44 protein-coding genes and 2 pseudogenes (2 of these 46 running past the window's edge) are annotated in these 57,671 nt (G+C 58.2%); 35 read left to right on the top strand and 11 right to left on the bottom strand.

Annotation, left to right across the window (positions count from 1 at the left end):
* The 7 genes and pseudogenes from PMI01S_RS02930 to PMI01S_RS02905 all read right to left on the bottom strand — a co-directional run.
* Nucleotides 1-388, bottom strand: partial view of a hypothetical protein gene (locus tag PMI01S_RS02930; protein ID WP_084317953.1) — the 5' portion only. 440 nt of this gene lie to the left of the window's left edge; only the first 388 of its 828 coding nucleotides appear in the window; it begins with the start codon at nucleotides 386-388; its stop codon lies beyond the left edge, outside the window.
* A gap of 45 nt (nucleotides 389-433) precedes the next feature.
* On the bottom strand, nucleotides 434-2,017 hold the full coding sequence (locus tag PMI01S_RS02925; RefSeq protein WP_159439523.1) for a phytoene desaturase family protein: 1,584 nt from the start codon (nucleotides 2,015-2,017) through the stop codon (nucleotides 434-436).
* 170 nt (nucleotides 2,018-2,187) lie between these two features.
* Nucleotides 2,188-2,967, bottom strand: coding sequence for a methyl-accepting chemotaxis protein (locus tag PMI01S_RS32605; protein ID WP_443096521.1), 780 nt, complete (start codon nucleotides 2,965-2,967; stop codon nucleotides 2,188-2,190).
* A 78-nt stretch (nucleotides 2,968-3,045) separates the two neighbouring features.
* Nucleotides 3,046-3,885: pseudogene (locus tag PMI01S_RS32600) on the bottom strand (MCP four helix bundle domain-containing protein); the annotation flags it as partial.
* Between the two features lie 174 nt (nucleotides 3,886-4,059).
* Nucleotides 4,060-4,224: a rubredoxin gene (locus PMI01S_RS02915; RefSeq protein WP_084317950.1), complete on the bottom strand. Its 165-nt coding sequence runs from the start codon at nucleotides 4,222-4,224 to the stop codon at nucleotides 4,060-4,062.
* 13 nt (nucleotides 4,225-4,237) lie between these two features.
* Nucleotides 4,238-5,134 carry a fatty acid desaturase gene (locus tag PMI01S_RS02910; RefSeq protein WP_084317949.1) on the bottom strand — a complete coding sequence of 299 codons (897 nt, stop codon included), beginning with the start codon at nucleotides 5,132-5,134 and terminating at the stop codon, nucleotides 4,238-4,240.
* 66 nt (nucleotides 5,135-5,200) lie between these two features.
* Nucleotides 5,201-5,851: a TetR/AcrR family transcriptional regulator gene (locus PMI01S_RS02905; RefSeq protein ID WP_084317948.1), complete on the bottom strand. Its 651-nt coding sequence runs from the start codon at nucleotides 5,849-5,851 to the stop codon at nucleotides 5,201-5,203.
* Nucleotides 5,852-6,180: 329 nt separating this feature from the next.
* On the opposite strand from PMI01S_RS02905, the gene PMI01S_RS02900 reads away from it, so the two are divergent.
* The 19 genes from PMI01S_RS02900 to PMI01S_RS02810 all read left to right on the top strand — a co-directional run bounded on the left by PMI01S_RS02900 (nucleotide 6,181) and on the right by PMI01S_RS02810 (nucleotide 27,707).
* On the top strand, nucleotides 6,181-6,831 hold the full coding sequence (locus tag PMI01S_RS02900) for a TetR/AcrR family transcriptional regulator (protein WP_084317947.1): 651 nt from the start codon (nucleotides 6,181-6,183) through the stop codon (nucleotides 6,829-6,831).
* A 185-nt stretch (nucleotides 6,832-7,016) separates the two neighbouring features.
* Entirely contained in the window at nucleotides 7,017-8,276 is a 1,260-nt protein-coding gene (locus PMI01S_RS02895) for an aromatic ring-hydroxylating oxygenase subunit alpha (protein WP_084317946.1), read from the top strand.
* Nucleotides 8,277-8,771: an aromatic-ring-hydroxylating dioxygenase subunit beta gene (locus tag PMI01S_RS02890; RefSeq protein ID WP_084317945.1), complete on the top strand. Its 495-nt coding sequence runs from the start codon at nucleotides 8,277-8,279 to the stop codon at nucleotides 8,769-8,771.
* Nucleotides 8,772-8,781: 10 nt separating this feature from the next.
* Nucleotides 8,782-9,594, top strand: a complete 813-nt coding sequence (locus PMI01S_RS02885) for an enoyl-CoA hydratase/isomerase family protein (protein ID WP_084317944.1) — start codon at nucleotides 8,782-8,784, stop codon at nucleotides 9,592-9,594.
* A gap of 2 nt (nucleotides 9,595-9,596) precedes the next feature.
* Nucleotides 9,597-10,325, top strand: coding sequence for an SDR family NAD(P)-dependent oxidoreductase (locus PMI01S_RS02880; RefSeq protein ID WP_084318054.1), 729 nt, complete (start codon nucleotides 9,597-9,599; stop codon nucleotides 10,323-10,325).
* Nucleotides 10,325-11,230, top strand: coding sequence for an alpha/beta hydrolase fold domain-containing protein (locus PMI01S_RS02875; RefSeq protein WP_084317943.1), 906 nt, complete (start codon nucleotides 10,325-10,327; stop codon nucleotides 11,228-11,230). Before PMI01S_RS02880 ends, PMI01S_RS02875 begins: the two co-directional genes overlap by 1 nt.
* Nucleotides 11,231-11,240: 10 nt before the next feature.
* The gene (locus PMI01S_RS02870) at nucleotides 11,241-12,719 is read left to right on the top strand and encodes a hydroxymethylglutaryl-CoA synthase family protein (protein WP_208603344.1); all 1,479 of its coding nucleotides are present in this window, start codon (nucleotides 11,241-11,243) and stop codon (nucleotides 12,717-12,719) included.
* A 6-nt stretch (nucleotides 12,720-12,725) separates the two neighbouring features.
* Nucleotides 12,726-13,928, top strand: a complete 1,203-nt coding sequence (locus tag PMI01S_RS02865; RefSeq protein ID WP_084317942.1) for an acetyl-CoA acetyltransferase — start codon at nucleotides 12,726-12,728, stop codon at nucleotides 13,926-13,928.
* On the top strand, nucleotides 13,928-14,710 hold the full coding sequence (locus tag PMI01S_RS02860) for an enoyl-CoA hydratase/isomerase family protein (RefSeq protein ID WP_084317941.1): 783 nt from the start codon (nucleotides 13,928-13,930) through the stop codon (nucleotides 14,708-14,710). The genes PMI01S_RS02865 and PMI01S_RS02860 overlap by 1 nt, the downstream gene beginning before the upstream one ends.
* Nucleotides 14,707-15,477 (top strand): enoyl-CoA hydratase-related protein, encoded by a 771-nt coding sequence (locus PMI01S_RS02855; protein WP_084317940.1) that lies wholly within the window; start codon nucleotides 14,707-14,709, stop codon nucleotides 15,475-15,477. The genes PMI01S_RS02860 and PMI01S_RS02855 overlap by 4 nt, the downstream gene beginning before the upstream one ends.
* 2 nt (nucleotides 15,478-15,479) lie before the next feature.
* Nucleotides 15,480-17,003, top strand: coding sequence for a 3-hydroxyacyl-CoA dehydrogenase (locus PMI01S_RS02850; RefSeq protein ID WP_084317939.1), 1,524 nt, complete (start codon nucleotides 15,480-15,482; stop codon nucleotides 17,001-17,003).
* Nucleotides 16,990-17,847 carry an HTD2 family dehydratase gene (locus PMI01S_RS02845; protein WP_084317938.1) on the top strand — a complete coding sequence of 286 codons (858 nt, stop codon included), beginning with the start codon at nucleotides 16,990-16,992 and terminating at the stop codon, nucleotides 17,845-17,847. The genes PMI01S_RS02850 and PMI01S_RS02845 overlap by 14 nt, the downstream gene beginning before the upstream one ends.
* A complete protein-coding gene (locus PMI01S_RS02840; RefSeq protein WP_084317937.1) occupies nucleotides 17,844-18,743 on the top strand; it encodes an HpcH/HpaI aldolase/citrate lyase family protein in 900 nt (299 codons plus the stop codon). Before PMI01S_RS02845 ends, PMI01S_RS02840 begins: the two co-directional genes overlap by 4 nt.
* A 17-nt stretch (nucleotides 18,744-18,760) precedes the next feature.
* Nucleotides 18,761-20,431 (top strand): acyl-CoA dehydrogenase family protein, encoded by a 1,671-nt coding sequence (locus PMI01S_RS02835; RefSeq protein WP_084317936.1) that lies wholly within the window; start codon nucleotides 18,761-18,763, stop codon nucleotides 20,429-20,431.
* Nucleotides 20,431-21,648, top strand: a complete 1,218-nt coding sequence (locus PMI01S_RS02830) for a CoA transferase (protein ID WP_084317935.1) — start codon at nucleotides 20,431-20,433, stop codon at nucleotides 21,646-21,648. The genes PMI01S_RS02835 and PMI01S_RS02830 overlap by 1 nt, the downstream gene beginning before the upstream one ends.
* Nucleotides 21,649-21,831: 183 nt before the next feature.
* Complete coding sequence (locus PMI01S_RS02825) at nucleotides 21,832-23,064, top strand: NAD(P)/FAD-dependent oxidoreductase (protein WP_084317934.1); 1,233 nt, start codon at nucleotides 21,832-21,834, stop codon at nucleotides 23,062-23,064.
* Between the two features lie 39 nt (nucleotides 23,065-23,103).
* Nucleotides 23,104-23,424 (top strand): 2Fe-2S iron-sulfur cluster-binding protein, encoded by a 321-nt coding sequence (locus PMI01S_RS02820; RefSeq protein ID WP_084317933.1) that lies wholly within the window; start codon nucleotides 23,104-23,106, stop codon nucleotides 23,422-23,424.
* Between the two features lie 147 nt (nucleotides 23,425-23,571).
* Nucleotides 23,572-24,639 (top strand): efflux RND transporter periplasmic adaptor subunit, encoded by a 1,068-nt coding sequence (locus PMI01S_RS02815; protein ID WP_208603345.1) that lies wholly within the window; start codon nucleotides 23,572-23,574, stop codon nucleotides 24,637-24,639.
* Nucleotides 24,636-27,707, top strand: coding sequence for an efflux RND transporter permease subunit (locus tag PMI01S_RS02810; protein WP_084317931.1), 3,072 nt, complete (start codon nucleotides 24,636-24,638; stop codon nucleotides 27,705-27,707). Before PMI01S_RS02815 ends, PMI01S_RS02810 begins: the two co-directional genes overlap by 4 nt.
* Before the next feature lie 96 nt (nucleotides 27,708-27,803).
* On the opposite strand, the gene PMI01S_RS02805 is transcribed toward PMI01S_RS02810, so the two are convergent.
* Nucleotides 27,804-28,955: an acyl-CoA dehydrogenase family protein gene (locus PMI01S_RS02805; protein WP_090473896.1), complete on the bottom strand. Its 1,152-nt coding sequence runs from the start codon at nucleotides 28,953-28,955 to the stop codon at nucleotides 27,804-27,806.
* Between the two features lie 141 nt (nucleotides 28,956-29,096).
* Here PMI01S_RS02805 and PMI01S_RS02800 point away from each other — a divergent pair, with 141 nt between their 5' ends.
* Nucleotides 29,097-30,545, top strand: coding sequence for an aldehyde dehydrogenase family protein (locus PMI01S_RS02800; RefSeq protein ID WP_084317930.1), 1,449 nt, complete (start codon nucleotides 29,097-29,099; stop codon nucleotides 30,543-30,545).
* Nucleotides 30,546-30,619: 74 nt separating this feature from the next.
* Nucleotides 30,620-32,167: an acyl-CoA synthetase gene (locus PMI01S_RS02795; protein WP_084317929.1), complete on the top strand. Its 1,548-nt coding sequence runs from the start codon at nucleotides 30,620-30,622 to the stop codon at nucleotides 32,165-32,167.
* A 106-nt stretch (nucleotides 32,168-32,273) separates the two neighbouring features.
* Here PMI01S_RS02795 and PMI01S_RS02790 read toward each other — a convergent pair whose 3' ends face one another.
* Nucleotides 32,274-34,949: a winged helix-turn-helix domain-containing protein gene (locus PMI01S_RS02790; RefSeq protein WP_084317928.1), complete on the bottom strand. Its 2,676-nt coding sequence runs from the start codon at nucleotides 34,947-34,949 to the stop codon at nucleotides 32,274-32,276.
* 303 nt (nucleotides 34,950-35,252) lie between these two features.
* Between PMI01S_RS02790 and PMI01S_RS02785 the strand changes: the two genes are divergently transcribed.
* Nucleotides 35,253-36,461 (top strand): acetyl-CoA C-acetyltransferase, encoded by a 1,209-nt coding sequence (locus tag PMI01S_RS02785; RefSeq protein WP_084317927.1) that lies wholly within the window; start codon nucleotides 35,253-35,255, stop codon nucleotides 36,459-36,461.
* A 62-nt stretch (nucleotides 36,462-36,523) separates the two neighbouring features.
* Nucleotides 36,524-38,671 carry a 3-hydroxyacyl-CoA dehydrogenase NAD-binding domain-containing protein gene (locus tag PMI01S_RS02780; protein ID WP_084317926.1) on the top strand — a complete coding sequence of 716 codons (2,148 nt, stop codon included), beginning with the start codon at nucleotides 36,524-36,526 and terminating at the stop codon, nucleotides 38,669-38,671.
* A gap of 87 nt (nucleotides 38,672-38,758) precedes the next feature.
* Here the strand turns inward: PMI01S_RS02780 and PMI01S_RS02775 are convergent, their stop codons facing one another.
* Nucleotides 38,759-39,532: a hypothetical protein gene (locus PMI01S_RS02775; protein ID WP_084317925.1), complete on the bottom strand. Its 774-nt coding sequence runs from the start codon at nucleotides 39,530-39,532 to the stop codon at nucleotides 38,759-38,761.
* Between the two features lie 404 nt (nucleotides 39,533-39,936).
* Between PMI01S_RS02775 and PMI01S_RS02770 the strand changes: the two genes are divergently transcribed.
* From PMI01S_RS02770 to PMI01S_RS02735, 8 genes are all read left to right on the top strand, one after another.
* A complete protein-coding gene (locus PMI01S_RS02770; RefSeq protein ID WP_159439524.1) occupies nucleotides 39,937-41,298 on the top strand; it encodes a DUF1329 domain-containing protein in 1,362 nt (453 codons plus the stop codon).
* Nucleotides 41,299-41,393: 95 nt separating this feature from the next.
* Complete coding sequence (locus PMI01S_RS02765) at nucleotides 41,394-42,110, top strand: hypothetical protein (RefSeq protein WP_084317923.1); 717 nt, start codon at nucleotides 41,394-41,396, stop codon at nucleotides 42,108-42,110.
* Nucleotides 42,107-42,718, top strand: coding sequence for a cytochrome c oxidase subunit 3 family protein (locus tag PMI01S_RS02760; protein WP_084317922.1), 612 nt, complete (start codon nucleotides 42,107-42,109; stop codon nucleotides 42,716-42,718). The genes PMI01S_RS02765 and PMI01S_RS02760 overlap by 4 nt, the downstream gene beginning before the upstream one ends.
* A gap of 1 nt (nucleotide 42,719) precedes the next feature.
* Nucleotides 42,720-42,986: a cytochrome C oxidase subunit IV family protein gene (locus PMI01S_RS02755; protein ID WP_084317921.1), complete on the top strand. Its 267-nt coding sequence runs from the start codon at nucleotides 42,720-42,722 to the stop codon at nucleotides 42,984-42,986.
* Nucleotides 42,987-43,014: 28 nt separating this feature from the next.
* Nucleotides 43,015-43,977, top strand: coding sequence for a spirocyclase AveC family protein (locus PMI01S_RS02750; RefSeq protein ID WP_084317920.1), 963 nt, complete (start codon nucleotides 43,015-43,017; stop codon nucleotides 43,975-43,977).
* 319 nt (nucleotides 43,978-44,296) lie between these two features.
* On the top strand, nucleotides 44,297-46,012 hold the full coding sequence (locus PMI01S_RS02745; RefSeq protein ID WP_084317919.1) for a DUF1302 domain-containing protein: 1,716 nt from the start codon (nucleotides 44,297-44,299) through the stop codon (nucleotides 46,010-46,012).
* Between the two features lie 123 nt (nucleotides 46,013-46,135).
* On the top strand, nucleotides 46,136-47,167 hold the full coding sequence (locus PMI01S_RS02740; RefSeq protein ID WP_084317918.1) for a WD40/YVTN/BNR-like repeat-containing protein: 1,032 nt from the start codon (nucleotides 46,136-46,138) through the stop codon (nucleotides 47,165-47,167).
* Nucleotides 47,168-47,213: 46 nt separating this feature from the next.
* On the top strand, nucleotides 47,214-49,715 hold the full coding sequence (locus PMI01S_RS02735; protein WP_084317917.1) for an efflux RND transporter permease subunit: 2,502 nt from the start codon (nucleotides 47,214-47,216) through the stop codon (nucleotides 49,713-49,715).
* Nucleotides 49,716-49,953: 238 nt separating this feature from the next.
* Here PMI01S_RS02735 and PMI01S_RS02730 read toward each other — a convergent pair.
* Nucleotides 49,954-51,408, bottom strand: a pseudogene (locus PMI01S_RS02730) (tyrosine-type recombinase/integrase).
* An 875-nt stretch (nucleotides 51,409-52,283) separates the two neighbouring features.
* Between PMI01S_RS02730 and zorA1 the strand changes: the two are divergent.
* The 4 genes in view from zorA1 to zorD are tightly spaced (at most 13 nt apart) and all read left to right on the top strand, a layout consistent with a single transcriptional unit that may run on beyond the window.
* Nucleotides 52,284-54,476, top strand: coding sequence for a type I Zorya anti-phage system protein ZorA1 (zorA1, locus tag PMI01S_RS02725; protein WP_084317916.1), 2,193 nt, complete (start codon nucleotides 52,284-52,286; stop codon nucleotides 54,474-54,476).
* 13 nt (nucleotides 54,477-54,489) lie between these two features.
* Nucleotides 54,490-55,233, top strand: coding sequence for a type I Zorya anti-phage system protein ZorB1 (gene zorB1, locus PMI01S_RS02720; RefSeq protein WP_084317915.1), 744 nt, complete (start codon nucleotides 54,490-54,492; stop codon nucleotides 55,231-55,233).
* Nucleotides 55,230-56,867: a type I Zorya anti-phage system protein ZorC gene (gene zorC / locus PMI01S_RS02715; RefSeq protein WP_084317914.1), complete on the top strand. Its 1,638-nt coding sequence runs from the start codon at nucleotides 55,230-55,232 to the stop codon at nucleotides 56,865-56,867. Before zorB1 ends, zorC begins: the two co-directional genes overlap by 4 nt.
* On the top strand, nucleotides 56,867-57,671 hold the beginning of the coding sequence (gene zorD, locus PMI01S_RS02710) for a type I Zorya anti-phage system protein ZorD (protein WP_084317913.1). Its footprint extends 2,447 nt past the window's final position; only the first 805 of its 3,252 coding nucleotides appear in the window; its start codon is at nucleotides 56,867-56,869; its stop codon lies off the right edge, out of view. The genes zorC and zorD overlap by 1 nt, the downstream gene beginning before the upstream one ends.

Here is a 57,671-nt window from a genome sequence, read left to right as displayed (position 1 = left end):
TTACATCCAGGCCATCCTTCATCTTCAGGTACGCCCAATAGCCGGTCATGGCGATAAAGAACACGTAGCACGGTGGAATCAGCCATGGCACGTTCAGGTCGAAGCCGACAAACGCCGGGCCGGGCAGGTTGGTCGGCCACCACAGGTGGCCAAGGTGGTCGAGCATGGGTTCCAGCAGCGAGCAGATGAAGCCGCCGATGCACATCAGCGCCGGCACATCGTCCTTTTTCTTGAAGTAGCGATACAGCGCCCACGGCAGTACCGCCAGGCCAAAGCCACCGGCCCAAATGGTGAAGATATTGCCGATTAGCTCATTGGCCATGTAGTCGGCGGGCACAGGCAAGGCCTGGCCGACGACCGTTTCCATCCATTTATCGAAGAATGACATTGTGGTTTACCCGTCTTGTTGTTGGTGAGTGGGTTAAGTGCACGCTTAGCGGCAGTCCTTGAGCAGGGTGATGGCTGCGTTGCGGCCGGGCAGGCCGCAGATGCCCGCGCTCGGATGGGTGCCCGAGCCGCTCAGGTACAGGCCCTGAACCGGGATTTTGTAGCCCGCCAGACCTTTGGCTGGGCGGTTGTGGGCGAAGCGGGTGATAAAGGGGTCGCAGTGGTAAACGCTGCCATCGATAGCGTGGAAGCGTTTTTCGATATCCGGCGGGCACAGCGGCCGACGGGCGATTTCCAGTTCTTCAATGCCGTCGTAAATACGGCTGGCATCGGTGACTAGGGTATTTGTGATCTGCTCGCGGGCTTTGTCCCAGCCAATGTGCGGATCGAATGGGATCAGGCCCGACCAGAACCAAAAGGTGTCATGGCCTGGGGGGGCCATTGCTGGGTCGAATTCGGTGGTGATCTGCGATAACCCGGCAATCACATCCGGCACCACGCCGCGAATACAGTCGGTGTAAGCCTTGCGGCCGTCTTCATAGGTCGACCACTGCAACGTGCCCAGGCGCATATTGCCGTCCCAGCCCTGCGCTTTTCGCCAGGCGGCGCTTCGGGTCGGGGTGATCTTGCCTTTGAGGGCGATGTTCAGCTTGTAGTCGGCGATGCCTCGGTTGGAGGTCGGGATGAACTTGGCCTTCACCTGGGTCGGGTGATCGAGCAGGCCTTCGGGCAACATATGGTTAAGTACCGCTTTCGGGCTGAAAGCCGTAACCACGCCTTTTTTCGAGCGGATCTCCTCGCCATCCTCCAGTACTACACCGACCACTCGTTCGTTTTCCACCAGCATTTGCTTGACCTTGGCGCTGCAGCGAACGCTGCCGCCATAGGCTTCCAGGCAACGAATCAGTGCGGCAGGGAAACCGCCGGTGCCGCCCTCGAACATGGTGACACCGTACTTTTGCAGCACGCCCAGATAAACCATCGCGAATGAACTATGGTCGGAACGGAAGTCCATGAACGGCAGGCCGGTAAGCAGACCTGCACGGACGATATCGGTCTCGAACAGTTCTTCAAGCGTACCGGCGTGGGTGCCAGTCATCAGCTTGGCGATCGGGCCGAGGTGCTTGAAGTTGCCGACTGCTTTTGTCAGCACTTTGAATACGGAGTTGAAGCTCGGTTTGGTCGGGTTTTCCATCGCCAGCGGCAAGCCGATACGCAAAGCGGCGTCGATGGTTTCCGACATCTTTAACCAGGCTTGGGCGTCTTTCTTGGAGAAGTGTGAGATCTCCTTGGCGGTGCGATTGGCGTCGCGCCACATGCCGAACGAGGCTTCACCGTTGGAGCATAGTTGGTAGTGGCACGGGTCGATCAGACGCTGACGCAGGCCGAACTTCTTTTCCAGCTCAAGCTCGTCGTTGATCGGCGACATGCGGAACATCGAGGCGTGGATCGAGGCCTCGTTGATGATGTGTTCCGGCGCTTCAGGCGCCATGGGGTTGGTGCAGGTCATCCCGCCCGGCGTTTGGTGCGCTTCGAGCACCAACACCTTAAGACCGGCTTTGGCCAGGTAGCAGGCGGAAACCAGGCCGTTATGGCCTGCACCTGCAACGATTACATCGACGTTTTGCATGAACTGTCCTCGTTCTTGGAATTGTTCTGGCGGCATTTACAGGCCACCTTTGTCGGGACTGACGAAGCTGTATGTAACGTTCGTTATAGTGCCGAGTCTAGAGTCATTAAATTCCGCCTGTCAATCGAGCGGAGTGTGTTTATTTGCTGTTTTTTTTAACGGGCCAGGCGTTACACCTGAAACTGATCGACAGCCAGACGCAGGCTGCCGGCTGCGCCGTTGAGGGCGCGGGAAACCTCGGCAGCATGGTGGCCGGTGTCGCAGTTTTCTTCGCTCATTTGCGCCACCGCTTCTATGCGCCGGCTGATGGCCTGGGCGCTGCGGTCCTGTTCGACCAAGGCGGCAGACACCTCGCCAATGGCCTCGGACACCTGGCTGGCACTGGTGAGAATGTCGTTCATGCTGGCGGCTGCGTTTTCCGATAACACACGACTTTCCCGGGTGCGTGATGCCACTCCGGCCATGTCTTCCATGGCCTGTTTCACCGAGGCCTGCATGGCGTCGACCATCTCGCGAATTTCATCGGCGGAGCTGCGCGTTCGCTCCGCTAACTGACGAACTTCATCGGCCACTACGGCGAAGCCACGGCCCTGTTCACCCGCGCGGGCGGCTTCGATAGCGGCATTCAAGGCCAGCATATTGGTTTGCTCGGCCACCTCGCGAATCACTTTGACGATGGTGGAAATGCGGTTTGATTCGGCGCCCAATGCGCTGATGGTGCTGCTGGCCTTGTTCACCTCGCGCACCACCTCATCGTTCTCCTGGGAGGTGCGGCTGATGGCGGTTGCCCCGGAGCCGGCTGCCGTCGCCGCGTCTTGTGCGCGGGCGCGCGCGTCCTGGGTGCTGGAGCTGATCTGGGCAATGGCCGCGCTCATATGTTCGATGGCGCCGGCAATCGCCGCGGCCGCTTCGTTCTGCAACGTCGCACTGCTGGCCACCCGCTGCGCCATGGCACTGGTTTGTGAGGCGGCCAGGTCGATCTTGCCGGCGCCGCCCACCACTTTCACCAGCGCGCCTTGCACCCGCTCTAGCAACAGATTAAAAGCGCTGGCGGCCTGAGCCACTTCATCGCGACCACCTTCCTGAGCGCGCAGAGCAAAGTTGTTGCTGGTGCCAATCTGTTCGATAGTGCTGCGCAAACTTTGCAGCGGTAGCACCACGCTGCGTACGATCAGCATGGCAAACAGGCACAAGGTCACGATGGCCGCGGTAAACAGACTGAGGATCAGTTGTTTGGCGGTACCGATAAACGTCTCGCCATCGCGTTGGGCATCTTCGGCATCGGCCACCGCGAGCTTGACCAACTTTTCCAGCGGCTCGCCCATCGCATGAATCGAACCGGCCCAGGATGGCGTGTTGCTCACCAGGTCGAGCGAGCGGATATGTACCTCATCCCAGGTGTTGGCGTTCACCAGGCTTGCGCAGATTTGCGTTTGGGTTTCATCGGCGCTGAGAAAGTCCTCCCAGCGCGCACTGAACTCATCCCACAACGCCTGTTCCTCCGCATTTTTAGGTTGCGTGCCGTAGGTTTTGATCGCCTTCTCGGTTTGTTTCAACGCCTCGCGATGACGCCCCAGGATGTCGCCAAACAGATCATGGGCCTCGGCCAGCCCGTCGCTTTTATCGTCATAACCATCGAAGGCTTCCGGGCGCCAGCTGGCACCTTCCTGCATCGCCGCCAGCGACACCAAACGGGCATGGCGCAGAGAGGCAAGGGCGTCGACCGCCACCAACGAACTGCTCACGCCCTCCATGGCACCGCCGGCATTGCGAATACCAAACCAACCAGCGCCACCCACCAGAGTCAGGCTGGAAACAAAACAGGCAGTGAGCACATACAGTTTTAACCGCACGCTGAGGTTGCGCATCGATCATCCTTTGGCAATAGGAGGGTTCTGTTATCAGGTGCGCAGAGGCTAGGGCGGGAGGCAGACAGTGAAGTCGTCTGTATCGACGATTTTGTCCCGCAGGGGAGGGTTGATTCCGTGTAAATAAAAGCCCGCGTACAAGGCCGTACACGGGCATGAAAAGGTGTTGCTCAGTCAGTTGTCGATTTCGAAGTAATCGGCTTTGCCCGCTCCGCAATCGGGGCACATCCAGTCATCAGGTAAATCTTCCAGGCGAGTGCCGGGCGGTACGCCGGTGTCCGGATCGCCCAGGCTTTCATCGTAAACATGCGAGCAGAAATTGCATTGCCAACGTTTCATTGTCTGCTCCCGGTCAGTGGCTCATATGCACGGTGGGCTGAATGGCGAAGTTGTGCTGAATCTGCAGATTGCGCTGCATTAACTCCGGCTTGAGCAACTGCCATGCCTTCACATGCTGGTAGGCCGGCATGGTGGGGAACAGGTGGTGAATCAGGTGGTAATTATGGAACTGGCACACCGGTGTCATCAGCCATTCCTGACCCAGGCGCATGGAGGTGGCCAGGGTCAGGTCCTGCTCAGATTCCACGTCATCCTTTACATGGGGCAGCCAGAAAAATACGAAACCCACCAGGATGAAAGTCAGCCGCGAAGGGATAAACCAGAGCAACAACACCTCCGTGCCGTAACCCATGTAGGTCAGTACGGCGACTATGGCCACGGTGATGGCCGTATTGCGCAGGGCTCCGCGCAGATGACGCATGGCGATGGGGTCTTTGCTTTTCACAATGAACAGCAGGTAGCCGATTTCCAGCAGCATCCAGCGTAGCGGCAGGCTCAATGCAGCACCGTGCATCCAGTTGTCCGGGTCTTTGGGACCATTGGTGAAACGATGATGTTGAATATGCGCCCAGCGGAAAATTCCCAAGGTGATTTGCGGCGCAAAGGTGGCGATGCCTATATGGCCGAACAGGTCATTGAGCTTCTGGTTTTTCGCCGCAGAACGGTGAATCGAGTCATGGGCCACGGTGAACTGCCAATACATCAAAAAGGTATTTAACAGGCAGGCCCACCCCAGACTGAGGTGACCGAGCACTGCCAACACGTTGGTGACAATCACGCCGCCGGTGGAGGCAATCAGCAGGCCCAGCACCATGGGCGAAACGGTGGGAACCTTGGTCAGCTCGGCGATGGCCGCGCGTTTCTCGGTGGGGACGATGAAGCGAGCCAAGGCATTGTTATTGTTAGTCACGGATCTTCTCCTTTACATCAGGCGGGCAGCCTTGGCGGCCCGAGTGTTTGCAGTGCGGTCGCGGGTTCAGTCGGTGGCCGCAGGGCTTTTACGGGGTGAGTGTTCATGGGGCTGCGGCAGGCAACCGGCACGTAAAAAGGTGTCGATCAGGGGGCCGGCCATTTCTCGCAGCGACAGGCCGTGAATCAGTTGGTTGGCGGCATGCAGCGAGAGCATTCCGTGCAGCAGGCTCCACAGCCCGTGGGAAAACATCAGCGCATCGCCCTGCAGGCGTTGCTGATCAATCGCCGCTTGCACCAGGTCCACGCAGGAGGCGAATACCTCCCAGCGTTGCGCCAGTAACGACGGGTATTCTGTGAGGTCAGGTTGGCTGTCAGAGAAAATCAGTCGGTACTTGGCCGGCTGGCTGCTACCAAACTCCAGCAAGCCCATTAATGCGGCGCGAAGGCGTTCAATCGGATCGCCTTCGCCGCTGTCTTGTGCAGGGATTGCTGCCGCCTTGAACTCCAGAATGCAGGCCCGGCGCATCTCGGCGAGCAGCGCTTCCTTGTTCTCGAAATAGCGGTAGCCCACGGTGTGGCTAAGGCCTACGCGCTTGGCGATCTGGCGCAGTGACAGGCTCTCCGGGCCTTGCTCCAGATAGAGGCTCAACGCCCCTTGAATCAGGGTTTGCTTGATGTTCTCGGTTTCGTCGGCGGAGTAGACGGGGCGTGCCATGGGATCACCAGTCAGTCGAATATGGCTTCACCCTAGCAGCGAAATATTGTTTTGTTAACGATGTAAATTTAACAGTGGTAAATGTTCGTTTCCCGGCGATTCGCTGAAAACAACGCTATCTCAATGAATCGGCTGGAAATTTCGCTTTGCGTCGTTTCGCTTGGGGTAACTCATTGGAATTGCGCGTAAGTGCCGTCCTTGAGCGGTTTCAGCCCTTTGTCGGAGATTTTTCTTCAGCAACCGCAAAACCGTCGGAACCGACGAGTTGATCCATACGGCTCGCGAAGACTCTGAGCACCGCCAGAAATCAGCACAGGGCGTGAAAAAGCATGAGCAAGGTGGAAGAAGTCAAAAGACAGGCCGTGCGCCTGATGGCGGTCAAGGGCTTCGAAGCCATGTCGTTGCGTCAACTGGCGGCGGCGCTTGGGGTGCGCCCCGGCTCGGTGTATTCCCACTACGAAAGCAAAGGGCAACTGCTCCTCGATGTGCACTGCGAATTCCTGGAAGACCTGCTTTCGACTTGGTTGGAACAACGCCAAAAGCACTTTGACAGTGTGCGGATGCTGCAACGCTTTGTGAGCGTCTACGTGAGCTTTCATTACGCAAAGCGGGCTGAAAGCCGCATCGTCCAGCTGGATTTTCGTAGCCTTGATGAGGCGGGCAGGGTGCAGGTTGGCGAGCTGAGAGCTCAGTACGATGCGGAGTTGAAAATGATCCTGCAAACGGGTGAGCAGCAAGGTGTTTTCCAGTTTGCCGACTTACATGACACGCACTTGGCATTGTTCTGCGTAATGCAGGGCGTTTGCGCCAGCGAGACGCCCGAAGCACGTGCCCTGGAGGTATGTCTGTCGAGCATTTCACGGCTTGTGGGCATCCCTCCGCAATCTCGATCCCGCCTGCATGGCGAACTGCGCGTCACGGGCCGAATAGCCGCTGCGATTAAAGCCGCCATCCCCCAGGAGCAAAAACAACAAGGCTGAAGCATTCCGCAAGGAGTGCGCTTTGTTGTGGGAAGAGGTGGCGCGGTATTGCGATTCCATCTCGACCTGCAAGTGTCTGCTAACCAGTACCTGCGAACGAAATTTCGTCCAAAACGACGATTGGTCTCGACCCCCGCATCCCTAGAGTAAGAAGCGTTGAGTCTTTTTTACTCTCGAGGTTTGCGATGACGACGGCAATCTCCGCCCATGATTGGAGCAACCTGATCCAGACCGATCGGGTGCATGGCTCGCTGTACACAGACGAGCAGGTATTTCAGCAAGAGCTGGAAAAAATCTGGTATCGCACTTGGGTCTATGTCGGCCATGTCAGCGAAGTGCCCAATGCCAATGACTTCGCCCTGAAGTCGATTGGTCCGCAATCGGTGATCATGACCCGCGATCGCGATGGGCAGATCAACCTGCTGCTCAATCGCTGCCCGCACCGGGGCAATCAGGTGTGTCTGGAGCATCGCGGTAACCGTGGCTCCTTTACCTGCCCGTACCACGGCTGGACCTTCGCCAACAACGGTAACCTGCGCGGCTTTCCTTTTGCTGCCGGTTACGAAGGCGCGGATCGAAGCCAGCTGGGCATGAGCAAAGTCGCCCGTGTCGGTATTTACCAAGGTTTTGTATTCGGCAGCATGGCTGAAGAAGGCTCGAGTTTGGAGGAGCATCTCGGCGCAGCCCGCGCTGCGCTGGATGCGTTGGTGATGACCTCACCCGAAGGCGAGGTGGAAATCACTGCCGGCTTCTTGCAGCACAAAGCCAAGTCCAACTGGAAATTCCTGGTGGAGAACGAAACTGACGGGTACCACCCGCAGTTCGTGCACGCCTCGATTTTCGACGTGGCCTCCAGTGGCATTGGCGATCTGTACAGCGCCGACTCTACCGCCGTCGCCCGCGACATGGGCGATGGGCATACCGAAATCGACCTGCGCCCCGAGTTTCGCCGGATAGGCAAACCCATGGGGTGGTTCGGGACCACGGAGGAGCGTGTGCCCGAATATGTGGCCAAGATGCGGGCCGCCTACGGTGAGGAAAAAGCCAACCAGATCATGATCGACGGCACGCCGCACATCATGATTTTCCCCAACCTGTTTATCGCCGAAATCCAGATCTTCGTGATTCAGGCTGTCGCGGTAGACGAAACCGTTCAGCACGTCACCGCTCTGCAATTCAAAGGCGCGCCGGACCTCAACCGCCGCCTGCGCCAACAAACCATGGGCTCTGTAGGGCCGGCCGGCTTCCTGCTGGCTGATGACTCGGAGATGTACGAGCGCACTCAGCGCGGCGTTAACACCCGTAGTCCGGAATGGAATTACCTCGGTCGTGGCCTGGCTCGCGAACGCCGCGATGCCGACGGTTTCCTGATTGGCGACGCCACCGACGAGGTCACCACCCGTGGTATCTGGGCCCACTACCGCTCGCTGATGGAGGCGCAATAAATGAGTGAAACAATCACTTCGGAATTGGCGCTGGTCAACGAAATCAGCCAGTTCCTGTTCCTTGAAGCGCGCCTGCAGGACACCCACGAGTACGACGAGTGGGAAGCACTGTGGACCAGCGACGGTGTGTACTGGGTGCCGGCCAATGGCGATGACATCGACCCGGAAACGCAGATGTCGATCATCTACGACAACCGCTCGCGCATTTCCCTGCGCATCAAACAATTCCACACCGGCAAGCGCCACACCCAGTCGCCGCGTTCGCGCCTGGGTCGCGTGTTGTCCAATGTGGAAATCATTGAAACCAGTGGCAACGAAATTCGCGTGGCTGCCAACGCCATGGTCTTCGAGTCCAACCTGCGCGCTGAAACCGTCTGGTGTACCCGCAATGAATACCTGCTGCGCCGTGAAGCAGTCGGCCTGCGCATGGCCCGCAAAAAGGTGGTGTTGGTCAACAACGACAAAGCCCTCTACACCCTGTCTTTCCTGATTTGAGTGCCCATTGATGAGCCAGCCTGAACTGTTGATCACCTCCGGCACCGTGCTGCTGAGCTTGCATGGCGGCGTTGCCCACTTGCACCTGAATCGTCCGGACGCCGCCAATGGTCTGGATATTCCCACTCTGCAAGACCTAATTGCCGCGCTGATGCGTTGCCATGGCGAACGGCGTGTGCGTGTGGTGTTGCTCACCGGGGCGGGCGCGAACTTCTGTGCCGGTGGCGATGTGCATACCTTTGCCGGAAAGGGTGATGAACTGCCGGAATATATCCGCCAGGCCACCGTGTATTTACAAGCCGCCATCAGCGCCATGATCCATCTGGATGCACCGGTTATTGCCGCTGTGCAGGGCTTTGCCGCGGGTGGTGGCGGCATGGGCCTGGTGTGTGCGGCGGATGTGGTCATTGCGGGTGAGTCAGCCAGGTTTCTTGCCGGTGCCACTCGCGTGGCCATGGCGCCGGACGCTGGTTTGTCGGTGACCTTGCCGCGCCTGGTGGGGCCGCGCAAGGCCACGGAAATGTTGCTGATGAACCCGGTGGTGAAAGCCCCGGAAGCGCTCTCATTGGGCTTGATCAGCCAGGTCGTTGCTGACGCTGAGTTGCAGGCTGCTGCCATGGCCTACGCCCAACAAATGGCCGAGGGTGCACCACGTGCTTTGGCTGCGACAAAACGTTTGCTGTGGACGGGCGTTGGTCTTGGCGTCGATGCCGCTATGCCGGAAGAAAGCCGTACCGTTGCCGCACTGTGCCGCACCCTTGATGTGCGTGAAGGCTTGGCGGCGGTCATCGAAAAACGCACCGCCCAGTTCGAGGGGCAATGACCATGCGTACATTGACTGGTCAGCGTGCCTTCGTCACCGGCGGTTCCAAAGGTATTGGAGAAGCCATCGTGCGGCGCCTGGCGGCCGAGGGCGCCAAGGTCGTGATTGCAGCGCAGGATATGATCAGCGCCGAGCGGCTGGCCGATGAAGTGGGCGGTCTGGCCGTTCGCCTGGATGTTACCGACCTTCTTGAAGTACAGCGCGTGGTGAGCACGCTGGGTCCTTTCGAAATATTGGTAAACAACGCCGGCTACGACCAGCACGATTTCTTCACCAAAACCACGGTGGAGCAGTGGCGCTACTTGTTGGCGGTCAACCTTGAAGGCGTATTTGCCGCTACCCACGCCGCGCTGCCGGCGATGCAGGCGGCTGGTTACGGGCGAATTATCAATGTCGGTTCCGAGGCCGGTCGTCAGGGCTCCAAAGGCGGCGCGGTGTATGCCGCTGCCAAAGGCGGCGTGATCGCCTTCAGTAAATCCATTGCCCGGGAAAATGCCCGCTACGGCATCACCGTCAACGTGGTCGCGCCAGGTCCGGTGGATACGCCGTTGCTGCGCAAAGCCCTCGACGCTGGTGGTGAAAAACTGTTGGCGGCTATGAAGGCGTCCACCCTGGTGGGGCGCTTGGGCGAGCCGGATGAAGTGGCGGCGGCTGTGGTGTTTCTCGCCAGTCGTGAAGCCAGTTTTATTACCGGCGAAACCCTTGGTGTCTCTGGCGGGATGGGTTGCTGATGAGCGGCCAAAACGAAGCGGTGGAGCGGGTAATCACCCGCATCCAGACTGTGTACGGCCGCTGGCATCGGCACACGCCGATTGAAACCCTGCGCCGCGATTGGGATGACTTGTTCTGGGCCGATGAGCTGACGTGTGAAACCCAGGACGCCAGTGCCAACGGCGTACCGGTGCGTTGGATCAAAGCGCCCGGCGCCGCTGAGCAGCAGGTATTGATTTACCTGCATGGCGGCGGATTCAAGATGGGCTCACTCATCTCCCACCATGATCTGATGGTGCGCCTCTCTGAGGCCGCGGGTTGCCGGGTGCTGGGCGTCGATTATCGCCTCTTGCCCGAGCACGGTTTTCCCGAACCCCTGCTTGATGTGCTCGCGGTCTACGATTGGCTGGTGGCCCAGGGTTTCGAGCCCAATCAACTGGCCATCGCCGGGGACTCCGCAGGTGGCGGGTTGGCTGCCGCGACCTTGCTGGCCCTGCGCGACAAAGGTCGCCCGCTGCCGGCCGCCGCTGTGTTGCTGTCGGCTTGGACCGACCTTAGCGCCAGTGGCGAAAGCTACCAGACCCGCGCCGAGGCTGACCCCATTCACCAACGCCCGATGATTGTCGCCCTGGCCGCGCAATATCTGGGGAAGGACGGCGATCCGCTCAACCCCCTGGCTTCGCCGCTGCATGGCGAGCTGACTGGTTTGCCGCCGTTGCTGCTGCAAGTCGGCGACCGCGAAACCGGTCTGGACGACAGCATTCTGTTTGCCGCCAAAGCCCGTGCAGCCGGGGTTGCGGTTGAGCTGCAGGTATGGCCGCTAATGATCCACGTCTTCCAACAATTTGCCGCCGAGCTGGTGGACGCGCGCGCGGCCATCGCCTGCATCGGCACATTTTTACGCCAGCACTGGAACCCAACATGAGGACTGCATTGTGAGCATCGGTATCACCGGATTTGGCGCCTATATCCCGCGCCTGCGTTTGAACCGGCAAGCCGTGGTGACGGCCAATGCCTGGTACGCCCCCGAGCTTAAAGGCAAAGCCCGTGGCCATCGCGCCATGGCCAACTGGGATGAAGACAGCATCACCATGGCGGTGGCGGCTGCCCGCGATGCCTTGGGTGGTCAGGATCTGCAAGGCAGAGTGCGCGAGGTGATTCTCGCCTCGTGCACACTACCGTTTGCCGAGCGCCTCAACGCGGCAGTGGTTGCCGAAGCGCTAAACCTGGATGAGTACACCGGCGCCAGCGACGTCACTGGCTCGCAGTGCGCCGCCCTGGCCGGCTTTTCCCAAGCCTTGGCCAGTGCCGCCAGCGCCCCGGGCACGGTGTTGCTGACAGCGGCCGACAATCGCCGTACCCGCGCCGCCAGCGCGCAGGAGCTGGACTACGGCGATGGCGCTGCCGCGCTGTTGTTCGGTCGTGAACAGGTGATCGCTGAAGTGCTCGGCCAAGCGGCGTTGAGCGTCGATTTTATCGACCACTTCCGCCTCACTGGCCGGGAGATCGATTACTACGGTGAAGAACGCTGGGTGCGTGATGAAGGCGTTAGCCGCTGCATGCCCCAAGTGATCAAACGTGCCCTGAGCGACAGTGGCGTAGACGCTGAAGCAGTGGCGCATTTTATCTTCCCCACCTCGCTGGCGAAGATGGATGCGCAACTGGCCCAGGCCTGCGGCATTCCTGCCGAAGCGGTAGTCGATGGCCTGGCGCTGGAAGTGGGTAACACCGGCGTCGGCCATGGCCTGTTGTTGCTGGCCAAAGTACTGGAAAGCGCCGAGCCGGGGCAGGTAATCGTGCTCGCCCAATTCGGCAGCGGTGCCCGCGCCGTAGTGCTACGGGTGACCGATGAAATCAAACACTTCGCTGTTCGCCGTGGTGTGTCTGGCTGGCTGACCCGCGGCCGTGAAGAGCTCAGCTACACGCGCTTTCTCACCTACAAAGGCCAACTGCAACTGGAACGTGGCGTGCGCGGTGAGCAAGACAAAAAAACCGCGTTGAGCACTGCCTATCGCCATCGTCGCGCCATTCTCGGCCTCGTGGCTGGACGTTGCCGTGTGAGTGGTGACGTGCATTTCCCACCCTCACGGCTGACCTATACCCCCGATGCTGCCGCCCTGGATACTCAGGACGCCCATCCCTTGGCTGACCGCCTTGGCAGGGTGCTGAGCTGGTCCGCCGAGTCGCTGTCGTCCTATATGGCGCCGCCCCATCACTACGGGCAAATCGACTTCGAGGGGGGCGGTCGCATCCTGATGGAGTTCACCGACGTCGCCAAAGGCGAAGTGCAGACCGCGCTCGAGGTGGAGATGGTCTTTCGCATCAAAGACATCGACGACCTGCGCGGTTTCAAACGCTATTTCTGGAAAGCCACCCCCGTTCACACCCCTGCGCCACAAGCGCCGTTGGAGTAAGTCGTCATGCCCATTGGTATCAAAGACAAAGTTGCAATTCTTGGCATGGGCTGCTGCCGCTTCGGCGAGCGCTGGGACGCCAGCCCGGAAGATTTGATGGTCGAGGCCTACAGTGAAGCCATGGCTGATGCCGGTATTTCTCCGGAGCAAATCGACGCGGCCTGGTTCTCCACCCATATGGAGGATGTGGGCACCGGCCGTGGTGGTACACCGATGAGCATTGCCCTGCGGTTGCCGAACATTGGCGTAACCCGGGTAGAAAACTTCTGTGCCGGCGGTTCGGAAGCCATTCGCGCGGCGGTATATGCGGTGGCATCCGGTGCCTGCGATATCGCCTTGGCCCTGGGCGTGGAAAAGCTGAAAGACACCGGCTACGGCGGCCTGCCGGTGGCAACCGTCGGGACCTATATTCCACAGTGGTATCCCGGCGCCGTGGCCCCGGCCAACTTTGCTCAACTGGCCTCGGCTTACCAGGCGCGCTTTAACGTTGATCCGCAGTTACTCAAACGTGCCATCGCTCACGTATCGGTCAAAAGCCACGCCAACGGTGCCAAAAATCCCAAGGCGCACCTGCGCAAAATCATCACTGAAGAGCAGTGCCTGAAGGCGCCGATCATTGCTGAGCCATTGGGCTTGTTTGATTGCTGTGGGGTTTCCGATGGGGCGGCGGCAGTGATCGTCACCCGGCCTGACATTGCCAGGGCCATGGGCAAGACCGACCTGGTCACCTTCAAGGCCCTGCAAGTGGCGGTGTCCAACGGATGGGAAATGCAGGGCAATGGGTGGGACGGGAGCTATGTGCATACCACCCGCATTGCCGCCAGGAAAGCCTACGCCGAAGCAGGCATCACCCGGCCACGCGAGCAGATCAGTCTGACCGAAGTGCACGACTGCTTTTCCATCACCGAACTGGTGACCATGGAGGACCTGTTCCTCTCGGAACCTGGTATGGCGGTGCGCGACGTACTGGATGGCGCCTTCGACGCCGAAGGCCGAGTGCCTTGCCAGATTGACGGCGGTCTCAAGTGCTTCGGCCACCCGGTCGGGGCCAGCGGGATCCGCATGCTCTACGAAATCTACTTGCAGCTAAAGGGGCGCGCCGGTCCGCGGCAGTTGCCAGACCCGCGCACGGGGTTGATTCACAACCTGGGCGGGCAGCCATCACAGAACGTGTGCTCGATTTCCATCATTGGTAGAGAAGAAGACTGATGGCCATCCTGATTGATGATCCCGTACCCGGCGTCCGACGGTTGCTGATTAACCGTCCCGAGAAGCGCAATGCGATAAACCATGACGTACGGCAGTCACTCATCGAAGCGTTGACTGAGGCGCGTGAGCAAGCGGCTTGTCACGCCATTGTCTTGGGCGGTGTTGGAGGGATGTTTTCCGCTGGCGGCGACATCGCGACCATGGCCAATCTGGACGAGTCTGATGCGCGTGCGCGAATGAAGCACATCCATGAGCTCTGTCGTTTGTTGGGGCAATTTCCAAAGCCTGTCATATCGGCGGTAGAAGGCATCTGCGCAGGCGCGGGGGTTGGCCTGGCGTTGCTGGGAGACGTTGTGCTCACCGGCACCAAGACTCAGTTTCTGTTTCCTTTTCTGAGGTTGGGCCTCACTCCCGATTGGGGGTTGTTGCGAACGCTCCCTGCGCGAGTGGGTGTCGCCGAAGCGAAGCGCATGCTGACCCGGGGCCAATACATATCCGCCGAGGAGGCCGTGGCCGCGGGCCTGGCAGATGAGTGTGTTGGCCTGAATGTGATGGACTCGGCAGTCAGCCTGGCGAGAAGGATGAGTCTTTTGCCGCGCAACGCGTTTTCTCGAATGAAAAATCGTCTGGATCATCCGGCGGCGAGCTTGGCTGAAGAGTTGCAGCGCGAGGAGGACGACCAAGCGGTGCTTTTGCTCGGTGCCGATTTTCGCGAAGGCTTTGCCGCCTTTGCCGAAAAGCGCGAGCCGCAGTTCACCTGCACCGTGGACTACCCGGTATGAGCACACCGGTGGTGGTAGAGCGAAATGGCGCGGTGGCCATATTGCGTCTGAACCGTGTTGAAAAGCGCAATGCTCTGGACCTCGGCATGCGTGCCGCCATCGCCAGCGCCATGCAGGAACTTGAGCGTGACAACGGTGTGGCGGTGATCGTGATTACCGGGGGTGACAGCGTGTTTGCCGCTGGTGCCGACCTCAATCTGCTGGTGGACAAAGGCGCACAACAAGTGGCGGAGCTGGACCTTGGCCAGTACTGGGCGCCTGTGGCGAAAAGTCAGAAACCGCTGATTGCGGCGGTCAGCGGTGTTGCCTTGGGAGCGGGCTGCGAGTTGGCGATGATGTGCGACGTCCTGGTCGCCGACAGTTCGGCGCGTTTCGGTCAGCCCGAGGCGCGGGTGGGCATTATGCCTGGCGCTGGTGGTACTCAGCGCTTACTGCGTGCAGTGGGTAAGCCAGTGGCCAGCCTGATGCTGATGACGGGTGAGTTGCTCAACGCCGAGCGCGCTAGTCAATTGGGGTTGGTCAGTGAGTTGGTAACGGAGGGCACAGCCCTGGCACGCGCCATCGTTCTCGCTCAAGCGGCGGCAAAGATGCCGCCCAAGGCCCTTCGAGCCATCAAGCGTGTGCTGACGCTGGGGGCCGACCAATCGCTGGATGTTGCACTGGCCTTGGAGAATCGCGAATTCCTATTGCTGTTCGACACGTCGGACAAAACCGAAGGCATGCGCGCATTCCTCGACAAACGCCCGCCGCGCTACACAGGAAACTAAGCATGAGCATCCACAGCATCGCCGTGATCGGCGCCGGCACCATGGGCCGCGGAATCGTTCAGTTATTCGCCCAGGCCGGTCACCCGGTACGTTGTTATGACGCCGCCGAGGGCGCGGCGCAGAGTGCCATTGAGTTTGTCCGTGACCTGATTGACAGGGCAGTCAGCAAAGAGCGTTACAGCCGTGAGCAAGGCGACACGATTATCGCGCGCATGTCCGCCTGCACGCAGATCGAAGACTTGGCCGGTTGCGACCTGGCCATTGAAGCGGTGGTGGAGGACCTCGGGGTCAAGCGAGAGTTGTTCCATGCATTGGAAACGGTGCTCGGCGATACGGCGATCCTGGCCAGCAATACGTCTTCGCTGATGGTCGCTGATATCGCCGCCGGTTGCCGCCACCCTGAGCGCGTGGCCGGACTGCACTTTTTCAACCCGGTCCCCCTGATGAAAGTCGCCGAAATCATCGCCGCCGTGCGTACTGCGCCCGCCACTGTCGCTGCCTTGCAGTCGGTTGTAGAGGGTGCGGGTCACCGCGCGGTGGTGGCCGAAGACCAGCCGGGATTTCTGGTTAATCATGCCGGTCGCGGGCTATACACCGAAGGCTTGCGCATTCTTGAGGAACAGGTGGCCTCGGTACAGGACATCGACACTTTGATGCGCGAAGCCGGTGGTTTTCGCATGGGGCCATTTGAACTGCTCGATCTCACCGGGCTGGACGTGTCCGGCAAGGTGATGGAGTCGATCTACCAGCAGTTTTACCAAGAGCCGCGCTTTCGTCCATCGCCTCTGGTAGCACCGCGTCTGGGGGCTGGCCTTTATGGACGCAAGACGGGTGAAGGCTGGTATCGCTACTGCGACAACCTCAAAAAGCAGCTGGAACCGCCCCGGGTTGTTCCTGCGCTCAACCACGAAATGCTGGTCTGGGTGGACCCGGCTGCCGATGAGTACGAACGCCTGCAAGGTCTGGTGCTGGAGGTTGGCATGACGCTGCACAACCAGCCCGAAGAGGCGGATTTATTGCTGGTGCAGTTCTGGGGCGATGACGTTTCGCGTTACTGCTCTGTGCACGGTCTGGACCCTACCCGAACGGTGGCCGTGGACCCCCTGCCTGGTCTGGCAAACCACCGCACCCTGATGCTCAGCAGCGTCACTCGCCCAGAGGTACGCGATGCCGCCTGGGCCATGCTGGCCGCGCAGGAATACCCGGTGACGGTGATCAACGACAGCTGCGGTTTCGTTGTCCAGCGAGTGTTGGCAACGATCGTCAATATCGCCGCGGATATTGTTCAAAGGGGTATTGCCAGTGTCGCTGACCTCGAAGATGCGGTGCGCCTTGGTCTGGGTTACCCGCAAGGACCGCTAAGCCTTGGCGATGCCATTGGCGGTAAGCGTGTGATGGACATCCTTACTCGAATGCATGAGCTCAGCGGTGACCCGCGCTATCGCCCCAGCCCCTGGTTGGCCCGGCGAGCTGCATTGGGCCTCTCGTTATTGACAGCAGAGACAGCGCGCCATGGCCGAAATTGATATCGAATACTTGCGTGGCTGGATAGGCCGCGAGCGTGTGCGTGAAGAGCTGTTGACGCCGTTCGGGGTCCAGGCACTGAGCGCTGCGTTGAACCGTGAACAGGTTTCCATGCTTGGCGAGGCGCTGCCTCCGACCTGGCAATGGCTGTACTTCAATGACTGCGCCCGGCATAGCGACTTGGGTGTTGACGGCCATGGCAAGACTGGCGGCTTCCTGCCGCCGGTACCCTTGCCTCGGCGTATGTGGGCGTCGGGTGAATTCATCTGTGAGCAACCATTGCGCATTGGCGAACTGGCCGAACAGCGCTCTGTAGTCACTTCTGTTGAGCTGAAAGAGGGAAAAACCGGGAGTCTGGTGTTTGTTGGCCTGGAGCACCAGATCAGCCAGCAGGGACAACGATGTCTGGTGGAAAAGCAACATCTGGTTTATCGGGAAATGACCGTTGGTCCCAGCTCCTTGCGGTCCGGCGAAGCAGCCCCCGGAGCAGCTGATTGCCAGCAGCCATTCCAGCCTGACCCGGTGCTGCTATTTCGGTACAGCGCGCTGACCTTCAACGGTCACCGCATTCACTACGATCGCGACTACGCCATGCAGCAGGAGCATTACCCGGCGCTGGTGGTACACGGCCCATTATTGGCTACCTTGCTGGCCGAGCAGGTGGCGGTACAAATGCCCGAGGTACGTATAACCAGTTTCGGTTTTCGCGCAGTGCGTCCGGTGTTCGATACGGACCACTTGTTGCTCTGCAGTAAACGAAGTGGCGATAGTGTTGATCTGTGGACGCAAAACCAGGATGGCTTTGTCACCATGATCGCCACCGCCAAGGTGGAGGTGCCGCAATGAGTCGTGTATTCCCAATGTGGCGCTCGCTGCTGTTCGTTCCCGCACATATTGGCAAGTTCACTGAAAAGGCCCACGAACGAGGTGCCGACGCCTGCATCCTCGACCTCGAAGACAGCGTTGCGCCTGGACAAAAAAAACAAGCCCGCGATGCTGCCGGTCGTGCTGCAAAGAACATCTCCAGCCATGGTCTGGAGGTATTGGTGCGCATCAATGCGCCCGATGGCGGTGGTCTATTGGATTTGCAGGCAATCGTCAGCCCCTCCGTTTGCGCCGTGGTGCTGCCCAAAGTGGCCTCTGCCGAGGTGGTACGCCAGGTGGCCTTGCAGCTGGACCGTTTGGAAGCCGAGCGCGGTATGGTCGTGGGGCAAACGCTGATCCTCGCGCAGATCGAAGACGTAGCGGCGTTGCCATTACTGGATGAAATTGCCACGGCCTCCCCGCGGCTGATGGGGATGAGCCTGGGCCCGGAGGACTTTTCCGTGTCCGCGGGAATGGAACCTGTGCCGGAGACTTTACTGTGGCCCAACCAGCAAGTGGCCTTTGCCTGCCGGCGTGCCGGAATTCTGCCCTTTGGTTTTCCAGGCTCGATTGCCGACTTCAGTGACATCCCACGTTTTCGTCAGACTCTCGTACTGGGGCGGCAGCTGGGAATGATCGGCGCCTTCTGCATTCATCCTGAGCAAGTGGCAGTGCTTAACGAAGTGTTTTCCCCCAGTGCAGCAGAGGTCGAGTACACCGTCGCTCTGCTGGCCGAGCATGTCTGTGCCGAAGCCGAAGGCCGGGGGGCCTTTGCCTTCCGCGGGAAGATGATTGACGCGCCGGTCGTAGCCCGTGCCCGAGAACTACTGACCCGCCACATGTCTGCCATCCACTGCCAACGACTACCAGCTAAATAATGTTTGGAGTTCGACTTATGTTGCCTATTACTGCTGCCGACGATGTGCAGGGCCTGTTGTTACAGTTGCGCGGCCTACTGGAGCAGGCCATCAGTGCCTTGGCTTCACGCTGCACCAAGGGTCGGCAACTGGATGCTGAACTGCTGGACCTGATGCAAGTACCGACGTTCGAACTGGCTTGGGCCAGTGCCGAATTGTTGGCCGCCGAGCGTTCATTGCAGGCCATTGATGCCGGCACCAGTTCGGTGGATCGGCGCCTGATTTTAGTGTTTGCTGTTGAGGCGATCACCCTGGTGCACAGCCGCCTGGAGGCTATTTATGCCGAGCTGGACCTGGCCGACGGCACCCTGCATGCCATCGCTGCCGACCAGAAGCTGCGTGCACTGCGTCGTAGTGTTTTATCTAGCACTGCTCTTCATGACAGTGCGCGGCTAATGGTCGAACGCCCCGAGCAGATCGGTCAGGTGGCGATGGGGGACGAACTGTCGATGATTGAGGATCAGTTCCGCCGCTTCGCTGCTGACACAGTGGCACCACTTGCCGAACACATTCATCGCGAGGACCTCATCATCCCCGACAGTTTGTTGGCGGCGTTGCGCGATATGGGCGTCTTCGGGCTGTCCATTCCTGAGCGGTACGGCGGCAGCGCTCCAGACGATCAGGAGGATCCGTTGACCATGATTGTGGTCACCGAAGCGCTGTCTCAGGCCTCACTGGCTGCAGCGGGCAGCCTGATCACTCGCCCGGAAATTCTCTCGCGAGCGCTGCTGAGCGGCGGCACAGAGTCCCAGAAGCAGCACTGGCTTGCGCGACTGGCTGTGGGAGATCCGTTGTGCGCAATTGCAATTACCGAACCTGATTACGGCTCCGATGTGGCCGGCCTGACCCTGCGGGGAACTCCTTGCGAGGGCGGCTGGCGCCTGAATGGAGCGAAAACCTGGTGTACCTTTGCCGGGAAGGCAGGGGTGCTGATGGTGGTCACGCGTACTAATCCCGACAAAAGCCTGGGACACCGCGGACTGAGTTTGTTGCTGGCGGAAAAACCTAGTTACGACGGTCACGAATTTGATTTTCGCCAGCCCGGGGGAGGGAGCCTTACCGGGCGGGCAATTCCCACTATCGGCTATCGGGGAATGCACTCGTTTGATCTGTCGTTCGAGGATTTCTTTGTTCCCGACGGCAATGTGATCGGCGAAGCCCAAGGCCTGGGCAAAGGCTTTTACCACACCATGGCGGGGATGACCGGGGGGCGCATGCAAACCGCCGGACGAGCCAGCGGCGTAATGCGTGCGGCACTGTTGGCAGGGCTGCGATATGCCACAGAGCGCAAGGTATTCGGTTCCCCGCTGTTGGACTATCCACTGACCGGCGCCAAGCTGACAAAAATGGCTGCACGTTACGTAGCTAGCCGCTACCTCACCTATTCGGTGGGTCGCATGTTGGCTCAGGGCGAGGGCCGTATGGAGGCCAGCCTGGTGAAATTGTTCGCCTGCCGTAGCGCAGAACTGGTGACACGCGAATCCCTGCAAATTCACGGCGGCATGGGCTATGCCGAGGAGGTCGCGGTGAGCCGCTACTTTGTTGACGCACGGGTGCTGTCGATTTTTGAGGGCGCCGAAGAAACCCTGGCGTTGAAAGTGATTGGCCGCAGCCTGTTGGAAGCAGCCCTCAAAGCCGAGGCCGCCTAATGGGCGAGGCTATTCTCAAGGGCATGCGCGTGGTCGAGGTATCGGCCTTCGTCGCCGCGCCGTCAGGTGGCATGACCCTGGCGCAGATGGGGGCCGATGTAATCCGCATCGACGGCCTCGACGGTGGCCTGGACTATCGCCGCTGGCCGGTCACCGACGACAATACCAGCCTCTTCTGGGCCGGGTTGAACAAAGGTAAACGCTCGGTGGCCATTGATATAAACAACCCTCAGGGTCGTGAATTGGCCCAGGCGCTGATCACCGCGCCGGGTATAGACGCCGGCATGCTGTTAACCAATTTTCCACCCCGAGGCTGGTTAGACTATGACTCCCTGCGTGCACAGCGTGCGGACCTGATTCAGTTGACCATTCAGGGCGATCGCCATGGCGGCTCGGCGGTTGATTACACGATTAATCCACGCATTGGCTTGCCCTATCTTACCGGCCCGCAGGACGCCAATGGCGCGGTCAACCATGTGCTGCCGGCCTGGGATCTGATCACTGGGCAAATGGCGGCCGTTGGGCTACTTGCCGCTGAGCGTCAGCGCAGCCGGCATGGCATTGGTCAGCAGGTGAAGTTGGCGCTGGAAGATGTGGCGTTGGCCGTAATGGGGCATTTGGGTTTTCTTGCCGAAGCCCAGCGCGGCGTACAGCGGCAACGCCACGGCAATGATTTGTTCGGCGCCTTTGGCCGCGATTTTGTGACCCGTGACGGGCAGCGCATTATGGTGGTTGGCCTGACCCTCAAACAGTGGCGCAGCCTCTGCGAGGTCACGGCTATCACCGAACAGGTGGCGGCCTTGGGTCGACTCCTGCAGGTCGACCTGAATCGCGAAGGTGAGCGCTTTCACGCCCGTGAGGCCTTGGCCGCATTGATCAGCCCCTGGGTGGCGGACCGCACTCTGGCAGAGATAACCGCCCTCTTGGAAAACAGCGGTGTGTGCTGGAGCCACTACCAGAGCATCAGCACCCTGCTTGAAGACGACCCGTCCTGCTCCGAGCAAAACCCGTTGTTCAAACGGTTGGAGCAGCCCGGTATCGGCCAAGTACTCACCCCCGGCATGCCCTTGCGTTTCAACGATCACTATCGCTCGCCGCAGCCGGCACCGCAATTAGGTGCTGATACTGAGGCGGTGTTGATGGATGTGCTGGGGTTGAGCAGTAGCGAGTTCGGCGCGTTGCATGACCAAGGATTGGTGCGCATCGCCCATCCGTAGGTTGAGCAAGGCGAAGTCCGAATTGGCACCTCATCTACCTCAAGGGCGGACTTCCAAGCTGGCGCGAAACAACCTGCGTCCTGAGCTACCCAGATCGTCGCAAACGACGATGTACCCGCACCAGCGACGAGCGAGCATGGCTACTGGAGAAAAAACCCACAGCCATCTCATCGGGTACCGAGCATGTCTTCAGCACGTGAAATTGCCGTTATCGTCGGCGCCGGCCATGCCGGGGCGGAAGTGGTGGCGGCATTGCGCCAGAACGCTTACGCCGGGCGCATTATTTTGATTGGTGATGAGGCAGAGCTGCCGTATCGGCGACCGCCCTTGTCGAAAAACTATCTGTCTGGCGAAGCCAGCCGCGAGTCGTTGTTGATCCGTAGCGCGGCCGCTTACGACAAATTGGAAGTCGAATGCTGGATTGGCACCCAGGTGCTGGCCATCGACCGGGTAAAGAAAAACATTCTGCTCAGTGATGGGCGCATTCAGGCTTATACCAAGCTGGTACTGGCCACGGGTGGCCGTCCACGTAAATTGCCGGACCCCGCGGCGGATAAATCTAATGTGCATTACATTCGCACCCTGGCCGATATCGATCGGCTGCAAAGCGGCTTTGCCAAGGGTAAACACCTGCTGGTGATTGGTGGTGGCTACATCGGTCTGGAAGCGGCTTCGGTGGGGATAAAAAACGGCCTGCAGGTGACGGTGCTAGAAGCCGCTCCCCGGGTGCTGGCACGGGTGGCCGCGCCGGAAATTTCCGCCTTTTACGAGCGAGCCCACCGGACCCGTGGTGTGGATGTTCGTACCGGTATCAGCGTGCAGGCCTTCCACGGTGAACAGCAGGTGGAGGCGGTACAACTCAGCGATGGCAGCGAACTCCAGGTCGACCTGGTGATCGTTGGTATTGGCATTGTGCCAAACGACGAGTTGGCGCGTTCTGCTGGCCTGGAGGTCAATAACGGCATCGTTGTTGACACCTTCGCGCGAACCAGGGACTCCGACATTCTTGCTGTGGGTGACTGCGCCAACCACGTCAACGGCTTCCTGACCCGGTTGATTCGAATCGAGTCGGTTCCCAGCGCCCAAGAGCAGGGGCGCACCGCCGCGCACTCGATCTGCGGCAAGGATATTCCCCACGTTGCTGTGCCCTGGTTCTGGTCCGATCAGTTCGACCTCAAGTTACAGATGGTTGGCCTCTCCCAGGGTTATGACCGGTTGGTACTTCGAGGTGATCTGGCGAGCGAGTCTTTCAGCGCCTTTTATCTGCGCAACGGCATCGTGCTGTCGGTGGATGCGGTTAACCGCCCGCAGGACTTTATGGTTGCCAAGCGCATGGTGGCCGAGCGCGTTCAGGTCGATCCCCAGGCACTGGCGGATGAGAGTATCAGCCTCAAGTCGTTGCTACCGGCGGCTTGAGGCAGCCGGTTGCCTTTCAAAGAAGCAGGAAGTTGAAACATGGCCAAAGTGATTTTTATCGAAAGCTCTAATGCAGAGCACTGCGTTGAGGCCGAACCCGGCCGAACCCTGATGCAAATCGCCGTCGACAATATGGTCCCTGGCATTTATGGCGAATGTGGCGGCGCCTGTAGTTGCGCCACCTGCCATGTGTATGTCGACCCCGAGTGGCAGGCGCGTTTGCCGGCCAGGAGCAGTGATGAAGCCTTCATGCTCGAAGGCGCCCAGGAGCCCAACGAGCACAGTCGCCTGTGCTGCCAAGTGAAAATGTATGAGGAACTGGATGGCCTGGTACTGAGAATTCCGCTTAGCCAGGGCTAAGCAAAAAGAGCTCCGCAACCCATGGCGGGCCTAGTGTCGGTCAGGGACTTCACGGTCGTCGAGATGCCCTCTCGACGGTCGTTTTTTTATGTGGCCGAGCAGGCATTTCAGTCCGGCACCGCCAGTGAGTCAGGGAGTTTCAAAAAGATGGCCAGGACCTCGGCAAACATGCTTGCGGTGCTGTCGCTGGGGCTGCTGCTCAGCGGTTGCGATGATACCCAGGCTGACTACGCAGGGGGCGTGCCTGTCATCTTGCCCCCTTGGGTTAAAACCGCCCGTGTCGAACTCAGCAATGTCAGTGTTTTGGGTTTGTCTGGCGTGGTGCGGGCGCAGGTGGAAGTGCCGCTGTCCTTTCAGGTGGGCGGCCGCATTATCGCGCGCAAGGTAGATGCCGGTCAGCAAGTACTGGCCGGTGAGCTGCTGTTTGAACTGGACAAACGCGATCTGCAACAGAGCGTGAAGATGGCCACGGCGACATTGCAGGCTGCCGATTTGGCATTGGCCAGTGCCATCAATGATCTGCAGCGTCACCAGCAGCTACAGTCGCGCAATTTTATCAGCACCCAGGCGCTGGAAAATTCGCGGCTGTCGGTGCGTGAAGCACAAACCCGTCGCGATGTGGCGCTTGCGCACCTGGGCCAGATGCGTAACGCCCTCAATTATGGCGAGTTGCGCGCGCCTGCCAATGGCGTGCTGATGGAAGTGGCAGCGGAAGTCGGTCAGGTTTTGGGCGTCGGGCAGACCGTAGCGGTTCTGGCTCAGGCAGGGGCACGGGATGTGGAAGTAAGTTTTCCCGAGCAGATAAAGCCCCCCGCACAGGGCGAATTGCTGCTGGCTCAAGGCGCTTCAATCATAACCCGGCGCGAGCAGGCCGGGGCGTTGGAATCCATAGGGCGTACGTTGCGCGTACGCTACAGTCTGCCGAGCACTGCCGATACGTTGTTGCTTGGCAGTGTGGTGCGCACCCGTTTTTCCATCTCGGCTATTACGGGTCGGACCTTCAGCGTGCCGCTGGCAGCGCTCAATGAGCGTGGTAGTGGGCCCTGTGTGTGGCGGTTGCATGAGGGACTCGTCAGCGCTGTGGCGGTCACGGTGCTGACACTGGACAGCGAGAAGGCGCAGATAAGCGGACCATTGAATCCTGGCGACCATATTGTCTCCGTGGGTACCCATCTGCTGGCAGAGCGGATGCGCGTGCGCGAGCTGAATCCATGAGCTTTCCGAATATCTCGGCGCTGGCAGTTCGCGAGCGCGCAGTCACTTTATTCCTGTTGGTCCTGGCGACGGTAGCCGGGATCTACGCCTTCACCCAGTTGGGGCGTGCCGAAGACCCGGCGTTTACTATTCGCGCCATGATCGTCAGCGTGAAATGGCCGGGTGCCTCCCCGCAGGAGTTACAGGCTCAGGTAGTTGATCGCCTGGAAAAGCGCATTCAGGAGGTTGAACACCTGTATCGCATCGACAGTGCCGTGGCTCAGGGCCAAGCCACCATCCAGGTAGAGTTCGAGGACTACACCACCAAGGAGCAAGTACTCGACCTGCAATACCAAGTGCGCAAAGCCATGGCCGAGGAGGCCGCCAGCCTGCCGCCAGGCGTAGTCGGACCGCTGGTCAACGATGACTTCGGCGACGTCTATTTCAGCCTGATGGCCCTGACCGCCAAGGGCATGCCATTGCGGGAGCTGACCCGTGAAGCTGAGCAGATCCGCGACCGCTTGAACAAAGTGCCCGGCGTACGCAAAGCACAGTTGTTAGGCGAGCGCAGCGAGCGGGTATATGTGGAGTTCGACACCGCACGGCTGAATAACCTCGGCCTGTCGGCAGAGGCTATTTTTGCCGCCATCGATGCCAACAACCGCCTGTTGCCGGCTGGCCAACTGGAAACCAGCGGGCCGCGCGTTTACCTGCGTCTGGACACCGATCTGGCCGATCTTGAGGCTCTGGCTGCGGTACCGCTCAGGGTTGGTAGCCGACTGTTGAAGCTATCGGATGTCGCCCGTATTGGCCGTGGGTATGAAGACCCACCCAGCTATCTGGTGCGCTCACGCGGCGAGGATGCCCTTCTACTCGGAGTGGTGATGGAAAGCGGCATGAACGGTCTGGCACTGGGCGCGCGTCTGTCCGGTTTTCTCGATCGTGAACGCGAAGCCTTGCCGCTAGGTATGGAGCTGGAAAGCCTGGTCAACCAGGCCGATGTGATTGCCGCAGCGGTCAGCCTGTTTCAGGTCAAGTTTTTGATTGCATTGATTGTGGTCGTGGCAGTCAGCGTGCTGGCAATTGGTTGGCGTGCCGGGCTGGTAGTGGGCATCGCCGTACCGCTGACCCTGGGTATCACGTTTGTGACGATGCAGGCGATGGGCATCAACCTTGACCGCATCACCCTGGGAGCCTTGATCATCGCCCTCGGTCTGCTGGTGGATGACGCGATTATCGCCGTGGAAATGATGCTGGTGAAAATGCACGCTGGCTATGAGCGTGCCCATGCTGCCGCCTATGCCTGGACCGCCACGGCGGCGCCGATGCTGTTCGGCACATTGATCACGGTAGCGGGCTTCCTGCCGATTGGTTTTGCCCATTCCTCGGTAGGCGAGTACGCCGGTAACCTGTTTTGGGTGCTACTGGTGGCGTTGACAGCATCCTGGTTGGTGGCGGTTACTTTTGTGCCCTATCTGGGAGTCAAGCTGCTGCCGGATGTTACGGGTCGCGAGCACCAGGCCAGCTATCAGAGACCTTTCTATCGGCTATTGCGCCAGGTGGTGCAAGCCTGCGTGGACTATCGCAAAAGTGTGGTGTCGGTAACCTTGGGGCTGCTGTTGGCGGCGGTGGTGGCCATGGTGTTTCTGGTGCAGAAGCAATTCTTCCCCAGCTCTGATCGCCCGGAAGTGCTGATCAGCGTATTTATGCCAGCCGGTAGCAGTGTGCTCGCCACCGACGCGGTCGTTCGTAAAATGGAAGCACTGTTGTCACCGCAGGCCGAGGTAAAAAGCTACGCCAGCTATGTGGGGGCCGGAGCTCCGCGTTTCTTCATTTCCGCCAACCCGGAAATGCCCAACCCGTCGTTTGCCAAGGTGGTGGCGTTGACCCATGACGCCGCTAGTCGTGACAGGGTGATCGCGAAAATTCAGCAGGCGGTGGCCAATGGAGAGTTTGCCGAAGCACGTATCCGCGTGGTCGAACTCGCTTACGGCCCGCCGGTGACCTGGCCGGTGGAGCTTCGCCTGATTGGCCCCGACCCGATTAAACTGCGTGCCATCGCCCATCAAGTGCGCGAAGTCATGGCCGCCAACTCGCAGGTTCGCGACGCGCATCTGGATTGGGATGAACGGGTGCCGCTGCTGCACCTGGCCATGGACACCGAGCGTTTGCGACTGTTGGGTTTGACCCCGCAGGATGTGTCGCGGCAATTGCAGTTCCAGCTCGACGGCGTGGTGGTGACCCGTGCACGCCAGGATATCCGGACCATCGATGTGGTGGCGCGCATGCAGCGCAGTCTGGATCACCTCGATATCGACAGTCTGCACGCCTTGGAAATTACCACCCCCGAGCAGCGCAAGCTGCCGCTAAGCCAGCTTGGCCAGTTGGAAATCCGTTTTGAAGACCCGCTGATTAAACGCTACAAACGTCAGCGTGAGTTGGTGGTGCAGGGCGACGTCGCGGCTGGCGCGCAACCTGCGGATGTCAGTAGCCAGCTGTGGGCCGAATTGGCCGCCATTCGCGAACAATTGCCGGCGGGCTATCAGATGCTCAATGCCGGTAACCTGGAAGCTTCGGGACGCGCCAACAGTTCGATTGAAAAGCTGCAGCCGCTGATGGTGCTCACCATGCTGTTGTTCATCATGCTGCAGATGCGCTCCTTCAGCGGCACACTCATGGTGGTGGCCACGGCACCTTTGGGGCTGATTGGTGCGGTACTGGCATTGCTGGTGTTCCATCAGCCATTTGGTTTTGTCGCGCTGCTGGGCCTGACCGGATTGGCTGGAATCATCATGCGCAACACGCTGATTCTGGCTCAGCAAGTCAGCGACAATCTGGAGGCAGGGATGGCAGCGAATGAGGGGATTGTCGAGGCCGCAGTGCAGCGCGCCAGGCCGGTGATTCTGACTGCGTTGGCGGCGGTGTTGGCGTTTATTCCGCTGACCCACGACACCTACTGGGGCCCACTGGCGTATGTGTTGATTGGTGGAGTGGCGGTAGGGACAGTGATTACGTTGCTATTGGTTCCCGCGCTATATGCAACGTGGATGAGGGTCGGGCGGGTTGAGGCTTTGCCGCAAGCTCTTTAAAGCAAAAGCTCGCGCCACATAAAGCGAAATGCACAGCAAGAACTCGAGGCGCAAACCTCGCGTTCTTGCTCTTGGGTACGGAGTCGGGAGGGGTACTTACAACGCCCGTCCAATGATCTCTTTGAGAATCTCGTTGGAACCGGCATATATCGGTTCAATCCGTGCGTCGACATACATGCGTGCAATCGGGTACTCGAGCATGTAGCCATGGCCGCCGAACAATTGGAGGCATCGACTCACAATTTCGCATTGTTGTTCGCTGATCCACCATTTGCTCATCGAGGCGATCTCGGCGGTGATGGTGCCGTCCAGGTAGCGCTCCACGGCAAAGTCGGAAAATATCCGGGCGATGGTGGCTGCGGTTTTTACTTCTGCCAGTTCAAAGCGTGCGGTTTGCAGGTCGATCAAGCGCTTGTCGAACATGGTGCGGTCGCGTGCGTAGTCGCGGGTGACGCGAAAGGCGTGCTCCATCACTGCGGCGCAGTTCACTCCGGTGAGAGTGCGCTCGTAGGTGAGGTCTTGCATCATCTGGTAAAACCCACGGCCCTCGATACCGCCGAGCAGGGTGGTTTCCGGCACCAGGCAGTCTTCGAAAAACAGCTCGCAGGTGTCGGAGCCATGCAGGCCGATTTTCTTCAGGCGTTTGCCAACGCGAAAACCGGGGTTGTTTGTTTCGAAAATGAACAACGACACGCCTTTGGCTTTTTCCTTGGGATCGGTTTTCACCGCCAGCACCAGGATGTCGGCAGTAGAACCGTTGGTGATGAAGGTTTTTGCGCCATTGATAAGGTAGTGGTCGCCCTGCTTGATGGCGCGGGTACGCATGTTTTGCAGGTCGGTGCCACCATTGGGTTCAGTCATGCCCATGCCGGCGATCAGTTCGCCGCTGGCCAGGCCGGGCAGGTATTTGTGTTTCTGATCTTCAGTGCCGTAGCGCTCGATGTAATGGGCAGCGATCACGTGGATCTGTTTCCCGCAGCGCCAACTGGAGTCGCCGGCCAGGCACAGTTCCTGGGCCAGCACCGCTTCATGGGCAAAGGTGCCGTCAGAACCGCCATATTCGCTGCCAATGTCCGGCAGCAAGATGCCCGCCGCACCGGCTTTTAGCCATACTTCACGGTCAGTGGCGCCTTGCTCGTACCAGCGCTCCTGATGGGGCGTGACCTCTTCTGCGGTAAAACGCCGGGCCAGGTCTTGCAACGCCAGCAGCTCTTCATTCATCCAGCGTGGTTGGTAACTGTCGATCATAGGAATATCCATGCGTTGCGTTTGGGCTGATGCCTTCATGCTAGGCAGGGGAGGATTCTTCAGTGTCGTCGTTTACGACGATTTCCATCATCGACAGGTTGGTGATGATGAGCTCCAGTCAGTCCCTGCAGAGAACTACCTATGTCTGTCGCTCAGCTACCGATCTTCCCTCCAGCGTCCCTGACGCCGCAGTTGGCGGCGGATATCCAGCGGGTTTTTGCCGCGCAGCAGCACACTGCGTTAACCCTGCGCAGCTCCAGTATCGAGCAACGAGTCGCCAAATTGAAAAGCTTGCGCGCGGTGCTTATGGAGCATCGCGATGCAGTGGTAGAGGCGGCGGCCAAGGATTTCAAACGGCCGGCAGTGGAAGTGGATTTTACCGAGCTGATGCCGGTGATCATGGATATTTCCGACTACTGCAAGCGCCTGCACAAATGGCTGAAACCGCGCCGTGTACGGCCGTCAATGATGATGCTCGGCACCCGTGCCTGGGTGCGTTATGAGCCACGCGGACGCTGCCTGATCATTGCGCCCTGGAACTATCCGGTGACCCTGACCCTCGGCCCGCTCATTCCGGCTATCGCCAGCGGCAATACGGTGATGATCAAAACCTCGGAAATCGCCCCGAACTTGTCCGCTGTGCTGGTGAAGATCATTCGTCAGGTATTCGATGAAACCGAGGTGGCGGTATTCGAAGGGGATGCCACGGTGGCGCAAGCGTTGTTAGAGCTGCCCTTCGACCACTGCTTCTTCACCGGCGCGCCATCGATTGGCAAGGTAGTAATGACGGCCGCTGCCAAGCATCTCACCAGCGTTACCCTGGAACTGGGAGGCAAGTCGCCGGTGGTCGTCGACCGTAGTGCCAATATCGAACTGGCGGCAAAAACCATTGCCTGGGGCAAGTTCATCAATGCCGGGCAAACCTGCATCGCCCCTGACCATATCTATGTGCACAGCAGCGTCAAGGACCCATTCGTCCAGCGCGTCAGTGCGTACCTGACCGAGTGGTACGGCGAGGGTATGGCCGCCAAGGGCGCCGAACTGTCACGCGTCATCAATGCACGTCACAGCCAGCGGGTGGCCAGTCTGATTGACGATGCCAAGGAACGCGGTGCGCGGGTGATTTATGGCGGCGCGGTGGATATCGACGCACACTTCGTCTCGCCGACCCTGCTGGATAATATCCCCGATGATGCGCGGATCATGCACGAGGAGATCTTTGGACCGCTGTTGCCGATCATCAGCTTTGAAACCGTCGATGAGGTAATCGGGCGCATCAATGCCGCACCTAAACCCTTGGCCCTGTATATCTGGAGTAATGACAGCGCCAACACCGACAGCATCATCGCCCGTACCAGTGCCGGCGGCACTTGCGTCAATCATATCGCCGCGCATTTCCTCCATCACAACCTGCCCTTTGGCGGGGTGAACAACTCCGGCATTGGCAGCTACCACGGTGAGTGGGGGATTCGCGCCTTTTCCCATGAACGCGCCATTGTCAAAACCCAGGTGCTGACGGCCAGGTTGTTCTTCCCGCCGTACAAACCCCGGGTACGCAAAATTCTCGGCTGGATGCTCAAGCATCTGTAAGCCAGCGAACAACAACCACAAGCGTGTGTAGCTGCACCCACGCAAGCAATACCCACTGTTATGAGGCCGCTGAGATGAGCGACAAACACCCCCTGCTGTACCCTGGCGCACACGCTACGCGTACGCCGGAAAAACCGGCCGTGATCATGGCCGAAAGCGGCGAGACGCTGACCTACGCCGCCCTGGATACCTATGCCAATCGCTTGGGCCGCCTTTACCAATGGCTCGGTTTGAAGCCTGGCGATCATGTTGCGTACTGCCTTGAAAACCGTTTGGAATGTCCAGCGGTGCAATGGGGCGCCCACTATGTGGGGCTGTATTACACCTTTATCAGCACTCGCCTGACTGGCGCGGAAGCGGCGTATATCGTCGCCGACTGCGAAGCGCAGGTGCTGCTGGTCAGCGCCAAGACCGCGCCGGCTATTCTCGATGCCGTGCGCGCCTTGCCGCGCCCGCCACAAATCTACAGCCTGGACCCGGTGCCAGGGGTGAAGCTGTTTGACGACGCCCTGTCGGCCTTTGATGGCAGCCCGATCCGCGATGCGGTGGAGGGCAGCGAAATGCTCTATTCCTCTGGCACTACCGGCCGGCCGAAAGGGGTCAAACCCAACCTCACAGGGTTACCGCTAGGTAGCACGGCGGTAATCGCCGGTCTGATGCAACGGGGGTTTGGCGTGAACGAGGAGTCGCTGTACTACTCACCATCGCCGTACTACCACGCCGCGCCGATGAAGTGGGGGCAGGGTATGACCATCCTTGGCGGCACCCTGGTAATGGCGGAAAAATTCGACGCGGAAAATACGCTAAAGGCCATCGAGCGTTATCGGGTCACCCATAGCCAGTGGGTACCGACCATGTTCCATCGACTGCTCGCATTGCCGCAGGAGGTCAGCCGACGTTATGACCTGTCCAGCCAAAGGGTTGCGGTGCACGCCGGGGCGCCATGCCCGGTACCGACCAAGCAAGCGATGATCGCGTGGTGGGGGCCGATCCTTGCCGAGTTCTACTCCTGCACCGAAAGTATCGGCTCGACCATGGTCGACAGCAAAACAGCACTGGAGCGTCCCGGTACCGTGGGCCGTGCCATTCTGGGCGAGCTGCATATTATCGGTGGCGACGGCGAGGAAGTGCCGGTGGGTGAAGACGGTCTGGTGTATTTCGCCAACGGCCCGAAATTCAGCTATCACAAAGATCCGGAGAAAACTGCGGAAGCATTGAACGACAAGGGCTGGGCGACCGTGGGCGATATCGGTCATCTGGATGCCGACGGTTTCCTGTACCTGACCGACCGCAAGAACAACATGATCATTTCCGGTGGTGTGAACGTGTACCCGCAGGAAACGGAAAATGTGCTGGTAACGCATCCGAAAGTTTTTGATGTTGCAGTAATCGGCACGCCCCACAGCGACTTTGGCGAAGAAGTGCGTGCAGTCGTGCAATTGGAGCCTGGGGTGGAGGTGTGTGCGTCGTTGACTGAGGAGCTGATTGCTTTCTGCCGTGAACAATTGTCACCGATCAAATGCCCACGGGTGATCGACTTTGTCGACACCTTGCCTCGTGAGCCGAACGGAAAGCTGCTCAAACGCTTGCTGCGTGACGAGTACCGAGCGCGGATGTCGTAGCGGTTTAACAGCATGAGAAAAGCCGCCTTCGGGCGGCTTTTTTGCTGATGGCCAATCCAGGCTTCAAGGTGCAGATCAAAAGGTCGTCGCGAGTCGGTACTTTACGTTAGTTGCAAAGCCCCATCTTCCGCGCGATGGCGATGGCCTGGGTGCGGCTGCTGGCGTGAAGTTTGAGATTGATGTTGCGCAGATGGGTGCGCACAGTGGAGTCAGAGACGAAGAGTTTTTCCGCCATTGCAGCGTTGGATAAACCCTGGTCCAGCAAGCTGAGCACTTTCAGCTCTTTTTGTGTCAGCGGATCTACCAATCCACTGCTGCCGATGGGCGCTGCGGGGGGCGAGGCGCTTTTACGCAGCCAGCGATCGAGGTGGTACTCGCTGTTTGTATCACTTTCGTCCAGATCGCGGTGTAGCTCGCCGAGCATGGCCTGAATCACTGCACCTTCTTCCAGAAAGCTACGAATATAGCCTTCGTTCTGGGCAAACTTCAGGGCCCGGTCAAGCGTGCGCAGCGCCATTTTTTCTTGCCCGTCGGTGTACAGGGCCTCGGCCAGCAGGATGCGCAGTTTCAACGCGCGGCGCCCGCGCATCAGGCGTTCGGCTTCGGCCAGCTCGGTGCGCAGCGGGGCGATGGCCTGGTGCGCCGAGTCGGTACGGAGCATCAGCCGGAGACGGGCGATGGTCGGGGTCAGGGTGTCGTTGGCGATAAACCAGTAGTTACTGGCATCGGCCCAGTGGAAGCTTTGTTCGGCCAGCGTCAATTGTTCCCGCGCGCCAACCTGGTCGCCGTGAGCGAGATTTTGCATGGCGCGCTCCAGGCGCGCACTGGCTGCCACCCTGGGCTGCCCCAGGCGGTGGCCGACAGCTTCAAGCTCAGTGAGAAGTTGCAGGGCGCGATCACGGTCACCTTTTTCATCGGCGATACGTGCCAGCAGGGTGTGGGCGGTAATCAGTGCGTCGGATAAACCGAGGTCTTGCACCAGCGGAGCGTAGACCAGCAGCAGGCGCTGGGCTTCTTCGCATTGATCGCTTTCGTACAGCGCTTCGCCCAATTGAATGGCTGCCAGGGCATTGCCATTGCGGTCGCGGCGGCGTTCAGCCTTGAGCATGGTGGTGGCCAAGCGCAAGCGTGCGGTGGTTTGTTTCAGGCGGCCGGCCATCATGTCCAGCAGGGCCTCCGCCGATTCGGCGAGGACAAAACCAAAAGCACCGGACGAGTCGCTTTGTGCGCGGCGTGCTTGGTCGACGAAGTGGTGGGCCTCTTGGTGCAGGCCCAGAATGATGCTTGTCTGGGTCAGTGCCTGATTGAGCATGGCCCAGGCAAATGGGTAGTCCATCGACACCTCGGTTAGCGCTTGCATACCCAGCTCATGGGCCTCAGCGATGCGATCCATCATTACCAGCAGCATCGGTCGCAGCGCTTTCAAGTAGGCGGCGGACTCCCCGGAAAGGGTGTCTGTGGCGATATCGGCGACCCGCATCAGCGCTTCTTTCGGCCCCCAGGTAAACGCTGTGCACCAGGCATGGATCAGGCGCAGCCGTGGGTGGCCTTGCAACTCGGTCTTTGGTAACTGGCCGATGCATTCGGCCAACAGGCGCAGGCGTCCTTGGCTCAGCAGGTTGTCGACGTGGGTGTAGATCAGCTTGATGGCCATGGCAGTATCGCCGGACAGCAAGGCGTGGCGAATCGCTGGAATGGCCCGCTCTTGCGCCAGGTAGGCGGCGCAGGCGGCCAGGTGCAGCCCGCGCAGCTCTTCGCGGTGACGGCGATGCAATTGGTGGCGGAGAAAGTCCAGAAACAGGCTGTGGTAGCGGTACAGGTCGCGCTGTTCGTCGATGGGCACGAGAAACAGTTGATGACGCTCCAGCTCGTGGATCAACTCCAGGCTATCGCTACATCCGCACACGGCGTTGCATAGGTCCGGACTGAGTTCATCGAGCATGCTGCTGCGCAGCAGAAACAAGCGCAGCGGTTCGGGCAGGGCGGCCAGAACGTCCTCGGCCAGGTAGGCGGCGATGGCTGCGTTGGAACCGGAGAACGAGTCAAGGAATTTGTCCGTATCGCCGTGGTTTTCCAGGGCTAGCGAGGCCAGCCACAGGGCAGTCACCCAACCTTCGGTACTGGCTTGCAGGCGTTCAACTTGACGGGTGTTGAGACCCACGCCGCGGCGCTGGGTAAGGAAGTTCTGAGTTTCGTCGGCGCTGAAGCGCAGGCCTGCAGCATCGATTTCGGTCAGGGTGCCCCGGACGCGTAAACGGGCCAGGCCTATGTCCGGCAGAGTGCGGCTGCCAATCACCAGGCAGGCTTTGTTGGGGATGGCCTCAATGCCACGAGCTACCAGTCCCAGTATTACCGGATTGCGGATGGCTTCGAAATCGTCGAAGAAAATCGCCACCGGAGTAGGATTGGCGGCCAAATGTTCAAGAATCCATTCCACCAGGTCGGCATTGCGCAGTTGTACCAATGCCTGTTGCGCTCCGTCGCGCTGCAGCGTGGCAACGGCGCAGGAAAAGCCATTCAGAAAGCGTGATACGTCATTGTCGCCATCGTCCAGGGTCAACCAGATGGTGGCAATGCCTTGCTGGCGATAGCGCGCGAGCAATTGGGTCATAAAAGTGGTTTTGCCAAATCCGGCAGGCGCATGAACCAGCACGGCGCGGCTGGTTTCGGCTTGCCCGGCACGTTCGAGCATGGCCTGACGAGGGACTTCGTAGCGCGAGGTAGCAGGGGCGGTCACCTTTGTTTGCGAAATATAGGGTGACTGGCGTGGACTCGAAGGCATCGGAAATCCTTTGCGGGCTTGTCGGAGTCCGCGTGTTTTTATTGGATTTTTAAACTACGAGCTAGCGGCTTTTGGCGCAAGCGCTATTACCTGTCGTCGAACTACACCGGAAAATCTGCGACAGCGCTGGCCAATCCCGCAACTGACGGTGTACGCGGGCTCGTAATCCGGTGGTCCGCGTGACGGCTGAGTGCATGATCTGACCGCAGCTGCGTTTGGTGATCGTCGCTTCCGACGATGTGGGCTCAGGGTGTTGTTCTTAGGCTGCGGTCATACAACCGTAATCGCCAAGAGGAACCTCCAATGTCACAGGCAGTATTCATTTACGACGCCGTCCGAACGCCGCGTGGTAAGGGCAAAAAAGACGGTTCACTGTTCACCGTCAAACCTGTGCACCTGGCTGCCGGGCTGCTCACCGAGCTGCAACATCGGCATGATCTGGACACTGCACGCGTCGACGATGTGGTGCTGGGTTGCGGCCAGCCCGTGGGGGAGCAGGGCGGTGATGTGGCCAAGTGCACAGTGCAATACGCCGGCTGGGACGAAAGCGTGCCGGGTGTGCAGATCGACCGATTCTGTGCCTCGGGTCTGGAGGCGGTCAACCAGGCGGCCAGCCGTATTGCCAGTGGTTGGGAAGACTTGATCGTGGCCGGTGGCGTCGAGTCGATGTCACGCCTGCCCATGGGAGTTGCCGGTGGCGCCTGGATTCAGGATCCGGAAATCGCCTTCAAGCTGCAATCGGTGCCGCAAGGTATTGGTGCCGATCTGCTGGCCATGCTCGACGGCTACTCCCGGGAAGACGTCGACCGCTTTGCCTTGCAGTCGCAGCAGCGCGCCGCCCATGCCCGCGACAGTGGTTACTTTGATCGCTCGGTGGTGCCAGTGCGTGACGTTAACGGCCTGGTGGTTCTGAAGCGCGATGAGTTCATTAAGCCGGCCACCACCATGGACGCCCTGGGCCAACTGAACCCGTCATTCGCCGCCATGGGCAAGGTGGGCTATGCCGATATCGCTCTGCGCAAATACCCGCAGGTGGCGCGTATCGAACATGTCCATACCGCCGGTAACTCTTCCGGGATTGTCGACGGTGCCAGCGCGACCCTGCTGGGTAGCGAGAAAGTGGGCAAGGAACTGGGCCTGATCCCGCGTGGACGGATAATCGCTACGGCTGTGCTCTCCACTGAACCCACGCTGATGCTCGCCGGTCCTGGTCCTGCGGCTAAAAAAGCCTTGGCCAAAGCAGGGCTGACCGTAGCGGATATCGACCTTTTCGAGATCAACGAGGCTTTTGCCTCGGTGGCCCTGCGCTTTATGCGCGACCTGGGCATTTCCGCCGAGATCACCAACGTCAACGGCGGCGCCATTGCCCTGGGACACCCGATTGGCGCGACCGGCGCGATGCTGGTGGGTACCGTGCTGGATGAGCTGGAGCGGCGCAATCTCAAACGCGGTCTGATCGCCCTGTGTGTCGGCGGCGGGATGGGCATCGCCACCATTATCGAGCGCGTTTAATCCCTTTTTTTCGCGCAGCCCGTACCGGTTGCGCCGGACCTATTGGCACGAGATACCCGACTATGAACGCATTCAATTACGAAAAGGACGTTGACGGCATTGTCACCATTACTATGGACATGCCAGGCCCAGTTAACGCCATGAACCAGTTGTACCGCGACACTATGAACGCCACCTTGCAACGTCTGGAGCAGGAAAGCGGTTTGATCGGCGTGGTGATTGCCTCGGCGAAAAGCACCTTCTTTGCTGGCGGCGATCTTAATGAACTGACCGACTTCAAACCGGGCGATGAGGCGGATTTTCAGGCCAAGATCGAACTGACCAAAAACGACCTGCGCCGCCTGGAACGGTTGCCCGTTCCGGTGGTGGCTGCCATCAATGGCGCGGCGCTGGGCGGCGGTTTTGAGATCGTGCTGGCCTGTAACTACCGTGTACTGCTTAACCAGTCAGGCACGGTGGTGGGCTTGCCGGAAGTGTCGCTCGGCCTATTGCCGGGAGCGGGCGGTATTGTGCGCCTGGTCAACACTTTGGGCCTGGAAAAAACCCTGCCGTTGTTGCTGGAGGGCAAGCGCCTGAAGCCAGTCGAAGCACTGGGTCTGGGTTTGGTCAACGAACTGGTAGAGCGGGGTGATGCCCTGGTGCCCGCGGCGAAAGCCTGGATAAAGGCTCAGGTCAGCAATGAGCTGGCGTCCGTGCAGCCGTGGGACCGCAAAGGCCACAAGATTCCCGGTGGCACCGTCCAGCAACCGAATGTAGCGCAAATGCTCTCCGGCGCCCTGGCGATGACGGCGAAAAATACCCGGGGACTGCTGCCCGCACCGGAACGCATTCTGGCGGTGGCGGCGGAAAGTACCTTACTGGATTTTGACGCCGCGCTGATCGTCGAAACCCGTGGCCTGACCTTTCTGGCGGGTAGCGTGCAAGCGAAGAACATCATCAATACGATGTTCTTCCAGATGAATGAAGTGAACGGTGGCTCCAGTCGACCGAAGGGTTTTGAAAAGACAACGGTCAACAAGCTCGGGGTGCTGGGCGCTGGCATGATGGGCAATGGCATCGCCCATGTGGCGGCCAAGGTTGGCATTGAAGTGGTGCTGCTGGATGTCAGTATGGAGGCGGCCGAGCGCGGCAAGGCAAATGTGGAAAAACTGCTGAACAAGCTGGTCAGCCAAGGGCGGCTGAGCGAAGGCAAACAAACAGAAATTCTTCGCCTGATCACCCCGACTACCGATTATGCTGACCTGGAGGGTGCAGATTTTATCGTCGAAGCCGTGTTCGAAAGCGTGGAGCTAAAAGCTCAGGTCACCGCCAAGGCCGAAGCCTGCCTGCCAGCAACATCTGTGTTTGGTACCAATACCTCAACCCTGCCTATTTCAATGCTGGCCAAGGCCTCGCAGCGCCCGACTAATTTCATTGGCATTCACTTCTTTTCTCCAGTGGAAAAAATGCCCCTGGTGGAAATTATCTGCGGCGAGCAAACCAGCGATGAAGCGCTGGCCAAGGCTTTCGACTTCGCTCGGCAGATTGGTAAGACTGCCATCGTGGTCAACGATTCCTTGGGCTTTTTCACCTCTCGCACGTTCGGCAGCTACTTCGATGAAGGCTGCAAACTGCTACTTGAAGGGGTGGACCCGATCCTGATCGACAACCTCGGCAAGCAGGTTGGTATGCCGGTAGGCCCGCTGACCGTCCTGGATGAGGTAAGCCTGGAGCTGATGCGTAAGGTCAACGAAACCCAGAAAGCCATGGGCGTATTTGCCACGGTGTTCGATAACAGTCATAGCGACGAAGTCGGCAATATCTTGATCAATGACCACAAGCGTCCAGGCCGGCATTACGGCGGCGGTTTCTACGACTACCCCGAGGGCGGCGAAAAGACCATCTGGCCGGGCCTGTACCAGCTGTTCTACAAGGCGGAAGTGCAGGTGCCAGTTGCCGATATCAAGGAGCGCTTGCTGTTCCGTCAGGTGATCGAAGCGGCCAAATGCCTGGACGAGGGCGTGTTGCGCTCGGTGGCGGACGGCAACGTCGGCTCTATTCTTGGCATCGGTGCGCCGGTATGGACGGGCGGGTTTCTGCAGTTCATCAATGGCTATGGATTACAGCGATTTATTGCCCGTTCCCGTGAGTTGGCCGAGATTTACGGTGAGCGTTTTGCCCCGCCGGCGTTGCTGCTGAGTAAGGCTGAGGCGGGCGAAACGTTGCACTGATAAGCAAGCCCGTCACTCCTGTGGAGCGATCATACTCAGCGTAAAAAAAGCCTCGATGCAGTGATGCACCGGGGCTTTTTGTTGGGCTTAGCGGTTCGGAATGTCGGCCACGGCCATCAGCGTTCCTACAGTCAGGACCGCCAGCGCGACAGTGGCGGCGCTGCACAGGTAGAGCGCCAACGCTGGCAGCTGACTGGTGTCGGTGCCCAGCAGGTTGTACATCGGCCAGCCTGCAGCGGCATGGCCCATAAACGCGCCGGAGGGCATCAGGCCAACCACCAGCAGTTGCCGCCATCCCTGGAGGCGCGGGTACAGCTTGTAGATCAGGATAAAAGGCACCAGCACTGCGCTGGTATTGGCGAACATCCACCAGATGGGCATGTAGCCGATTTTCGGAAGTTGCTCGCCGTAGTACAGCCAGACCCCGAAGTGCAGGGGGATCTGTTCCACCAATGCCGCGCTGAGCACCACGCTGCCGAAAATGCCCCAGACAAACCGCTGGGTCAGATTTCGCTGCTTGAGCATGCTGTAGCAAAGCAGCGGCGCGCCGGCAAAATACCACAGGTAACCAATCAGCACGGCCCAGGGCACAGGGTGGCCATTGGTAGTGATCAGATTGAACTGACCGATTTGAGGGTGCAGTGCATTGCCCAGCAAATCAACCACGGGTTCCAGGTAAAGGGTGAGCGCTGCACCGGCGAGTAACAGCAGTGGCAACAGCGAGCGCTCGCGAAACGCCAGGCGCAAGGCGAGCAACACAAAAAGCAGGGCGCCGACACCATACAGGATCGTGGTCCATAGCTGAGCGGTAGCGGGCATCAGCAGATCGGAGGGCGGGTGAGTGAAGGTGGGATCGAGCATGGCGGTTCAACCTGTTGTTATAGGAGGAGGTCGAGACTAACTACCATTGATAGTGGGTTATTCGTCTGGAGCGACGATTCAGTTTTTTGTCGTCGAGCAGTTGAAAGTGGGCAGGTGGATGTGCTCTTTTATATCGTCGATGTAACGTTCGTTATGGTATGTCGGCTGCGACCCGCTGCGGCCTGAGTTGTTTTCGTCGTTTCCGACGACACCAACGAGTGGAGGGAGGCGTAACGTAAATTCAGCAATCGGTGGTACGGCGCTAAGCGGCTTCTGCCACCTGGTTCCTGCTTGATAGCTGCAGTGGTTGCATGACGGAGAGATTCCGCCTTGCAGATCTCGACGACTATGAGTCTGGCGTTGTAATGGCGGCGCCACCCGATAATAAAACAAGAGAGGGAAGCATGAAGCGTAGCAACTACTTAGTAGGCGCGTGGGCCTTGAGTGCACTGGTCGGCGCCATTCAGACTGCCGCGGCAGACGACGCTGCCAAGTTGGGCGGGCCGGAACTGACTGCCTTCGGCGCGCAGAAAACGGCGAATGCCGACGGCACTATTCCAGCCTATACAGGCGAAGCAATCAAAATTCCCTCCTGCTACGACAAAAGCGCGCCGAATAACTACTGCGACCCTTGGAACGACAAGGTTCTTTACACCGTTACCGCGCAAAACCTCAATCAGTACGCGGCGCATTTGACCGAAGGGCAGAAGGCCCTGTTCAAACAGTACCCCGAGTTCAAAATGCAGGTGTACCCAACACGGCGTACCGCGCGTTTCCCTGAGTACTATCTGGCCAACACTGCCAAGAACGTTGACGCCTGCAAAACCGGTAATGCCGGGATCACCATCGAAGGCTGCTATGGCGGTGTGCCGTTCCCATTCCCTAAGACGGGTAACGAGGTCATCTGGAACCACCAGATGCAGTACAACCCCAATCTGCTCGGCAACCTTCGCTCGTACTTTGTCGATGGCAGTGGCCGGCGCATTCTGGTTAACGCGGAGAAACTCTGGTTCGCCAATGACTTTGTCTCCGAAGCCAAAAGCGGGCCCCGTGACAGCAGCGTGGAATACTTCCGCGTGCGTATCGCGCTGTACGATCCGCCCCGTCGTAACGGTGAACAGACTCTTGTGCGTACCAACCTCGACGGCGAGCAGCGCGCCTGGCAATACTTGCCTGGGCAGCGCCGTGTGAAGATGGCTCCTGACCTGTCTTACGACACGCCGTCGCCAGTAGCGGGCGGGATCACCACCATGGACCAGCAGCGTCTGTTCCTGGGGCGCCAGGATCGCTACGACTTCAAGTACATTGGCGTGGAAGAGAAGTTGATCAACTACAACAACTTCGCCATCTACGATTACAACGCGTGCGGCGAGGACAAGCTGTTTACCAAAAACTTCCCCAATCCGGAGTGCATGCGCTGGGAACTGCACCGTGTGCGGGTAGTGGAGGCCACCCTGAAGCCCGGCTTCCGCCACCTGTTGCCCAAGCGTCGTTTCTATCTGGATGAAGATATCTCCAGCGCTGGCACTGCCGATAGCTACGATGCCGCTGGCAAGCTGATCCGCGTCGACACCATGCCCACCATTCCAAACTATGTGTTTGGTTATGGGATGATCCCGGACCAGACCGTGACCCTCGACCTTGAGCGCGGTGCCTATATGGTTCCGTCCTTCACTGCCTTCAAAGGAGGCGGCTACGGAGAGGTCAAGGAACACCCTGGAACTACCTACTCGTCTGAAGACATGGCGCAAAGCGGTATTCGCTAAGCGTTCAACGTAGTCGGGAATGAGAGCCTGCAAACAGGGCTGCAACCTGTGATGGGTTGCGGCCTTTTTGAGCACCTCAGTTCGGGAAGATACCAATGCAACGGAATATCACCGCGCAATTAATCTGCGTGCATGCCGCCCTGGCGATGGCGGTATTGATGGGCGTCGCCTTGCTGCTGGCTGGTTGGGTGCCGCCACCGTCGCCGGCGATGAGTGCGTTGGAAACGGCGCAGATGTACACCGGAGGCGGCAATAAAATCCGTTTTGCGGCGCTGCTGATGATGCTCGGCGCCACCCTGTTCTGGCCGTTCGCCGTGGCCATTTCAATCCAGATGAAACGCATTGAAGGGCCCGTGTCGCAACCGCTGGCCGGTGTGCAGATGGCTTGTGCCACCGGTACGGTGATGGCGATCATCATCCCCTCGGCGCTGTGGCTGGTGTGTGCATTTCGCCCGGAACGCTCGGCGGAGGTTGTCCAGGCGCTGAATGACCTGAGCTGGATGTTTTTTATCGGTGCGGTACCGCCGGCATTGATCCAGGTATTGGTCGTAGGCTTGTGTGCCCTGTATCGCCAAGGCGCGGAGGAGGTGTTTCCACGCTGGTATGGGTTCTTCTGTTTGTGGACCGCCACCGGGTTTGTCGGCGGCGAAACCGTTGGTTTTTTTCACACCGGCCCATTTGCCTGGAACGGCATTTTCGCGTTCTGGATGGCAGCGGTGTTTTTCTTTGGCTGGATTCTGGTGACCTGGTGGGTGGTGATGCACGCCATCCGCAGTCCGGCAGCTGAAACCTCTGGAGCCGTGAGCCTATGAATATGCACGCAACTGATGCTGAGGCCATAGCCGCACGCGGTACTGCGGCGCCCCGTGTGCCCGGTGAAAACAGCCTGTGGCTGCTGATTCTCGGCGACATGGTGATCTACGCCATCATGTTTCTGGTGTTTGCCTACAGCTATCAGCAACAGCCCGATACCTTCGCGGCCGGGCAGGCGCTGCTGAACAAAAGCTTTGGCTTTATCAACACGCTATTACTGCTGACCAGCTCCTGGTTTGTCGCCAAGGGTGTGCGCAGTATTCGCCGCCAACCCCGCCTGGATGCCTCACACTGGTTGCTGCTGGCGCTGGTGTGCGGTGGTGCGTTTGTGGTCAGCAAAGTGGTGGAGTACAGCCTGAAGATCAATGCCGGAATGGTGCTGACCAGCAATGACTTCTTTATGTATTACTACATGATCACCGCCTTTCACTTGATCCATGTGCTGATCGGCATGACCGTGTTGGTGTTCATGTGGCGCACCGCGCGACAGCCGCAAGTGTCCGCCGATGACGTGCGCTTTCTTGAAAGTGGGGCGACGTTCTGGCACCTGGTTGACCTGTTGTGGATCATGATTTTTCCGCTTATCTACCTGCTGGGGAGAACCTAGAATGCAGACGCCTGCTCGTGATTCGGTCACCTGGGTGTGGCTGTTGCTGATGCTGATTACCGCGGGTAGTTGGGCGGTGGGTTCCCATGTGTTGCTGGCGGCAAACCATCTGCTGGCAGTAGGCGCCATCTTGCTGTTCACCTGTATCAAGATGCACTTGGTCATCCGTCACTTTATGGAAGTGAACCACGCCCCTGGCTGGCTCAAGCTGTTTTGCAGCGGCTGGTTGGCGGTGCTGTTTTTTAGCCTGTTGGGGTTGTACCGCTAAGCCTGTTCACACTAATAAGGACGTCTTCATGTCAGCGTTAAGGCCCGCTGTTTCATTGGCCAGCCCGGTTCTGCTGTGGGCGGTTTTTGGTGCGCTGTTCAGTTGTTTTTCCATCACTGTGTTCGGTGCCTGGCTGTTTTCGGCCGAGGCTTTTGTCGCCGTGCCCATCTCAGTTACGGACACGATGCCCGGCCACACGCTGCTGCTGTTACGTGGCCTGGAAGGGCTTAGCATGATGGTGGCAGCGCTGGGTTTGTATGCTTACTTGATCAAGCCCTGGCTGCGCACCGGCCATGTGCCACTGGCCGGGTTGTTACTGGTGGGCGCGCTGATCACCTATGTGCTCGACACCACGGTGAACTTCAGTGACTACCACATGGCCTGGAACAAACATTCATTCAATCGCGGTACCTGGGCGAGTTTCTTTCCGGGGCATACCGGCCCGACTCAATACGCTGAAGCGTGGTTGTGGGGGCCGCCGATGTATATGTATTTCGGCGTGGTGTTGGCTGCGATTCAGCTCAAGGTGTTTGACTGGGTCAGACCACGGTTGGGATTGTTCGCCGGGCTGCTGTTGGCGTTTGTGGCGGCCTTTGCATTCGATTTTATCGCCGAGTCGGCCATCATCCGATACTCGCATGCCTATGCCTGGCCTTACACCGTTGGTGCGTGGTCTGTCTGGGCAGGCACGCAGTTTCAGTTTCCTCTGTATGAGTCGCTGCTGGTGGCAGTCTACGCCTCGTTGTACAGCGTGCTATTGCACTCGGAGCGAGGGCAGAAAATGGCCTGGATTGAACGGGGCAGCGAGGTGTTTTCCGGGCCCTGGAAGGGGGTTGTTCGTCTGTTCGCCGCCACCGGTTTTGCGGCCTTGTGCACAGCGATTTACTTCGGCGGTTTTTACCTGTTTTCGCAGTTCGCCGACAGCCAGGTGACGATGCCTGCGTACCTGCAATTCGTTGACCCGGCATGGTCTGAAACGCCCGTACGGTGAGGCTTTGTTGTTTTTGTCGAACCCCTGCCAAACATCCGGGGACTCGGGTATTGGCAGGGGTTTCTGTTATCTGCGAGTGGTTTTTCTGTGGTCATGACGGCCGCAGAACTCGCATTGGGTTCGATGGTGATATGCACCGATTATCCCCACTTCAGGGATTCGTCGTTTCCGACGACGGGAAGCCGCTTTTGACAGCGTAACGTTGGCTGGAAATCTGATGTCTTATGGGCGGTTCCGGCAGCCTGGGCTCCAGGCCAGGATTCTCCCGTTGCGATGTCGATCTGTGCGAGTGCGCTAATAATAAAAAGGATCCGTACACATGAAGATGACAAGCCGATACCGGGTGGCAAGCAGCGGCTTGCTGGCTGCACCAGTGATAATGCTCTGCGCAATGGAGCCAGCAACTGCGGTTAGTTTCGACCTCAGCAACCCCGATATGTCATTGCGTTGGGACAATACCGTGCGCTACAACCTCGGCTTTCGCGCCGAGGATTGCGACAAGAATATTTGTGGTAATAATGCCGGCAAGGGCGATGTCACTGCCTACCAGTCAGACCGCAAGTTCGCCCACGCCGGTGATGTGGTCACCAACCGCATCGACATCCTCACCGAGATGGATTTCGTTTATAAAGGCCGCCATGGTGCGCGTCTCAGCGCCAACGGTTGGTATGACGCCGCCTACAGCGGTGACCTCAAAGGCGATCGTGCCCTCGATGCTTCCGGTGTGGGCCAAGGTGCTGGTCGAAGCGGTGGCGGCTACAGCAACTATACCGACCGCTGGAACAACGGGCCGTCCGGCGAGATTGCTGACGCCTTCGTGTTTACCGGTTTCGACATTGGCGATATGCCGGTGGACTTCAAAGCCGGTCAACACAATATCTACTGGGGGGAGTCGCTGTTCTCGGCGGTCAACGGGGTTTCCTATAACCAGGGGCCCATCGATATTCGTAAAGCGACGGCGACGCCGGGGACCGAAGCGAAGGAACTGTTCAAGCCACTGAGTCAAGTTTCCATGAATGCCCAGGTAACGAGTGATCTGGCTGTGGCGGCTCAGTACATGCTGGATTGGAAGCCTTCGGTTCTGCCAGATGGAGGCACCTATTTCGGCGCAGCAGACGGCGTTAGCCTGGGTAGTGGCGGCACCGTATTCGGTGCTCCATTCAACTCCGATAGTGAGCCGGACAAGAAACGGGGTGACTGGGGAGTGTCGGCACGTTGGTCGCCAGCCTGGCTGGACGGCACCATGGGTTTCTACTATCGCGAATACACCAACAAATTCCCGCAGCTGGTGCTGAACGATATCGCGATCATTCCGGGGGCGGGTGTTGTGCCTGCCGGTTTTGGTCTCGAGTATTCGGCAGACAAACGCGAGAAAATGTATGGCTTCAGCCTGTCTCAGCAACTGTTCGGTGTGGCGGTGGGTACAGACCTGACCTATCGGCCTGACGCCGTGCTGTCTGCTACCCCGTTCTCCACTTACGTGCCAATTGGCACCGATCCCGATGACTGGGTGCCACGTGGCAATCTCTGGTCGGGGGTGGTCAACGCCATTGCCTACTTCAGCAAATCACCGCTGTGGGATTCGGCGGTGCTGACCACCGAACTCAATTACTCCTACCTGGATAAAGTCACCGAAAACGAACAGAACTTTAACGGCAAGGGTTACAACTGCGCTGACGACAGCCGTGCAACCAAAATCGCTTGCCAGACCCGTGGTGCATTAGGTGGTTCGATTCTGTTCGCGCCCACTTGGTACCAGGTAATGCCAGGTGTCGAGCTGTCCATGCCGATGTTCCTCGACGTTGGGCTGCACGGTAACTCACCCGTCATGTTCGGTGCCAACGAAGGGCAGGGTACCTGGAGTGTCGGCCTGGCTGCAGACATCTTTTCTCAGTACAACGTGGCCGTGAAGTACAACGGCTTTATCGCGAGACATTCGGATGATGAGCTGGGTGCCGGCGGCAGCAGCAACGCATCGCTGGGCAAGTACTGGGACCGCGATTGGGTGTCACTAACCTTTAAAACATCGTTCTGATGAAAGCCTGGCCATGGCCTTCCAAAGCCATGGCCAGTACGAATGTGAATGCTGAGGTAGCCCGTGAAACAGATCGTCCGATTTTTTCCAAATGCGCTAAAACGAACCTACTGCGGACTCTGTGTGGCGCTGCTCAGTGCCAGCCCTGCAAGCATGCTCCTGGCCCATGCATTTGAGGCTCCACTAAATGTAGCGGCCGAACACAGCCCACGCATGCTCACCAGCCCGATGCTGGCGGTCGCCAGCACCGGTTCCCGGCTAGTGGCAGTGGGCTTGCGCGGCAGCATTATTGTCTCTAACGACCAAGGCAAAACCTGGGTCCAGGCACAGGTGCCGGTAAGTATCGATCTGGTCGCGGTGACCTTCGCCTCGGCGCAATCGTGGTGGGCCGTTGGCCACGGGGGCATTGTGCTGCACAGCAGTGACGGTGGCATGACGTGGGAGAAACAACTGGATGGTTTGCAGGCGTCTAAATTGGCCATCGATTTCTACACCCGCAACCCCGAGCAGATCGCCGATGCTGATGCTTTCCTGACAAATGAAAACAAACTCGCTGTGGAAGAGGAAACCCAACCCTTTCTCGATGTGTATTTCGCCGATGAACAACACGGCTACGTGGTCGGCACCTTTAACCGGATTTTTTCCACTCGCGATGGTGGCAAAACCTGGGCACCGCTGATGCACCGCAGCGGCAACCCACAGGAATGGCATTTCTATTCCGTGTCGGGCAACAACGGGCAGGTTTATCTCACGGGTGAACAGGGCCGGGTATGGCGCCTGGATCAAACCAGCCAGGAGTTTGTGGCTATTAACACCCCCTACAACGGCACCTTGTTTGGCATCACCGCACAAACCAACGGCCAGTTGTATGCCTATGGCATGCGCGGCAGCTTTTTCCACAGCAGCGACCAAGGGCAAAACTGGCAACGTAGCACGCTGCCCTTTACCAGTAATGTCATGCGCGTAATCGCCTCAGGCAACAAACGCCTGCTGGTTGTCGCTCAAAGCGGCGAAATTGTGCAAAGCCAGGATGATGGGCAGACCTTCAGTCCCGTGCCATTGGCCAACTCCATGCCGTATTTCGGTGCGGCCTTGCTGGATACCGGCCACCTGGCATTGGCAGGTGCTTCAGGGGTTCGCATCGAAGCCCTTTAAGTGTTTGAGTCTGGATGCGGAAACTAAAAATAATGAGAGCAGAGTGATGAATGTCGATAGCAAGCATGAAGTCAAAGGCCTGATGAACGTCATTCGTGACCCCGCACTATTCAACAAGCTGTCCGGCAATTTTTTCGAGCGTTTGATCTTCAACAATCGCTTGATGATTATTGCCATGTGCCTGATCGTCACCCTGTTTTCACTGTTTCAGATGCGCAACCTGACGGTGACCACCAGCTTCGACAAGATGCTGCCCCACAGCCACCCTTACATTAAGGCTTTCCTGGAAAACCGCGAGCAACTGCGCGGCTTGGGGGACTCGGTGCGTTTTGTGGTGGAGAACCGAAAGGGTGATATTTTTCAGCCCGACTACCTCAAGCAGCTCTCGGTCATCAACGACGAGATTTTCCGCATCAATGGCGTGGACCGTTCATGGATGAAGTCGATCTGGACGCCCGTGGTGCGCTGGACAGAAGTGACCGAAGAGGGCTTTGTCGGCGGCCCGGTGATGCCCAGCGACTTCGATGGTTCACCCGCATCCATCGATAAGTTGCGCCTGAACATTGCCCGTGCCGGCGTAGTTGGCAGCCTGGTGTCCAACGACATGCGTTCGAGCATGATCGAGATTCCGCTGATTCTGCACGGTGGCGATGGCAAGGCCTTGAACTACGAGGAACTGTCCACGGCACTGGAGCAGGTGCGTAGCAAATACGAGAACGAAAACATCGGCATTTACATCACCGGCTTTGCGAAGATTTCCGGTGACATGATCGATGGCCTGTTTAAGGTGATGTTGTTTTTCATCGTCGCTGCCGTGGTGGCGGCGCTGATCATTTACCTTTACTCACGCTGTGTACGCAGCACCTGTCTGGTGCTTGTCTGTTCCCTGGCAGCAGTGATTTGGCAGCAAGGTCTGGTGATCGCCATGGGCGGTGTGCTGGATGCGTTCACCATCCTGATTCCCTTCCTCATCTTTGCCATCGGCGTGTCCCATGGCTGCCAAAAGATGAATGGGATTTCCCAGGATATCGCCCGTGGCACTCACCCCTGGGTGGCCGCGCGCTACACCTTCCGCCGCCTGTTTATGCCTGGTCTGATCGCCTTGATCGCCGACGGAGTGGGTTTTGCCGTTCTGGTGTTGGTGGACATTCCGATCATCCGCGAACTGGCCCTTTCCGCCAGCCTCGGTTTCGCCATGCTGGTGGTCACCAACTTGATCTTGCTGCCGGTGTTATTGTCCTTTACCGGCATCAGCCAGGAGTCGGCGCGCCGGCACCTGATCGAACAAAACCATGCCATCGAAAAACTCGGCATCGGCCGCCTGTGGGGTGCCCTCGACCGCTTCACCGAGAAACGCTGGGCCATTAGCGCGGTTGTCGTGGCCATCGTTCTCACGGGTCTGGCCCTCCATGAGCGCGAGAAACTGCAAGTGGGCGACCTGCACGCCGGCAGCCCGGAACTGCGCCCAGACTCACGCTACAACCAGGACAACGCCTTCATCACCTCCAAGTTCGGCGTTTCCAGCGATGTATTTGCGGTGATGATCAAGACTGCTCCCGATCAATGTGGCGCCTACCAGACGCTGGTGGAAGCCGATCGTCTGGCCTGGGAACTGTCCCAAGTCGAAGGCGTGCAGCGCACCACCTCCCTGGCCGATACCGTGCGCGCATACACCGCTGGTGGTTTCGAGGGCAGCCCCAAATGGCTGACAATCAGCGACAACAAGGGCGTGGTTTGGCCTCAAGTCAACAATGCGCTGGCGTGGAATTCGGAGCTGCTCAATAGCGAGTGCTCCCTGATTCCCGTACTGGCCTATCTCTCTGATCACAAGGCCGCCACCCTGCAGCGTGTCGTCGCAGTGGCCAGCGCGTTTGCCGAGAAAAATAGCACCCCGGATCGGCAAATCATTCTTGCCGCCGGCAGCGCCGGTATCGAAGCCGCCACCAATATCGTGGTGAAAAGCGTGCAGATGGAGATGTTGTTGGCGGTATACGCCGCCGTAGCGCTGCTTTGTCTGATCACTTTCCGTAGCTGGCGCGCAACGGTGGTAGCGATTCTACCGCTGGTGCTCACCTCACTGCTGGCCGAAGCGCTCATGGTACAGCTGAATATGGGGCTGAAAGTCGCCACCTTGCCCGTGGTGGCACTTGGGGTTGGGGTGGGGGTGGATTACGCTCTGTATCTCCTCAGCGTACAGTTGGAAGGCCAACGCATGGGCATGACCCTTCAACACGCCTACCGCCGCGCCATTCAATTCACCGGCAAGATGGTCGCTCTGGTGGGGGTAACGCTGGCTGTGGGGGTAGTGACCTGGATGTGGTCGCCGATCAAATTCCAGGCGGATATGGGCATCCTGCTGGCCTTTATGTTCATCTGGAACATGCTGGCGGCGTTGGTGCTGATTCCTGCTTTGTCCTACTTCCTGTTGAACAGCGAAGGTGCAAAAGCGCGTAAAAGTGCGGAGGTAGTGGGCATCAGCAAATGTGCGAAAAAAGGCGATGATACGAGAGCATCGTGTACTGGGATTGCAGCGCAGGGAGGGGAGTGAACGATATATCACCGGCCGTTGAAGTCGGACACTGCATCACTCAACGCATTGACGTAAGTGAATTCGTTGGTGTCACTGCGCTAGTCTGAGGCGACGTTGAGTTTCTGTAGTACGGGCTCATTCAAGACGTCGTCTTTCATCTTCAGCCCATTCACGATCTCTTGCTCATCGCGAATTTAAGGTCCCAACATGGGTTGTCGCGGATCTTAAGTTCCGGAGAATTCTGGGTGCAACAACCCTATGAGGGTGTCCGCGTCTCTGGCGCCACGTACCCTGGAAAAGATAGCATCGACTCGTTCGGCGTGTGCTCGTAGGTCGAGGACAGCACGGCACTGAGTCGCTCGCCCAACAGGTTCCAGGCACACTTCTTCTCTTCGGCATAGTCGTGATGCCGGTAATGGCGCCTGACCCGGGAGCCGGCCAGTACATGGTTTTGGCAGCGGTCGATGACGTCCAGGCTGACCCCCAACGCCGGCATCATGGTCGCGCCCGTGCGGCGCAGGTCATACGGCGTCCAGTCGCCGCTTTGGCCGTTGGCCAGGACCAGCGTATCGTCATGTCGCCGTCTGGAGAGAGCCTTGCTGTTTTTGAAGCGGGCCTGGCGATCGCCGACCTGTTTACTCACCACCTTTACGTCCACATGCCCATCATCCTGCTTGTTGGGAAAAAACCACTGGGAGTCTCCGGTCAGGGTCTTGAGTTCCTGGAAGAAATGCAGGGCGAAGGGCGAGAGGAAGACATGGTGGTCCTGTTTCTTGCCGCGGGTGCCGTTGACGTTTTCGCAGGGGAGGAACCAGGTTTGCTGGTCCAGATCGACATTTTTCCATTCGGCCTGGAGCAACTCGCCAATCCGGCACAGCGTGCCCAGGCTGATCCAGAGCGCGAGCTGCGTTTCCTTTTTTAGCGGTCGAATGCCGTCGTATTTTTGGCCGGCGGGGAGGGCGTTGTAATCGGCGGTCATTTGCTGGAAGCGGTTGTGCAGTTCCAACAGCTCCGCCGGTGAAAGGATGCGACTTCGTTCCGCTTCGTACTCGGCAGGGATCAAGGGGGAGATGTCGACCAGTTCCGTCGGATCACCCTCAACCAGTAACGCCCGCCAAGGTTGGCGCTTTCTCGCCCAACTGAACATCTGGGTGAGGTCGGAAAAGAAGCTGATGGCTTGCCGGTGAGCGCCGCGGTTGACCACGGTGCGGATCAGCGCCCGAGCATCGTGTTCGGAAACATTGTTCACCGCTGTCCTGCCGAGTGCTGGCAACAGGTCCTTGTTAAAACGTCGTTGCAACTCGGCATTGCCATCTTTGCGTGCGACGCCATTCAGCAGCCAGGCCTTGGCCAGATCCTGGACGGTCAGCGTTTGCACCTTCGACGTTTTTACTTGTTCGGCCTCTACGTTAGCCGCGGTATAGGCCTGTGCCTTGGCGGTTTTTTTGTGTTCGTTGGGATTGACCTGCTCATCGATAAGCGCACGGGCCTGGTTACGAGCCTTGCGGATGTCGGTCAGGGATTTGCGCGGTCAGGTGCCGCAGGCGTACTCTTTGTTCTGCTCGCCCCACCGATAGCGATAGAAAAAGCTGAGCGACACGCCGTCCTTACGCACGGAGATTCGGCCGGCGAGATTGCCATCTTCCCGGAGGATGCGGCCGGCATCTTCAGCGGTCAGCGACTCGAGTTCTTTGATGGTGATTTTGGCCATGAAATGGGCTCCCCCTACTTTTACCCCCACAAAAACGTCGGCTCTTGATGGACGTTACTGGACTCGTGTAGAGCAGAGCATCGCTGGAACTCAAGTAAATACTGGCTTAGAAAAATCCAGAGTGAAATTTTGGAAGCTTTCAAGAAGTATGAAAAAGGAGATGGGGTGCTAGGGGTCGAGTGTTCGAATCACTCCGTCCCGACCATATTTTTCAAAGGGTTGCGAGATTGTATCTCGCGACCCTTTTTTATTTCTCTTCGTTTTTACCCCTACAAAACAACTGGCTCTGGGTGGAATCCTCAGCTGATACAAACGCCAGAGTTTGTCCCGGAAGGCACAAGCAGCACGTCAATGCGTCCAGTCAGACCTTCAGGCCGAACGCACGTTTACGCAGAGCTGTCCGTTCTTGATCAGTTAATCGGTGCTCTGAAATCGCCAACAAGACCCTTGCTTGGACTGATAGGGCTAAGTGCGCAGACAGAAGTGTTCGAAAGATGTTGAATAGGGTGTAAGTTCGACTTCGGGTGGTCGCGTGATTCGCGCCTCGGGCATGAGGATCCTCAGAGTCGGATTTTCGTTTTCATGTGCTTATAGGCGACACGCTTGGTCGGCTGACGTTCGCATATGGCTTTGCCGTACGGAGGGATGAAGCGTATCGTGCTGGCAAAAGGACATGGATGGATATTTGCCTCGCAAGGATGACGTTTCTTCTCTGAGCGCCCATCTCTTCGCTGCATATTCTTAGCATTCTGCTTAAGGATCAGGCATCCAGACATCCCTGAAAAACACCGTTGGAACAAGCGTGCCGCGACGTCCCGCGTTTCTTCCTGCGTAAGCGCTCGTTAGCGCATAAAAGATAATTTGAAGGCTGAAGTGTGGACTTTTCGACATTATTAAAATTGTGGGGCGACGCCAGCACTGCTCAGCTAATGGCTCCGCGTGTAGTCATGGTGGCCGTGGCGGTTTTGTGCCTTTGGTATATCGGAAGATATTTCATCCCATCGTTCGTGTTGAGCAGAAGGCTCAAGTCGCTTACAAGTAGCATTACTACTATCAAGGCAAAGTCGCCTGATCAGCTTCAAGCAGAGCTGTCGAAAGTATTCAGTGCGACAAAACTGAAGCATCTTTGGAAAGAGTATTCAGAGACCCTTCACAATCAGTTCGAATATCACGAAGGCGAGGAGCGCCTGGTGCGCTCCCGTGCGACCACTGTCGCGGCCAATTTTTTTACCGGTCAGAGTGTTGTCGATACACCGCTGGCTACTGAATTCTTCAAGCACCTGCCGGGCATCCTGACGGGTGTCGGCATTGTCGGAACCTTCTTTGGCCTGATGCTAGGGTTGCAGCACTTTGATCCAAGCACACCGGAGCTGGTCAACTCGAGCGTCGACAAACTCCTGAAGGACGTGCTCTTTGCCTTCATCGGTTCATTCCTTTCCATCATGGCGTCGATCATCGTCACTGTCTCGGAAAAGTGGCGATTGGGGCGCTGTTACAAGCATCTGGAATCGCTGAATGAGACGATCGATAGCCTATTCGACAGTGGTGTTGGCGAGGAATATCTTGCTGCGCTCGTAAGGTCCAGTGCTGAAAACTCGGTCCAATCTCGCCAGCTGAAAGATAGTCTGGTTACAGACCTTCGGGAAATGCTGCAAAACCTGGTCGATACACAGGTCCGCGAAAGCCTCAAGTTGGCAGACACGTTATCTACGACCTATCGTGACTCCGGGCAGCTGTTGGCGGATCAGGTCAGCAGTGCCATTGAAAACAGCTTGAAGTCGCCATTGGAAGCGATTGCTGGGGCGGTACAGGCTGCGAGTGGCGATCAATCCGGACAAGTGAAAAATCTGCTACAGGATGTTCTGGTTGCTTTCATGAACAAGTTGGAAGGCACTTTCGGCCAGCAGTTCAATGGCCTGAACGAAATGATGGGCCAGTCCGTTGCTGCCATGCAGTCAATGCAGCAGGGATTCTCCAGCCTCATTCAAGACATGCGCTCGGCCAGTGAAAGCTCGAATCAGAGCAGCTCAGCAATGATTGCACAGCTGCTGACCGACATGCAGACCGGCCAAAGTGCCATGCAGGCTGGCATGAACGAAATGCTGACAAATCTGCAGTCGTCCATTGTCCGCATCGGCAGTGAGGGCGAAGACGCTGGCGCGCGCATGGCACAGCAGTTGGAAAAAATGTTCTCCGACAGCGAGGCTCGTCAGCTGGCGATGGCCGAGAGCCTTCAGTCGTTTGTCGAGTCAATCCAAAAAAACATGGGTCAAGGCCAACAAGAAACCATGGCCAAGATTGCAGCCTCTGTAGAGGTGCTCGGCGAGCAGCTTTCTACTGTTTTCAAAAAACTGGAAAGTGGGCGCGAACAAATGGATCAGTCCACTCGCGTTGCACAAGCAGAGCTTCATCAAGGCACTCGCGAGTTGGTGGGCGGGTTGGACGAGCAGGTCAAAACGCTGCTGCAGTCTGTCGCTGAGCAAAATAAAGCCTCGCAAGACAACGTCAAGGTATTAAGCGCGCAAACCGAACAGCATCTGCAAAGCATGCAACTAGGTGCAGACAAAATGAGAGCCGCAGCTGAGCGCTTTGAAAATGCCGGACTGAGTGTATCGAGGGCGAGTGAATCGACGGCTGGTTTGCTAGGCACTGTTCAAGGGGCTGGGACCGAGCTTGCTCAGGCCTCTCGAGAGTTGAACAGCGTCGTCGCGGACTATCGCAACAACCGTGAAGCGTTGAGCAAAACACTAATCGTCATCGAGGGTGTGGTGGCCAGCGCGCAAGTTGAGGCCAGCGGACGTGCTCAATACCTCCAGGATCTGAAGCAACAATCGGAACGCATGCAGTCGCTCAATCGCGAGGTTCATGAGTACCTGGAAAACATCAGCGGTGTTTTGGGCGATGGTTTCAAAGAGTTTGGGGACGGAATGGACAGGGTACTCCGGCAGACGTTGGGTAGTCTGGATACGGAGCTGGATAAAGCTGTTAAAAGTCTGGCTGGCGGCGTCGACGGAGTGAAGGAAAGCATTGAAGACTTCGGCGACATCATGGAACGAATCAAGCAGTAACGGAGGCTGACATATGTTTGGTAAGCAAATGCCTTCGGTGGCTCGCGCCAAGGATGATGCGGAGAAACCGTTCTGGATCTCTTTTGCAGACTTGATGACCGCCATGATGATCCTGTTTCTCGTCGTGATGGTTGCAGCTTTGAGCTCGGTCACCCAGAGGATCAATCAGTCAGAGCAGGGCGAGAAACAGCGCCGTCGCGACATTAGCCAGCTCTGCGAGCATTTGCAGCTCAAGGCTAAGCACTCGAATGCAACCATCGTCGTCGATTGCAAAGACAATCGCATCAGCTTCGGTGAGGCGGGACGTTTTGGGCATAACCAGTACTCATTGAGCGACGAGGGTCAAAGCGCCCTTCAGGGCGTAGTGCCACTCATTCTTGATGCTGCCGATAGCGAAGAGGGACGTAAGTGGTTCAAACAGGTCGTTATCGAGGGGTTTACCGATACCGTCGGCTCGTATTTGTACAACCTGCACCTGTCCTTACAACGGTCCGAGTGGGTGATGTGTAGCCTGCTTGATAGTCGCAGCCCTCTGCAAATCGACCTTTCAGCTGAAAGACAACAGCAGATCAGATCGATGTTCCTGGCGGGTGGTGTTTCTTTCAACAACGCAAAGGACACCAACGAGGCAAGCCGCCGAGTTGAACTGAGAATGCAGTTCTACGGCTTGAAGGAGAAGGAGGAAAACCTCAAACCAGAAGTTCCGGTATTCGCCAGCACAGTGTCCGAGAAATGCCAGTTGGCGATGACGCGATGACTAGTGCATTAGCCAAGCTGTCGTCAGCTATAGCGCTCGGGCTCGCTGCCCGTAGAAGTGCGATCAGTTCTGAACCGTTGGCTCGCTTTCCTAGAATGGAAGCTGCCAGTGCTGATTTATATGACCGGTTTGAGCGGGCAGAGAAAGCGTTGCCACCGCCTCAGGAAAAACGTAGAGCCGCCATCAATAAGTTCAGGAATGTCCTGCCTCTGACGTCTTCCGAGTGGCGCATGGTCTTCGCCGGTCTCGCAGATAAAAGCGAGCGTGTAGGACCCATTCTTGAGGACGAGCAACTTTATGGCCGAATCCATATCGAGGTCAGTCAGCGGATCGAAAAACGGCGCCTGAGCCGCCGCGATTGGCTGGCGCTTTGTTTCAGCTACTTCGGTTACGAGTCCGATAAGCCCGACACGAATCCCGTCTGGTGCTTGTTGCAAGGCGACATCCGCAAGGGTTTCGCTTGTGTAAAGGCTCAACAAACTCGTGAAAAAGAATGGATGCGCATCGTCCAGCATCATAAGGAGCTGTTTTCCGAGCGGGCGGGAGAGACGCTTGGCGAGCAGATGTTCAATGGCGAAATCAGTGATCTCTCAGTGCTGCAAACGATCGCGCAGATCCCTAACAACAGTTGGTTATGGCACCGGATATTTAGCGTATTGCTGTCTCGAATCTTCAATTTGGACGACGAAGAGTTCTCGAAACGATTCCCCGACTTCATTGAGATCGGACGTCAGCATCCGACATACATGAATGCGCTCCTCAGCGCTTGCCTGACGCGTTATCACGCAGCGACGTATCGGGAAAAACCGTCGTCCCTTCTCAAACAGACTGCTTTGGATAACTGGGGCAGCCCACAGATTCGTTCCAAACAAAACAGCTGGCTTCAGTACGTGGAGAAAGACGTTTGTGCGATGGTGGTCGCGTGGTTTGCGAAAGAAGACCTTGAGCACTTCTTCAATCTGTTGAAAGGTGATGCCGACGTTGACCATTCGCGTCTTTACTACTGGCTTCGTTTTGCAAATCAGATGAGCTACACCCGCATTGTCATGGGATTAGACGCTTGGGGTGATCGAAGTAAAGACTTCGTCCATTTTCGTGAAAAAAATAAGGGGCGTTTCAGTCGCTTGGGAGGCGCTCCTAGCCACAACAATGCCGTGGTCATGCAGATAGGGAATTATTTTTTTGTAGAGTTTTCCGGCACAGGTAACGCCTGCTATGTGTATGAGGCAATTAAATCACCGTTCAATCCGGACAAATCTCAATTAGAACTTGGGGAGCTTAAACAACCGCCCAGGGCTTTGGCGCGCATGCGCCACTCACCGGCTCCCAGCAGTCCAACTCGAATCGAGGGTTGGTTGAGCAAATTTGATGATGAACTTCAGCGACTAGGGATCTCGATTCAAACGCAGTCTGGGTTTGGGCCGTACTCATCCTCAAAGCAACAGTTGACGAGCTTGGACGAACAAGTCCGAGATGCCGTGAAAACGGTTAGATACAAAATCCACGACTCCCGCGGCAAGGGTGGTGCCTTCCAAGTCCACTTGGACAGCCATGACCCCCCCGCTATAGCCGCCCTTCAACGCCTAGGCTTCAAGCCCGTCAACAATCAGCCACTGAGATTCTGGAGGCAGTAATGCTCAAGCGTTTTCTATCTGGAAAAGGCCTGCTGCCGAAGTCCGGTGAGCTCAATAATTTGCCGACGTACTCGATAGAGGAGCAGGGATTGTGTTTCCCGCTGAGCCTTGCCGAGAGTACTGAGTTTTGGCCACTGGCAAGTTACCTCGATCAGCTCGAAGAGGAAGAGTTCGTATCCCAACTCAGTGATCGATGGCTACTGCCGTGGGACGAGCTTTATCGACTATTGAATGACGAAGGACACGTCAGCAGCGTACCATTGCTCGGATTGCCAAAGCAGTCGAACTTTACCCCGCAGCTCACTAGCCAAGGCAGTCTTGCTTCGAACGATTTCAAGGTATCGATAGGTGCTTGGCGCGATAACGAATCCGCCGCTACAGTGCAAACCAAACGCACGGGCGCAGTCCTCACGCATGGCGATAAAATCGAGCTGCTGCCTGAGGCAACTTATCAATTGGTGAGTGCTGTTCGGCAGCTCCATTTATCGCAACAAGAAAGCCCTGGCGAACTTACCAACCAGATTGGTTGGGCCAGCGTCCGCAAGCTGGCCCGCAAGGCTGGCGCAGGTATGGATGGTTTTCTCGAAAAAACCGTTGTGGTCAGGCCCGATAATCTTCGTCTCAATCCACGTAAATCGAGCGTAGGCAATACGCCAGTCATCGAGCTGGAACCTACTTTCGACGGGCAGCCGGAAAATTGGCTGGAAAGTTTCGATGCCCACAAACAAGTGCAAGATCGTTACCGAGTCACCGGGGCTGACGGATCATTGACCCATGTGCTGATCGAGCCGGAAGTTAAATCGG

Source organism: Pseudomonas migulae NBRC 103157 (assembly GCF_002091715.1).
GTDB classification, from domain to species: Bacteria; Pseudomonadota; Gammaproteobacteria; order Pseudomonadales; family Pseudomonadaceae; genus Aquipseudomonas; species Aquipseudomonas migulae_A.
The sequence above is the reverse complement of the archived record's forward strand: the minus strand, read 5'-3'. Positions and strand labels throughout refer to the sequence as shown.

What these genes read in the sequence shown, in the direction of transcription:
- PMI01S_RS02925 (WP_159439523.1), bottom strand. Translation starts at nt 2,017, where the DNA reads ATGCAAAACGTCGATGTAATCGTTGCAGGTGCAGGCCATAACGGCCTG.
- PMI01S_RS32605 (WP_443096521.1), bottom strand. Translation starts at nt 2,967, where the DNA reads ATGGCGCAGCGGGTGGCCAGCAGTGCGACGTTGCAGAACGAAGCGGCC.
- PMI01S_RS02915 (WP_084317950.1), bottom strand. Translation starts at nt 4,224, where the DNA reads ATGAAACGTTGGCAATGCAATTTCTGCTCGCATGTTTACGATGAAAGC.
- PMI01S_RS02905 (WP_084317948.1), bottom strand. Translation starts at nt 5,851, where the DNA reads ATGGCACGCCCCGTCTACTCCGCCGACGAAACCGAGAACATCAAGCAA.
- PMI01S_RS02900 (WP_084317947.1), top strand. Translation starts at nt 6,181, where the DNA reads ATGAGCAAGGTGGAAGAAGTCAAAAGACAGGCCGTGCGCCTGATGGCG.
- PMI01S_RS02895 (WP_084317946.1), top strand. Translation starts at nt 7,017, where the DNA reads ATGACGACGGCAATCTCCGCCCATGATTGGAGCAACCTGATCCAGACC.
- PMI01S_RS02890 (WP_084317945.1), top strand. Translation starts at nt 8,277, where the DNA reads ATGAGTGAAACAATCACTTCGGAATTGGCGCTGGTCAACGAAATCAGC.
- PMI01S_RS02885 (WP_084317944.1), top strand. Translation starts at nt 8,782, where the DNA reads ATGAGCCAGCCTGAACTGTTGATCACCTCCGGCACCGTGCTGCTGAGC.
- PMI01S_RS02880 (WP_084318054.1), top strand. Translation starts at nt 9,597, where the DNA reads ATGCGTACATTGACTGGTCAGCGTGCCTTCGTCACCGGCGGTTCCAAA.
- PMI01S_RS02875 (WP_084317943.1), top strand. Translation starts at nt 10,325, where the DNA reads ATGAGCGGCCAAAACGAAGCGGTGGAGCGGGTAATCACCCGCATCCAG.
- PMI01S_RS02865 (WP_084317942.1), top strand. Translation starts at nt 12,726, where the DNA reads ATGCCCATTGGTATCAAAGACAAAGTTGCAATTCTTGGCATGGGCTGC.
- PMI01S_RS02860 (WP_084317941.1), top strand. Translation starts at nt 13,928, where the DNA reads ATGGCCATCCTGATTGATGATCCCGTACCCGGCGTCCGACGGTTGCTG.
- PMI01S_RS02855 (WP_084317940.1), top strand. Translation starts at nt 14,707, where the DNA reads ATGAGCACACCGGTGGTGGTAGAGCGAAATGGCGCGGTGGCCATATTG.
- PMI01S_RS02850 (WP_084317939.1), top strand. Translation starts at nt 15,480, where the DNA reads ATGAGCATCCACAGCATCGCCGTGATCGGCGCCGGCACCATGGGCCGC.
- PMI01S_RS02845 (WP_084317938.1), top strand. Translation starts at nt 16,990, where the DNA reads ATGGCCGAAATTGATATCGAATACTTGCGTGGCTGGATAGGCCGCGAG.
- PMI01S_RS02840 (WP_084317937.1), top strand. Translation starts at nt 17,844, where the DNA reads ATGAGTCGTGTATTCCCAATGTGGCGCTCGCTGCTGTTCGTTCCCGCA.
- PMI01S_RS02835 (WP_084317936.1), top strand. Translation starts at nt 18,761, where the DNA reads ATGTTGCCTATTACTGCTGCCGACGATGTGCAGGGCCTGTTGTTACAG.
- PMI01S_RS02830 (WP_084317935.1), top strand. Translation starts at nt 20,431, where the DNA reads ATGGGCGAGGCTATTCTCAAGGGCATGCGCGTGGTCGAGGTATCGGCC.
- PMI01S_RS02825 (WP_084317934.1), top strand. Translation starts at nt 21,832, where the DNA reads ATGTCTTCAGCACGTGAAATTGCCGTTATCGTCGGCGCCGGCCATGCC.
- PMI01S_RS02820 (WP_084317933.1), top strand. Translation starts at nt 23,104, where the DNA reads ATGGCCAAAGTGATTTTTATCGAAAGCTCTAATGCAGAGCACTGCGTT.
- PMI01S_RS02815 (WP_208603345.1), top strand. Translation starts at nt 23,572, where the DNA reads ATGGCCAGGACCTCGGCAAACATGCTTGCGGTGCTGTCGCTGGGGCTG.
- PMI01S_RS02810 (WP_084317931.1), top strand. Translation starts at nt 24,636, where the DNA reads ATGAGCTTTCCGAATATCTCGGCGCTGGCAGTTCGCGAGCGCGCAGTC.
- PMI01S_RS02805 (WP_090473896.1), bottom strand. Translation starts at nt 28,955, where the DNA reads ATGATCGACAGTTACCAACCACGCTGGATGAATGAAGAGCTGCTGGCG.
- PMI01S_RS02800 (WP_084317930.1), top strand. Translation starts at nt 29,097, where the DNA reads ATGTCTGTCGCTCAGCTACCGATCTTCCCTCCAGCGTCCCTGACGCCG.
- PMI01S_RS02795 (WP_084317929.1), top strand. Translation starts at nt 30,620, where the DNA reads ATGAGCGACAAACACCCCCTGCTGTACCCTGGCGCACACGCTACGCGT.
- PMI01S_RS02790 (WP_084317928.1), bottom strand. Translation starts at nt 34,949, where the DNA reads ATGCCTTCGAGTCCACGCCAGTCACCCTATATTTCGCAAACAAAGGTG.
- PMI01S_RS02785 (WP_084317927.1), top strand. Translation starts at nt 35,253, where the DNA reads ATGTCACAGGCAGTATTCATTTACGACGCCGTCCGAACGCCGCGTGGT.
- PMI01S_RS02780 (WP_084317926.1), top strand. Translation starts at nt 36,524, where the DNA reads ATGAACGCATTCAATTACGAAAAGGACGTTGACGGCATTGTCACCATT.
- PMI01S_RS02775 (WP_084317925.1), bottom strand. Translation starts at nt 39,532, where the DNA reads ATGCTCGATCCCACCTTCACTCACCCGCCCTCCGATCTGCTGATGCCC.
- PMI01S_RS02770 (WP_159439524.1), top strand. Translation starts at nt 39,937, where the DNA reads ATGAAGCGTAGCAACTACTTAGTAGGCGCGTGGGCCTTGAGTGCACTG.
- PMI01S_RS02765 (WP_084317923.1), top strand. Translation starts at nt 41,394, where the DNA reads ATGCAACGGAATATCACCGCGCAATTAATCTGCGTGCATGCCGCCCTG.
- PMI01S_RS02760 (WP_084317922.1), top strand. Translation starts at nt 42,107, where the DNA reads ATGAATATGCACGCAACTGATGCTGAGGCCATAGCCGCACGCGGTACT.
- PMI01S_RS02755 (WP_084317921.1), top strand. Translation starts at nt 42,720, where the DNA reads ATGCAGACGCCTGCTCGTGATTCGGTCACCTGGGTGTGGCTGTTGCTG.
- PMI01S_RS02750 (WP_084317920.1), top strand. Translation starts at nt 43,015, where the DNA reads ATGTCAGCGTTAAGGCCCGCTGTTTCATTGGCCAGCCCGGTTCTGCTG.
- PMI01S_RS02745 (WP_084317919.1), top strand. Translation starts at nt 44,297, where the DNA reads ATGAAGATGACAAGCCGATACCGGGTGGCAAGCAGCGGCTTGCTGGCT.
- PMI01S_RS02735 (WP_084317917.1), top strand. Translation starts at nt 47,214, where the DNA reads ATGAATGTCGATAGCAAGCATGAAGTCAAAGGCCTGATGAACGTCATT.
- zorB1 (WP_084317915.1), top strand. Translation starts at nt 54,490, where the DNA reads ATGTTTGGTAAGCAAATGCCTTCGGTGGCTCGCGCCAAGGATGATGCG.
- zorC (WP_084317914.1), top strand. Translation starts at nt 55,230, where the DNA reads ATGACTAGTGCATTAGCCAAGCTGTCGTCAGCTATAGCGCTCGGGCTC.